Below are 55,905 nucleotides of genomic sequence, written 5' to 3' on the forward strand. Positions count from 1 at the left end.
AAACTGAAAATTTGTTTCTATGGGGGCCTTCGTAACGTATTTCTGTTAAAAAATAAAAATTAGTAAATCATGACCTTAGGACAACAGTTGTTATTTTTTTTCAGTGCAGTAGGAGCTTTCAATGGGCTTTTGCTGGGAATTTATCTGTTGTTTGTCAAAAAACTGAAATATGTACCCGATTTTTTCCTGGGGCTTGTGCTGCTGATGTTAAGTCTAAGAGTGGGGGTGTCAGTAGGCATGTATTTCTATCCGGAAATACCGAGGATTATTCCACATTTGGGGTTCTCAGCATTATTTTTTACAGGTCCGGCTTTATTTTATTACATTAAATCTTCCTTTCAGCAGGAAGACTTTGATTGGAGAAGCTGCCGACGGATGTTTGGAATATTAACCCTTATTTTAGGAGCTGTTGGGCTGCTTTATTTATTTTTTCCGGTTACCTGGGATCATTATTTTGGAACTTTTATTTATACAGTCTGGTCGGTATTCGTATTTCTTGCCGTATACCAGTATTATATATTTTCAAAGCAGAATATTAAAATTGCCAATAAATTTGTTCTTCCTGTGCTCCTCAGTAATGTAATTATCTTTTTGACATATCAGCTGATCTCTACAGGTTGGGTGGCGATCTACTGTGCAGGGGGAAGCTTGGTATTCTCATTTGTATTGTATGCTAATTTTCTGATTTTCTTCAACAAAAAATATCAGCAGGTTACCACGAAAGAGCCTAATAAATATTCTAATAAGAAAATCTCTGGAGAACGGGCGGACAGTTTTGTTTCAAAGCTGGAGCGATTGATGAAGTCAGAAGAACTGTATAAGAATCCAAATCTGAAATTAAGTGATCTGGCTTCCAGAATGAATATGTCTACCCATCAGCTTTCTCAGTTGCTGAATGATAATTTGGGTAAAAGTTTTTCCACATACATCAATGAATACAGAATTGATGAAGCCTGTGAAAAAATTGAAAACGGTTCCTGTTTAAAGATTGAAGAGATAGGATACGAGGTTGGATTCAATTCCAAGTCTACATTTTTTTCTACATTTAAGAGATTTAAAAATACAACGCCTCTTTTGTACAAACAACTGCAAACTCCCGCAGAATCTAAGTTTCAGAGTTCAAATTTATAATTTCGTACTGCGGAATTTAAACTTTAAAACCCTATTCTTACCTTAAGCCGATACTTTTGATTCATAAAATTTAAAATTTATGATGATTAAATTAGGGCTGTTCATGTTGCTTTTGTTGTTGTCAACTTTTGGGAAAGCTCAGGATGTTTTAAAAAGAAAAGTTTCAGATTCTCTTACCGATGACAAATCTGAAACAACAGCGATTTCAGAAGTGATTATTCAGTCTGCTTCACGTAGTATCAAGTTGAATGATGGAAATGTGGTGATGGCTGTTTCCGGTAATAAAGATTTTAGAACATCAACGAACCTTTTTGAAGTTCTTAGAAAAACCCCTGGAGTTGCCATAGACCAGGAGGGTGGGATTTTTATCGGGGGAAGAGTGACTCCGGCAATATTTATTGATGGAAAACCTGTGGTGATGACTAATCAAGAGCTACAGGCATATTTACGGTCTTTGCCGCCAGAAATGGTGGAGTCTCTAGAAGTGAATTCCAATCCTTCTTCAAAGTATGATGCAGAATTTAAGGGGATTATTGATATTAAACTAAAAAAGAATACCAACCTTGGTTGGAAAGGAAGCTATAATGGAAATCTCTATATAAACAAATTCAGTACCCGGGAGAATTCTCTGAATTTAACATATAATACAGGAAAGGTTGCTTATAGTGTACAGGCAGGATACAATGATGGAATTTCAACTTACCGTTATCACGCACTGCAACGGCTGGCCAATACGAATGTTATGCGAACCAAAACCTATCAGGAAGATAGGGGAACCGTTTATAGTATCCAAACCGGAGTAGATTTCAGAGTGAATGATAAAAACCGGGTGAGTATAAATCTAAGAGGTAACTTCCGGGAAAATGATCGTATCCGCTCAGGATCTCTATATACAGCTGACAAAAGTGAAACGAAACTTGTTTCCCATACCGAAAGTGAAAATCCTATTTCTTATTCACAGGATAATTATGGGATGACGGCTAATTATTCTTTCCAGAATAAAGGATTTAAAATTGACTTTTTGGGTAATTATCTCTCCGTTAAAAACAAACAACAGGACGATTTTATCAATAGAAATAAAGGCTCATCAGAATTATTATCCTACTGGAAATCTGATCTTTTCAATAACATTAGTATTTACACGGGCCAAATTGATGTTTCCCAAAAGATTGGAAGCGCAGATATGGAAGTAGGAATTAAATACAGCCAGTCAGATACCCATAATAATATCAGGTATGATACCTTATCAGCTGCAGGACAGTTTGTATTTGATCCGGCAAGAAGCAATATATTTTCCTATAAAGAGAAAATATGGGCAGGTTATCTAGCGTACAGGCAAAAGTTGGGAAAACTTCAGATCAATGCAGGAATAAGATTTGAAAATACAAACAGTATTTCCAATGCCATTACCGTAGACTCTCTGGTTTCAAGGAATTATCTGGAATGGCTACCCTCTTTCAGTGCAAGTTATACCATTAATCCATCTAACGAGCTGTCTTTCTCCTACAGCAGGAAAATAACCAGACCTGTTTTTTCACAGCTTAACCCCTTCCGGTTTTATTTTAGTCCTTTGAATTACTGGATAGGGAACCCTTATCTGCTACCTTCTTTTACCAGCCAGATCAAAGCTACTTATCGGTACAAGAACTGGATTACAAGTTTTACCCTGGGAAAAGAAAAAGATGTAATGACCCGTTATCCAATCTATAATCCTGAAACGAATGTGCTGGAGTATCTGGGAACCAATCTTCCTTACCGGAAATTTGCCGTTCTGGAAACCAGCTTCCCCTTGAAAATCAAGAAATGGTGGACTGTAACCAGCCAGTTTGCAGGATATTATAATTATGAATTCAGACCTTATCTTGACGATGTTTTTGCATTGAAAATTTATAATTACGAAATCAGGTTAAACCAGGTTTTCACTCTGCCAAAAGGATATACTATTAATCTGTTTGCGAATTATGAATCCAAAAGCGGGAACAGCCTTTACATCATCAAACCGCGTTACACGGTAGATCTTTCAGTACAGAAGTTTTGGTTGGATAATAAGCTGAATACTAAAATTGGGTATAATAATATTTTTGATTCATATGACCAACGCCTGGAATTCCGGCATAAACAGATTATGGATAATCGTTTAGGTCATTGGTGGGACAGCAGCCGGTTCTTTCTTTCATTAAGCTATAATTTCGGTAGTTCAAAATATCAGGCTAAAGAAATTCAGAAGACCGAAGAGGAGAACAGGACAAGATAAAAGAAAACCTGCTTGAAAAAGCAGGTTCTTAATTTATTTATGGACAATGACATCTGTCACATGTCCAGATATAGCATACTCCATTTTCATCCCACTCACAGCATCTTCTGCCAGTTGAGATAGGAGCTCCTCCCATAACGGATTTCTGTTGATCTCTCCCTAATTTTCGTGCATTTTTCAGCATTGGATTGTTCTTGTTCATGATTTTGTTGTTTTGATGTTAAGTAGTTAAGTTTTAGTTATAATTTCGCGAAAATTATATCACTAAAGTATGAAAATATTCTATAATAATGCTATTTTTTTTCATCCTTATGTAGATGGAATATAGTAGGTTGTAGATCATGGATGATAAGAAATTTTGATTTTATTCCGGAAAATGGGGCGAAATATTAAGAAGGAAGTGAAAATTCCAGGTGGAGTTATTGTATAAATAAATTCAAAATTGCCGGATAAAATAATGCAAAAGTTTTGCAGGTAGAGTCCTTTACTTATATTTGTAGTATTGCATAAATCTTTATGAGACTAAACATTAAAAACGAAACGGGAAGGCTGAAGTCAGTAGTTCTAGGCCAGCCTAATTCTTTGGGACCAGTTCCCACATTAGAAGAAAGTTATGACGCCAAGTCATATTACTCAATCGAACACAATATCTATCCTAAAGAGGTGGATATTATCAATGAAATGAATGCTTTTGAGGCAGTATTAAAGAAATATGATGTTGAGGTGCTTCGCCCTAGCATTATCAAAGATTATAATCAGGTTTTTTCACGAGATGTAGCCTTTGTCATTGATGATAAAATGATTATTTCCAATGTGATTGCTGACAGAGCAGATGAACAGGAAGCATATAAGAGCGTTTTTGAAAAGGTAGCCTGGAGAAAAATTATCAATCTTCCGGAAACAGCACATATTGAAGGTGGTGATGTAATTGTCTGGAATGATTTTCTTTTTATAGGAACTTGTTTCAGCGAAGATTACAGAAATTATAAAACGGCAAGAACGAACGAATATGCCATAGAAATTTTAAAAGAATATTTTCCAAAGAAAAGAATCATTGATCTCGAATTGAAGAAAAATGATAAAGTTCCATTTGAAGGAATTCTGCATTTAGACTGTACCTTTAACCCCATTGGAGAAGACAAATGTATCATCTATAAAAACGGATTTGTAGACGAAAGCGATTACCGCTTAATCATCGATATTTTTGGAGAAGAAAACTGTTTCCATATTAATGACGATGAGATGTTTGAAATGTTCCCGAATATTTTCTCTATTTCACCGGAAATTGTAGTGTCTGATAAAGCTTTTACAAGAATGAATAACCATTTGAGAAATGAATGGGGAATGACCGTAGAAGAAATACCTTACAGAGAAATCTCTAAAATGGGTGGTTTATTGAGATGTTCTACCATGCCTCTTGTGAGAGAGTAATTGAATGGGAGAGTGGGAGGTTATTCTTTAATTTTAAATCAAAAAAAATGCAGACAACAGATACCGTATTAATGATAGAGCCGATCGCATTCGGTTATAACGCAGAAACTGCGAAAAACAATTATTTCCAGGTTGAGCAGACAGGAGCTGATATTCAGTCTAAGGCTTTGGCTGAATTCAATACTTTTGTCGGAAAACTGAGAAACAAAGGAATCAATGTGATCTCCATAAAAGATACCCTGGATCCTCATACACCGGATTCTATATTCCCTAATAACTGGGTGAGCTTCCATAAGGACGGGAAAGTGGTTTTATACCCCATGTTCGCGTCCAACAGACGGGTGGAAAGAAGAGAAGATATTATTGAAAGCATCAAGGATCAAGGGTTTGATGTTGCAGAAATTGATGACTGGTCATTTTCTGAAACCCAAGGACATTTTCTGGAGGGAACAGGAAGTATGATTTTCGATCATGATAACAAAATTGCTTACGGATCTGTTTCTCTAAGATTGGATGAACAGCTATTCAGAGATTTCTGTGCAAAATATGGTTTTACACCGATTGTTTTTCATTCTTATCAAACAGTAGGTACAGAAAGACTTCCTATTTATCACACCAATGTAATGATGTGTGTGGCAGATAAGTTTGTGGTAATCTGTCTCGATTGTATTGATGATGAGCTGGAAAGAGAAAAAGTAATTGAAACGATCAAAAATTCCGGAAAAGAGATTGTAGAAATTTCTGAGGAACAAATGCAGCAGTTTGCAGGAAATATGCTTCAGGTTCAAAATAAAGATGGAGAAAAGTTCCTGGTAATGAGCCAGACAGCTTATCAGTCTTTGAGTCCTGAGCAGGTAGCCGCCATTGAAAAATATTGTGAAATTATCTATTCAGATCTTACTACCATTGAAGTAAATGGTGGTGGAAGTGCAAGATGTATGCTTGCTGAAGTATTTCTGCCAAAAAAATAATATATTTACGAAAAAAATTAATTGAAACCATTATCAAGTAAAGGTTTACATATTCTTCTGACTTTGGAAACAGAGTCAGAAGATTTGTTATTAGACAGCAAGGGTTTTCTGGAATTTACAGAAAGTATCCTGGCTACTAAAGATGTGGAAATTGTAGGAATTACCAATCACATTTTTGACAATCAGAGCTTCACAGCCGCTGTATGTCTCAAGGAGTCCCATCTTTGTATCCATACCTGGCCTGAATTTAAACAGCTTACTTTTGACGTTTTTCTTTGTAACTATACCCAGGACAATACTTCAAAGGTAGAACAGATTGCAGATGAGGTAATTCAATATTTTAAAGCTAATACCATTCAAAAACACAAAATTTACAGATAAAAATGCATTATGTCTGCCCTGCATGTGATTCAGAAAATAAATTAGACCTTACGTTTCCCGTCAAAGAATACGTTTGTCAAACTTGTTCTCACCTCATTGAGTTAACGACCAATAAATCTTCAAAACACCTGAATGTTCCCACAGAAAACGTAGTGTTGGACGTTGGGCAAAAAGGAAAAATTGAAAATGTAGAATATACGGTCGTGGCCATTATCGTCCGAAAATATGGAGCAAATATTTTTTGGCGTGAATATTACCTGAAAGACCAGAAGGGAGAAGATGCTTTCCTGAGTGAAAGTGATGGCCACTGGGTCTTCCTTACTTCCATGCATCCTAATGACTTTAAGAGTAAGAATGCTAAACTGGCCACTTATTTTGGTAAAAACTATCGCTGGTACGAAACGTCTCAATGCAGTATTCATGCAGCAACAGGTTTTTTTGAAGATAAACTTGATTTCACCTTGGCCACTTACAAGGAATATGCAAATGGAACTCATATGATTTCCCAGGAACATTCAGGAGGACAAACAAACTACTTTTACGGAACTCATATTTCAAAGCATACCATTAAAAGAGCCTTTAGGCTTTCCCATATGCCGAACTATTCAGGTATTGGAATCGTCCAGCCCTATTATGTGAATATGAGGGAAGCAATCAATATCTTTTGCGTAGCGGGACTTTTAATATGCTTGTTCCAGCTGTATGTGTATACTTCCAGAACCAATGAGACGGTTATAGAGCAGAAGGTCAATTTTTCAGATGTTCAGGATAAAGAACTCATCAGTAAAAGCTTTACACTTTCAGGTGGTTCAGCCCCCCTAAAGGTCAATGTTTTCTCGAATGTTGATAACTCGTGGGCCAATGTTCAGCTGAGCCTGGTCAATGAAAATACCAATGAAGCTGTATATACTTCAAAAGATATAGAACAGTATCATGGTTATGAAGATGGTGAAAGGTGGTCTGAAGGAAGCCAGTCTGAAGAATTCAACCTTTGTGGAGTAGGAGCAGGGAAATACCATTTTGTGATTTCAGCAGAAAATGAAGGGTCTTACCCTGTTTTAACCAATTTCCAGTCACCGGATTCAAAGGTGACAATCTCTCGTGATAGAATGGGAGCTATAGGGGTTACTGACAATTTTAAAGGACTGTCAACCACTTTTACAGACGGGAAAACACTGGATAAAGATTCATCGGAAACAGCTAAGCTAATGAGAGAATCTTTTGGAACCCAGAAACTGGATTCTTTAATTAATGCTGAAGCCATCAGGTCTTCCTCCGGCTCATCTTCAGATAATTCTTCCGTCCAGATCAAAGCCACATGGCTTCCTGTTTCATTCTGGAATTTTACGTTTATATTAATCGTCATGATTATTCTTTACGTGCTCATGCGCGTCGGAAATTATTATTTTAATTTTAATAAGTGGAAAAATAGTTCAAACTCACCTTATCAAGCATGATCACAAATATTTTTAACTATATAAGAGAAAATTGGCTCCTTTCCCTGGTAGGAGGGCTTTTCCTGAGTTGGTTTGTATACCTTACGTATCAGGGAAATCAGGTCTGTGACTGCCAGAAAACAGAAACGTACCGTGACGGAACTACCAGAACCCATTCTACGGGAAGAGGATTTTACAGATACTATCACAAATAAATTATAAACTATGGACAACTTCAACGTATTACCCATATTCAATTCGGTTCTCTATTCATTTTTAGGAATCGCTATTTTACTGGTGTGTTATTTCATTATAGAAAAATTGACCCCTGAAAAAACATGGCATGAGATCTCTCAAAATAAGAATATCGCTTTGGCGATTGTATTCGGAGCATTTATCATCGGAATTTCAATGATTATAAGCGCCGCAATTCATGGATAAAAAGAGAATCTCTCTTGAACTATTGTTACTGTTTTCTGTATTTGTCATTGCTACCTGCGGACTGATTTACGAATTGGTTGCCGGGGCTTTGGCAAGTTATCTTTTGGGAGATTCTGTTAAGCAGTTTTCTTTCATCATCGGAGTCTACCTGTTCTCAATGGGGGTAGGTTCCTATCTTGCTAAATTTATAAAAGGAAATCTCATCGATAAATTCATTGAGATTGAAATTTTGGTGGGAATCATTGGCGGAATAAGCTCTGTTGTATTGTTTGTTCTCTTCAATACATTAGCCCACTTTGAAAGTGTTTTATATCTTTTTGTCTTTTTTACCGGATGTTTAGTGGGCGTGGAAATTCCCCTGCTCATGAATATTTTAAAAGACAGGGTTAAATTCAAAGATTTAGTTTCAAACGTTTTTGCCTTCGATTATATTGGCGCTTTACTGGCATCAATCCTTTTCCCTTTAGTCTTAATTCCAAAGTTGGGAATTGTAAAAACCCCTTTGTTTTTTGGACTGATTAATATTTCTATTGCTATTTTTTTATGCTTTTATCTTAAAAAAGAATTATCAAAACCGATTTCTTTAAGGATAAAATCAATAGCAGCATTTGCTTTATTGGTGGGGCTTTTCATTTTTTCAGATGCCATTTTATCCTATTCTGAAGAGAAGTTATATGGTGAAAATGTGGTCTACACCAAAAGCTCACCTTACCAGAGAATTGTTTTAACCAGAAATAACCACGAGTTTCGGTTATACTTAAATAATAACTTACAGTTTTCTTCCACAGATGAGTACCGCTATCATGAAGCACTGGTACATCCTGCGATGTCTATGGCGAAAAATATTGATAACATCCTTGTGCTGGGAGGAGGCGATGGCTTTGCCGTCCGTGAAATACTGAAATACAAAGAAGTAAAAAAGATTAGTCTTGTAGATCTTGATGGGGAGATGACTCATTTCTTCAAAACCAATGAAACCATGCGCAGACTCAATCAAAGTTCCTTATCCAATTCTAAGGTAGAAGTGATTAATAAAGATGCTTACATATGGGTAAAAGACAGCAAAAAGAAGTTTGACGTTGTGATCATCGATTTTCCTGATCCATCTAATTATAGCCTTGGAAAACTCTATTCCTTACAGTTTTATAAAGAACTTGAAAGACTGACAAAACCGGAGACTAAAATTGTAGTGCAGACAACATCACCCTATTTTGCTCCCAAATCTTTCTGGTGTATAGAGAAAACAATGAATCAGATATTCCCTTTCACTGCTGCTTACCATACCTATGTTCCTTCATTCGGAGAATGGGGATTTTCAATGGCTTCCTATGAACCGGTACATAACATGATCTACAGAAAGCTTCCCAATTTAAAATATTATGACTATAATTTTTCACAGTTATCCTACTTTAATAAGGATATGAAGGTGAAAGAGGTAGAAGTTAACCGTCTGGATAACCAGATTTTAGTTCGTTATTTCGATGAAGAGTGGGGGAAAGTTCAGTAGGAAGGAATTTCTTACAACAGTATTGCTGGGCAGTTTAATGCTTCCTTTTCTGCAGTATTGTAGTAAGAAGGTAAAGGCGGTTTTGCTTCGTATTACCGGGACCAATCATATTTTGGGACATAAATTATGGGCAAAAGATTTTCCACAGTTTTCCGAAGTTATCCACACAAAATACCTTATTGTGGGTGGTGGAATCTCCGGACTTTCAGCCTGCAGGTTTCTCAGCCAGAATAATGAGAACGATTATCTCGTTTTAGAAATGGAAAATCACGCAGGGGGTAATTCTTCCAACGGGCAGAATAGATTCTCCAAATTCCCTTTAGGAGCCCATTATCTACCCTTGCCCAACAAAGAAAATATTGAAATCATTGATTTCCTAGAGGAATGTAAGATATATCTGGGTACAGATGAGCACGGCGAGCCTGTCCTTGATGAATACCAGATGACTTTTCCACAACAGGAGAGATTGTTTTTCAAAAACTCATGGCAGAATGATATTGTCCCGCAAAAAGGAATCTCAGTGGATACCCAGAAAGAACTTGACCGTTTTTTCAAGATGATGGATGCATTCCGTTTGAAGAAAGATGCTCTTGGAAAGTATTGGTTTGCAATTCCTGTTCATGATTCAAGCAGAGAAGATGAGGTGTTAAGGCTGGAAAAAATGTTGTTTAAAGACTGGTTGAAGGAACATCATTTTCAGTCGGAAGAACTTGTATGGTTACTGGACTATTCATGCAAAGATGACTACGGCTTAGGGATTGAATTTGTTTCTGCGTGGGCGGGAATTCATTATTTTGCAGGCAGAAAAAATAACTGGAGCAAAAGATATAAAGATCAGGTCTTCACCTGGCCGGAGGGAAATGCCAGGCTGGTACAGCATTTTTCCAAATATACCAAAGGAAAATTATTACCGAAAAATTTAGTTTTTGATATTAAAATAGGTGAAACCGTTGAAGTGCTGAGCTTTGATAATGTGGAGAAGAAAACCAAAAAGATCATTGCTGAAAAGGTTTTATGTACAGTCCCTCAATTTGTAAATGAAAGAATTTTCAATCATAAAAAAGCATCATCATTTAACTATGTTCCCTGGTTACTTACTACGATTATATTGAGAAATGAATTTGGAGGGGATGAAGAACTGGCCTGGGATAATGTGATTTATGGATCAGCTGGTCTGGGTTATATTTATGATCAGCATCAGAATGTTAATCAAATTATGGGTGAAAAAGTGATCACCTACTACAAAAGCTTCTCTACCAATGACTGCAGAAAAGCCAGAAAGAAACTGTACAGAATGAAAGAAGATGAGCTTAAAGCTTCTGTACTGGAAGATTTAAAGAAAGCCCATCCGCTGATAGAAGACTTTATTCTGGAAATGCAGTTTCATAAAATAGGACATGCTATGATTGCTCCTGTTCCCGATCAGATTTTTGGTGAGGCTGCCCAAACAGCGAAAGAGCCTATAGATAGTAAAGTTTTCTTTGCCCATTCCGATCTTTCGGGAATATCTATTTTTGAAGAAGCTTTTTATCAGGGAAGAAGAACTGCAGAGCAAATGATTTGAAATTACTTTTGACTGATAGAATTTCAGGACAAATGACAATACTGAGATGGTAAATGACTATTAAAAACAAATTAATATCCACATGAAACAGCCCTGGATACACAATGCAAAGACAGACTGGTGGCTTATTTTATCCCCACCATTCCTTATTCTGTTGATTATCTTTCTTTTTCAAAAGCAGATTCAGGAACTGGAAAGTAGCTATTCTTTCTATACCTGGCTCTTCCTTATTGTTTTTGTGGATGTTGCCCATGTTTATTCCACCTTATTCAAAACATATCTGGTAAAAGGCCAGGTTCAAAAAAGGAAACTGCTGTATTGGGGGATTCCGATACTAAGCTGGTTGTTGGGGATTGCTTTATTTCAGTTTGGCAATCTGACATTTTGGTCGGTGTTAGCATTAGTAGCTGTTTTTCACTTTATTCGCCAGCAGTATGGTTTTATGAGAATTTATGCCCGCTTTGAACCGGATAATTGGAGTAAAAGAATAGATGAGGTTGCGGTGTATGCCGCCACCATATATCCAATGCTGTTTTGGTTTAAAACACCACGTGCTTTCACCTGGTTTGTCAGTAATGAATTCTCTTGGTTTAAAAAACTTCCGGATTATACAGGCTTTATAACTGTTTTATATGTTGCTATACTGATCATATGGATTTCAAAGACTGTTTTTGATGTGGTGAAAACCAGAAAGCTGAACATCCCTAAAATATCTCTTATTACCGGAACCTATCTTTCATGGTATTTTGGGATCGTCTATTTTAATGATGATCTTATTTTTACTTTTCTAAATGTTATCTCCCATGGAATCCCATACATTGCATTGATCTATATCCGTGAAATCAAACAGAAAGATAACGAGCAGTTGAATAGATTGCTGATCTTTAAATCTGTAACAGGAATCTTTTTATTTGTAGGAGTAATTTTGGCTTTCGCTTTCTTTGAAGAGTTTTTGTGGGAAACGTTAGTATGGAAAGAACACTTTTCCCTGAACTTTATAATATCAGAAACTATTCTTCCATTTTTGATCCCGTTGCTGGCAGTACCACAGCTCACCCATTATCTGCTGGATGGCTTTATCTGGAGAACACCGAAAAATAAATAACAGCTGAAAAATTAAATCATCTGGATTTCCCGTAAGCTATATTCCTAGTTAACACGCTTTAAAAATTTCTCAATTTTCTCCATGAGAAAAACACTGTTAGGTTCCTTGTCCCAATCCAGGTGCCCGCCATTGAACTCATAAGATTCATTCATCACATTATTTTTATTCAAAACAGAATCTAAAATCCTTTTCTGGCTCAAAGGAATGACACGGTCTGTTTTTCCATAGTAAGAAAGGGTAGGAGGGATATTGGGAGTAATCCATTGTACAGGGCTGGAAAAAATATTGGCAGCTATCCCTGCAGGAAGGATTTTAGGATCTATAAGATGTTTTTCCACAAATGAATACTCTTCGTAGGTTTTAAAACCTTCATCAGAAAGATCAGCAGGCCCTACGATGTTGATAACAGATTTTACATTTTTTAAAGGATCAAAATGATAGGCGTACATCATGGATAAATGTCCGCCAGCACTGTTTCCCAAAAGGATAAGTTGAGGAGCATAGTGTAATTTCTTTTTTAGGAATCCGGCTGCATTTTTAATATCCTCCATTTGATTAGGAATAGCATATTGGGTGGTAGAAGCTGGTCTGTAATTGATATTGGCAAAAATATGATCAGGAAATTTCTGCATCATGGAAAGGGTAAAGAATGTCAGTTGAGATTTGTCTCCGCTCCGCCAGCCTCCACCATGTATAATGATAAAAGCAGCTTTTTTCTTTGAAGGGTTTTCATGCGGAAGATAGAGGTCCATAATCTGTTCAGGATCATTTCCATAATGGATATCTTCCTCTTTGTCAAAATGGATACCACCGCCAAGACTTACCTTTTTTTCTTTGCAGTTCAGGAGCAGAAATAATATATGGAGACTTGCCACAATGAAAATTACCTTTTTTCTCATATGCTAAAGATAAAAAACCCGCTGATCAATCAACGGGTTATGATACAAAATAATTGAGTTGAATATGAAGAAAGATAATTTTTTATCTTGTCCTGCTTTTTATAGAGTCGGAAGCACCTTCAATGTCTCTTACCTTTTTCACTTTTTGATTTCCGAAGTTATAGGTAAGACTTACAGTTAGGCTTCTAGGGTATTGATTTTGATGAATGTAGTTGTAATTTCCGTTAGCCTGAAAGTCTTCAATCTTAACAATATTAGTTCTTAAAACATCATTTACGTTAACTGCAAACGTCCATTCATTCCATGTTTTCTTGATGCTGAGATCCAGGCTCATTAAACTTTTTAACATACCAAGTTCAATCTGCTGCTTATCTACGTAGAAGAAATTCACACCTAAAAACCAGGTTTTCTTTTTATCCAGACGGATGGTATTGTTGGTTTGAATCAAAAGACTTGTAGAGCTCGTTTTATTGGTATATACGATATAGTCTCCTTCCTTATTTTTGAATCGGTCCCCGGTTGTAGGGTCAGTATCGAGACTTCCGTTGTTAATATTATGCTGAACCCCAATATTGAAGTTGGTCGTCAAATATTGTTTGAAAAATGACTTCTGAATTCCTACCATGGCAGACATTTCCTGTTTATCCCCAAAATTGGTTCTGATATATCTTAATACAGGGTTTTCTCCAAGATTTCCATTAGGTGATTCAGGATATCCCTGTAATGGAACCTGGGTGATCGCATCTTTAAAAAATGAATGACTAAGAATCAGGAAGTAGGAATTTTTATACATATAGGTCAGTTCCTGATTATATGTTGAAGATGCCTTTACAAAAGGGTTGTTTTGCGTGTAATTATCATCTGTCAGGATATTTCTTACCGGATTTATTTCCCAGAAACTCGGTCTTCTCATTCTGCTTGAAAAGGAATAGGAGAGGTTGTTTTTGTCATTAATAGCATAATTAAAACTTAGATAGGGAAGTATATTGTTATAATTTCTTTTTATCCTTTTAAGATCTTCTGTAGGTGCATTATCTGAAGTTCCCAGGCTATTGGTGATTTCATATCGGGTTCCTATTTTTCCTGAGAACTTATCCGAGAATTTTTTTTCTGCAGTAATATAAACACCATATATGTTTTCATCATAAATAAAGTGGTTAGGCGCTGATTTTGAACCTACGGGATCAAAAAAGTAAGTATCGCTTTTAGAATCGTTGTCTGTTTTGGTTTTATTATAATTTCCCCCTACTGAAATAGTAAGATCGTTTTTAAACTTCTGGATATAATCTACCATTCCGGAGAAATTATTAATGATCTGAGGGAGATCCTGAAATACCTGTGTAGTTTTATCTCCTATCTCTCCGTTGATACTAGAGGCATACGTTCTGTTGTCCGTAAACTGAAATCTTTTATAATTCAGGTAAGCAGCATTTACATTTAATTTACTGCCCAGAGAATCGGTTTTTAACTCGTAATTTAAATTTAAAGAGTTGTTGTATGATCTCGCATCTTCTTTGTTTTTTGACCAGGTATATTTTGTTTTTCCTCCATTGGTTATGGTGTTGAACAAGCTTACTGTGGAGTTATAGCTTTTATTGGCCCAGGTATTCCAGGAAAGAGCAAGATTACTGTTGTCCGTTAGCTGGTAATCAATATTGAGATAACCACCTATGTTTTTGTTTGGATCATCGATATTTCCGGTAGATTCATTGGAAGTGTCAACAGTTCCGTTTCTTAAGGTATAAGTCTGAGCCTGGATATTTTCCCCGCCGTTGAGGTTGGCGCTGATGCCCAGTTTATTCTTTCTGTAATTGGCAGAAAAGCTGGTCTGGCTTGCATTATATTTACTTTGGGTATTTGAAAATCTCATATTCCCGCTGAGACCATCGCTCATCTTTTTCTTTAAAACAATATTAATGATCCCATCCGAAGATTCTACCTGATACTCACTTCCCGGAACCGTAATAACTTCTATTTTCTGAATATTCTCGGCAGGAGTGTTTTTAAGAAACTGGACCAATGATTCAGAATCCATATTGGTTTTTCTACCATTGATGTAGATGAGCGCATTGTTTTTACCGGCTATCTTCAGTGTCTTATCATCTGTAGAAGACAAAAGCGGAGTCTGCTTCAACAGATCAAAAGTAGTATTTCCCTTAGCAACAGGAGAAGCTGCAACATCATATACAAAACGGTCACTTTGCTTTTTAAAAACCTGTTTTGTTATGGTAACTCCTTCAATGCTTTTTGTCTTTGTCGTGTCGGTTTTCTTTTCCTGAGCAAAGGCGAAAGTTCCGAATATAAGTGCGATGGATAAGAGAGTGCGTTTCATGTTTGTTTTCTTTAAGAGTGATTGATGTATGGTCGTGTTAAAAGCTTATGTTCTTGATTTTACAGCATCGTTCGCTGATTTCATTTCCCTTGCTTTTTTCAGTTTCTGATTCCCGAAATTGTAGGTAACCCCGATACTCAGTAGTCTTGGATAGTTGAAGTTGGTTATATTATTATATGTTCCGTTAGGTTGTATTCCGTTAACTCTATAAAAACTTTGGTTAAAAAGGTCATTGACTTCCGCTATGACAGTCCAGTCACCAATAATTTTCTTCAGACTGATATCGAAACTTTGTCTTGCCCCAATCACACCACCTTCCATTGCCACTTTACTTGCGAAAAAGTAATTGACACCTAAGAACCAGTCTTTTTTGGAAGAAAGGCGAACCGTATTATTAAGGGTAGCAGACATATTGTAGTTTTTAACATCAATAATGTAAGGTTCAAGGACTTCTGTTTCTTCAGGAGTCGGTGCCGATGTAGGATCTTCCAGTACTGCACCTTTATAAGTAACATAGCCTAAGTTGACAGAATAATTGGTCGTCCATATGTCTTTGAACCATGATTTGTTCATACCAAGGGTTAAGCTAAGCTCCCTGTTGCTTCCATAATTGGTTCTTATATATCTCAGGAATTTTGTGGTTTCCATGATCTTATTACCATTATTGTCATATATGATGTTACCATTTTCATCTTTTTTAGGAGCGGTGACCGTTCCCTGCAACGGAAGCAGATCAGAAGCAGAAGCATCTTCTACCATATTAAAACTCAAATTAGCATAGTAGGCATTCTTATACATATAATTCAGTTCCTGGTTATAGAACTTTGAAGCCAATATAAATGGATTGTTCTGGGTATAATTCGTAGGAGTGAAATATGTTCTGGAAGGGTTCAGTTCCCAGAATCTCGGTCTTCGGATTCTGCTGGAAAAAGTATAGCTTAGATTATGGTCCGAATTGATAGCATAATTTAAATTCAGATAAGGCAACAGGTTATTATAATTTCTTTCAAATCCTGTTTTGTTAAGGATATCTCCTGTACTTCTGGTCATTTCGTAACGGGCTCCCACTTTTCCGGATAACTTTTCGGTCAGCTTTCTTTCATAGTTTAAATAAATTCCTAAAATATTCTCTTTATAAATGAAATGGTTGGTCTGTTTGGGATCTACTACAAAATCATCATTTTTTAGTCTTTCCTGTCTGGTATCATTATCCGTATTTGTGTGATTGTAGCTGATCCCCATCAACCAGGTTGCGCCTTTAGATGTTTTTTTCAGATAATCTATATTGGCTGCATAGTTGTTGATGATTTGCGGTACAGACTGATATAGGGCTGAATATTTATTATCAGGATCACTGTCTAATGGGAAGCTTTCATTAAAGCTGGCTTTGTCTCTGTTGAACCAAAGATAAGATACATTAGAAGTAAGCTTACTGCCCAGAGAGTCTGTCTTTATTTCATAATTTAAATTAAACGTATGATTTCTGGTCTGTGCATCTTCATTATTTACAGTTCTGTCGGTTAAAGCCCCGTCCTGCCAGTTGGTTATATCCAGAATAGAATGAAAACTTTTATTATATCTCATATTGTAAGAGAACCCGATACTTTGTTTCTTATTGATCTCATAATCAACATTGAATCCTCCGCCGAAGTTTTTGTTGGGATCATCATTGTATCCGAAAGACTCATTTCTAAAATTAGGATCACCGTTAGACAAGGTATACTTCTGTCTCTCTGTCCAGCTTCCCATTCTGAAATTTGAGTTTCCGGACCACTTACCCTGTCTGAAATTAAAAGAGGCACCGGCTGATGGATTATTGTAGTACCCCTGTTCGTTATTCATCTTCATGGTTCCATTGTAGCCATTATTTTTATTCTTTTTCATGACAATATTGATCACTCCTTCCTTAGATTCTACCTGGAATTCACTTCCCGGAACAGTAATCACCTCAATTTTCTGAATATCTTCTGATGGAGTAGACTTCAGCATTTCAATCAATGCCTCGGAATCCATATTTGATTTTTTGTTGTTGATATAAATAATCGCATCAGACTTTCCTAAGATCTTCAGTGTTTTTCCGTCTATACTGGAAATCATTGGAGTTTGCTTCAAAAGATTGAATGTATTGGTTCCTTTAGCGATAGGGGAAGATGCTACATCGTAAACAAGACGGTCTCCCTGTTTTTTGAAAACCTGCTTCTTGATATTGACCGCTTCAATATTCTTTACTTTCAGGCTATCCTTAGATTGCTGGGCACTAACGAATCCGCTGAAAAATAGGGCTGCAATTAGAATTTGAGTTTTCATGATCATTATTTTTTAATTGGTAATAGCTTGTATGGGTTATTATTTAACATTGCAAAGATATATAATAAAAACAGTATCATGCAATACAAAGTACTTAAAAATAATATTAAATAATTGTAAACAATTGATTGTCAGTTGATAAAATTTAAATTATTTTTTTTGTTGCTTCGCCTTTCTACATGATAAGACAACCATAACAATGATTTTGTTACAGGAAAATGTAAAATTTTATGAAAAATAAATTTATTCTCTGTCGAAACGGGCCAGCTTTTTGTCTATCCAAATCGTGGCAAAAGGAAAAAATGCGGCAATTAATGCGAAGACGCTGTCTTCATCATCCCATTCATATATTTTTCTTATGGCAGGTAAAAATATCAGGTACAGTGTAAAGAAAAATCCGTGAATACTGCCAATAGTACTGATGTACACAATTGGAAATACACCTTCGGGATCAATACGTATCCAAGTCATTGCTGTGAATAGAAAAAACCATGAAATAGCTTCAGCCAGACAGATCTGCTTAAACCATCTGATTACTTTTTCCTGAGGATATTTTGAGAAAATTTTTTCGAGAAATTCCATGTCTTAAGATATGAGTGATGAATAATAAGTAATGAATGAAAGCCTGAGCTCTAATTCCTAAATCTATTTCCTGAATTGCAAAATTACTTATAAAAACTGCTTCCGTCCAAATATTCAAAAACTTCAGGGGGCAGCATAGGCCTCACATTTTTTCCGTCTTTGAGCATATTTCGGATTTCTGTCGCCGAAAGTTCTATTACCGGAGCTTTGATCAGTGAAATATTTTCATGTTGCAGATACTCAGAATCTTTCTTTTCACCTTCAAAAACTCTTGGATAAACAATAATATGATGGTTTTTAATAAGGATATCAGAGTTTTTCCACTTGTGAAGGTTATCCAGATTATCCTCTCCCATAATAAGGCTGAAAGAATACTCCGGATACTTTTCATGAAGATAGGTAAGGGTATCAATGGTATAGCTTGGTTTGGGAAGAGAAAACTCAACATTAGAGGCTCTCATATTGGGGTAGTTTTTTACCGCAAGCTGTACCATATCCAGTCTGTTATGATCGTTCAGCAGAGATTTTTTGTCTTTAAAAGGGTTTTGGGGGCTTACCACAAACCATAATTCATCCATATCAGAATTTTCCAAAATGTAATTGGCCAGAATAAGATGTCCGATATGTATGGGATTAAAAGATCCGAAAAATAAACCGATTTTTTTCATTTTTTAAAGTAACAGGTCGCAGATAATAGGTTATAGTAATAGAATTATCAATATAGTATTTAGACTCTTTTAGGTTTTGCAGGAAATTATTATATTTTGGTTTTCTGTTCCCTGATCATCTAATCCCTGCAACTTATTAGTCTCTAAACTTTACATCTTTTATATTCAGGTAATGGGTTACATTGCCTTTCCAGTGGTTTTCTTCCAACGTGAAGGCAAGGTCAAAATTTTTATGTTTAAAATCTTCCGCAAAAGGTCCCAACTTGAAGCCTACACATTCAATATTTCGGCCTGTGGTCTCTTGCTTGATATAGAACTTAAGATGATTGTTATCTTTTCCCATAGTCTTTACATATCCGGCAAGTTTCTGATTGGTCAGGGTGAAAATAGGTTTCATATTATGAGGTCCAAAAGGAGCCAGTTTCCGGTGGAAATTGATAAACTCTCTGTTGATTTCATTAATGTTAATCTCACAATCAATACTAATGGAAGGCTCTTTTTGATGCTCCTGTATCTTTTCAGAAACAATTCTTTCAAATTTTTCCTTGAAAGCATCAAATTTATCTTTTTCCATAGAAAGTCCGGCTGCCGCATGATGGCCACCAAATTTCAGAAAATATTCAGAACACATATCAAGAGCTTCGTGGACATCAAAATCCGAAACAGATCTTGCTGAAGCTACCATTTCTCCATTGTTTCCGTTTGTAAATACCAAAGTCGGTTTATAGTAGGTTTCAATAAGCCTTGAAGCTACAATACCAATGACTCCCTTATTCCATTCAGGATGGTAAACAATGGTTGTATGTTTAGTTTCTTGCTGGGATTCAATAATTTGATTCAAAGCAGAAAGAGTAGAGTTCATATCCAGTTCACGCCTTTCATCGTTCAGATCCATAATATCACTGACAATTTGATTGGCGTGCTTCAGATTGTCAGAAACCATAAGCTCTACTGCAGCTTTACCATGGGATATTCTCCCTGCAGCATTAATTTTAGGAGCAATTTCAAAAACAATATTTGAAATCTCAAAATGAGAAAGTTTATCTTCAGGAATGAGTAATCTTAGCCCTAAATTTCTGGTTTTTCTGAGAATTTTTAGTCCCATTTTAGCCAGTACTCTGTTTTCTCCCGTCATAGATACTATGTCGGCAGCAATGGAAATAGCAAGAAGGTCAGTAAGTTCAAATAATTCTGCTTCCGGAAGTTTATAAATGGTGTTAAGCCCCTGGCAAAGCTTAAATCCTACACCACATCCTGAAAGTTCTTTGAACGGATACCTGCAGTCATTTCTCTTAGGATCCAGAACAGCTACAGCATTAGGAATTTCTTCACCGGGAAGGTGATGGTCACAAATGATAAAATCAATACCAAGATCTTTGGCATATTGTATCATATCAATAGCCTTGATCCCGCAGTCTAATGCAATAATCAATGAAAATCCATTCTCTTTGGCAAAGTCTATTCCCTCCGTAGAAATTCCATATCCTTCAGAATTTCTGTCCGGAATATAATAATCCAGGTATTTTTTCTCTACAATTTTGCTGAGGTAAAGATACATCAGAGCTACTGCTGTAGTTCCATCTACATCGTAGTCTCCATATACTAATATCTTTTCTCCATTCTCAATAGCGGTTGCAATACGCTCTACAGCTTTTTGCATATCTGCCATTAAAAAAGGATTGTGTATATCGTTAAGGTTCGGTTTGAAAAATTCTCTGGCCTTTTGATAATTGTCAATTCCTCTTAGAACAAGAAGCTTAGATTCAAAAGTACCAAAACCAAGTGACGAACTTAGTCCGTCCACAACTTCCTCATCGGGTTCGGGTTTATAAATCCATTTTTGACTCATTTCACAAAAATAAGGAAAAAAAATAGCATTCTGAAATGATGGGAAGTGAAGTTTTTACATTAATGTTGTTAAAAATTGGCTACATTTGCTGTCCAAATTTTGAATAGTTATGAAAAAAATTACTTTATGTTTAATGTTTTTAGGAACAGCGTATTCTGTCAATGCCCAGAAAATTAACTTGGGAAAAGCAGCCGGAATAGTTTCTAATGGTGCAAAAGCTCTATCGTTTACCAACGAAGACGCAATCAAATTATCCAAAGAATCTGTAGATTGGATGGATAAAAATAATCAAGTAGCAGGACCGAAAGATCCATATACTGTAAGATTGAATAAATTATTTGGAAAGCACAAATCTCAGGACGGTCTGAATCTGAATTATAAGGTGTATAAAGTGAAAGATATCAATGCTTTTGCTTGTGCAGACGGAAGTGTACGTGTGTTTTCTTCATTAATGGATATCATGTCAGATAATGAATTATTAGCTGTAATCGGTCATGAAATCGGTCACGTGAAAAATCAGGATACAAAAGATGCTATGAAATCTGCCTATCTGAAAGCAGCTGCATTGGATGCCGCGTCTTCAGCATCTTCACAAGTTGCTACTCTTAATGATAGCCAGGTTGGAAAAATGGCTAATGCATTTTTAGATGCTTCTCACAGTAAGAAACAAGAATCTGAAGCCGATACCTATTCATATGACTTCATGAAGACCAATAAATATGATGTTGTAGGAGCATATACAGCTTTTAAGAAGCTAGCATTGCTTTCACAGGGAAGTACACAAACCGGTTTTGAAAAAATGTTCAACTCTCATCCTGATAGCGAAAAAAGAGCACAGGCCATTAAGAAAAAAGCAGAAAAAGACGGATTATGGAAAGATCCGGGAACGGTTTCCATTCCAACGACAAAACTGACGAAATAATTATTTTATTTATTGTTAAAAAAAATACCTCAAAGAATTACTTTGAGGTATTTTTATATCAACACGAGTGTTGTTTCAGATTAAGAATACATTTGTTCTCTTAATTCTTTTACTTTTTTATCACCAAGATACTCGTCATAAGTCATTTCTCTGTCGATAATTCCTTTAGGAGTCAACTCAATGATTCTGTTACAGACTGTTGAAAGCATCTCGTGGTCATGAGAAGACAACATGATATTTCCCTTAAAGTTGGATAAGGAGTTGTTTAATGTCGTAATACTTTCAAGGTCTAAGTGGTTTGTAGGTTCATCCAATAAAAGAATATTTGCTTTCTGAAGCATCATTCTGCTGAACATACATCTCATTTTTTCCCCTCCTGAAAGTACTTTACAAGATTTCAACGCTTCATCACCTGAGAAAAGCATTCTTCCTAAGAATCCTCTTACGAACTCTTCATGACGCTCTTCATCATTCTTTGTGAATTGTCTTAACCAGTCAACTAAACTAAGATCTTCCTGGAAGAAATTGGTATTGTCTAAAGGCATGTGAGACTGAGTGGTAGTAACTCCCCAAGCCACAGCTCCTTTGTCAGCTTCAGTATTACCAGCTAAAATTTCAAAAAATTCCGTTATTGCTAAAGAGTTTTTTGAAAGTACCGCTACTTTATCACCTTTCTTAAGGTTTAAGTCAATATTGGAGAATAATAATTCGCCGTCTTTTGTTTTTTCAAGACCTTTTACATCTAAAATCTGATCTCCGGCTTCTCTTTCCATTTCGAAAATGATAGCAGGATATCTTCTTGAAGATGGTTTAATATCATCAATATTTAATTTATCGATCATTTTCTTTCTTGCTGTAGCTTGTTTAGCTTTAGCAACGTTTGAACTGAATCGGGCAATGAAATCCTGAAGTTCCTTTTTCTTCTCTTCCGCTTTCTTATTAGCCTGAGCTCTTTGTCTTGTAGCTAGCTGAGATGCCTGATACCAGAAAGAGTAGTTACCTGTATAAAGGTTAAGTTTAGCATAATCTAAATCTCCAATGTGCGTACAAACCGTATCCAGGAAGTGACGGTCGTGAGAAACCACAATTACTGTATTTTCGTAATCCGCAAGGAAATCTTCTAACCATGAAATGGTATCAATATCAAGGTCATTCGTAGGTTCATCCAGAATCAATACATCCGGGTTGCCAAAAAGAGCCTGAGCCAAAAGAACCTTTACTTTGTCTTTGTTCTCAAGTTCACTCATCATTTGCCAGTGCATATCATCTTTAACACCTACATTGGAAAGCATGGTCTGTGCATCAGATTCAGCAGTCCATCCACCCATTTCGTCATAAATTACGCCCAGTTCCCCGGCCTTAATTCCGTCTTCATCGGAGAAATCTTCTTTTGCGTATAACGCATCCATTTCCTCCTTTATCTCAAATAATTTTTTGTTTCCTCTCAAAACAGCTTCCAGAACAGTATACTGATCATAAGCAAAGTGATCCTGCTCTAAAACTGACATTCTTTTTCCCGGCTCCAGAGATACATGTCCTGTTGTTGGATCTTGCTTTCCTGTTAATATTTTAAGGAATGTAGACTTTCCTGCACCGTTTGCTCCGATGATCCCGTAGCAGTTTCCTTTGGTAAACATAATATTTACCTCGTCAAAAAGAACTCTTTTCCCGAATTGTAAAGATAAGTTAGATACTGTTAACATATAGTTTTGTAAATTTGGCGCAAAATTACGAAAAGAATTTGGGTATTTTGTAATAATATAATAGTCAAGTTTTTAAATGTATCGTATTTTTTCTATATTTCATTAACGAAATTTTAAAATGATGAAGATTGAAAAAACAGTTAGCATATTAAATAGAAGAGCCCGATTTGAATATGAAATTCTCGAAGAATATGAAGCGGGAATGGTTTTGACGGGTACAGAAATAAAATCTTTACGTTCTTCAAAAGCATCCATTACAGAATCCTTCTGTCAGTTTATTGATGGGGAGTTATACATCATTAATATGATGATTGATGAGTATAAATTGGGAACTTTTTACAACCACAAAACAAAAAGGGAACGGAAATTGCTCTTGCACAAAAAAGAATTGCAAAAACTTGAAAAAAAGTTAAAAGATGCAGGGAATACAATTATTCCATTAAAATTATATATCACTGACAGGGGGAAAGCAAAGGTGCTTATTGCGTTGGGTAGAGGGAAAAAACTCTTTGATAAAAGAGAGTCCATAAAAGATAGAGAAAATAAACGGAACCTGGACAGAATATTAAAGAAAAGTTAAAAATCATTTGAAAAACTTTGTATATAAAGAAAAATTATATTTATTTTGCATTATCAATTATTTAATCATTTAATTCTATGAAAAATCTAAAATTAGGAATTTCAGCATTGGCGCTTACTGTAGCCTCTACTGTTTTCGCGCAGACGACCAACAATCCGTGGTTAATCGGAGTTGGTGCTCATGCAGAAAACCATGTAGCAGCAAGAAGTAGCTTCGGTAATACGTTCTCTGCTAAAAATTTGACAAAGAGTATGTTCAATATGAACAACTTCTCTATTACACCTCCATTATCTAAGTTAACAGTTGCTAGAAACGTTGGAAAAGGTTTAGTGATTGACTGGCAAACTTCTGTTGGAAATGTTGAAAACAAAAGATTCAACATGGGGAAAGAATTTTTCTTGATGACAGGTCTTGGTTTCCAGGCTCACGCTGCAGGTCTTTTATGGAACGAAGAATCTTGGTTTGATCCATATTTAAGAGTTGGTGCTAACTACCTTAGACATGATTATACTGCACTTTCTTTCCCAAGAGTAAGCGTAGATGATAACGGTAACCCAATCGAAACTGTTTCAAACGGAAAAGATGGAAACGAGAATGGTAAAGCTAACCACTTTACTGTAGCTACAGGTGCTGGTGCTAACTTCTGGGTAACTAAGAACTTCGGTCTTGGTATCCAAGGTGATTATGTGTCAACTCCAGGTGATAAATCTACTGTTGCTAACTTCTGGCAAGCTTCTGCATCTATCTTATTTAGATTCGGAAACAGAGATAGAGATAAGGATGGTATCTTAGATAAAGACGATCTTTGTCCAGATACTCCAGGTTTACCAGAATTCCAGGGATGTCCTGATACTGACGGTGACGGAGTTCCAGATAAAGACGATCAATGTCCAGATGTTGCTGGTCCAGTTGAAAACAATGGTTGTCCTTGGCCAGATACAGACGGTGACGGTGTAATCGACAAAGATGACGCTTGTCCTACTGTAGCAGGTCCTGCTGAAAACAACGGTTGTCCTTGGCCAGATACAGACGGTGACGGTATCTTAGATAAAGATGATGCTTGTCCTACTGTTCCAGGTCTTCCAGAATACAACGGATGTCCTAAGCCAGAAAAAGTAATCAGTGAAGAAGCTACTGGTGCTCTTAAAGGAATCTTGTTCAACTTTAACAAGGCTACTATCAGACCAGAATCTAATGGTAAATTAGATGACGCTGCTAAGATCATTAAGCAATCTTCTAACGGTACTTTCTTAGTAACTGGTCACACAGATGCTAAAGGTGCTGCTGCTTACAACTTGAAACTTTCAAGAGAAAGAGCTGCTTCTGTAGTGGGTGCTCTTGAGTCTAGAGGAGTTAACGCTAGTCAGTTGAAATCTACTGGTGTTGGTTCTAGAGATGCTAAAGTTTCTGCTAAAGCTTCAGATGCTGACAGAATGGTTGACAGAAAAGTAGTTGTTGAGGCAGTAAATGGTGCTGCTTGGGACGCTCTTAAGAAGTCTGACCTAGAAGTTGTAGAGAAGAAAGCTGTAGTGAAAAAAGCTAAAAAAGCTCCAGCTAAGAAAAAAGCTCCAGCTAAAAAGAAAAAATAATTAATTTTTCTAAATAATGAATACCTCCAATTTGATTGGAGGTATTTTTTTTTTGTTGACTTTTAGTTAATTTTGTTGAAAATTTAAAATTAAAATGGGAAGAGCATTTGAATATAGAAAAGCTTCTAAAATGGCCAGATGGGATAAGATGGCCAAAACATTCTCCAAAATAGGTAAAGATATTGCACTGGCTGTAAAAGCAGGTGGAACAGACCCTGAGGCTAATCCGGCCTTAAGAAGATGCATCCAGAATGCTAAAGGGGCTAATATGCCTAAAGATAATGTAGAGAGAGCTATTAAAAAAGCAAGTGGGGCTGATGCTGAAAACTACGAGGAGATCACTTACGAAGGTTACGGACAAGGAGGAGTTGCTTTCTTTGTAGAATGTACTACAAATAATACAACCAGAACGGTAGCGAATGTAAGAGCTATTTTCAATAAGTTTGACGGAAACCTTGGGAAGAATGGTGAATTAGCTTTTATTTTCGACAGAAAAGGAATCTTTACCCTTGATCTGGCTCAAGTGAAAATGGACTGGGATGATTTCGAAATGGAAATGATCGATGGGGGAGCTGAAGATGTAGAAAAAGATGAAGATGAAGTAATGATTACAACAGCGTTTGAAGATTTCGGTTCTTTATCTCACAAGTTAGATGAACTTGGAATTGAAGCTAAAAGTGCAGAACTTCAGAGAATTCCAAACAATACAAAAGAAGTAAACGAAGAGCAGTTCAAAGCTAATATGAAGATGCTTGACCGTTTCGAAGAGGATGATGATGTGCAGAACATTTATCATAATATGAAAATGACCGAAGAGCTGATGAACTCTTTATAAAAAATAATATAGCATTCATATACAGTTAACTTTCAATTAGTTTCTTTGTATAAAACTATGAAAAGAAACGTTGAATTAGTAGTTATATCGGATGTTCATTTGGGAACTTATGGATGTAAGGCTAAGGAATTGTTGAGATATCTCAATTCTATCCAACCCGAAACGCTAGTTTTGAATGGTGATATCATTGATATCTGGCAATTCAAAAAGTCTTACTTCCCTAAACCTCATTTGAAAGTGATCAGAAAAATCCTTTCATTTGCTACTAAAGACACAGATGTCTATTATATTACAGGCAATCATGATGAAATGTTCCGCAAGTTTACTGATTTTGAATTAGGAAAACTTAAGGTCTGCAATAAAATCTGCCTGGAAATTGACCAAAAAAAAACCTGGATCTTTCATGGTGATGTTTTCGATGCATCAGTTCAACATTCCAAATGGATTGCCAAGCTTGGAGGAAAAGGATACGATCTTTTAATTATCATCAATAACGTTGTCAATTGGTTTTTAGAAAAAATGGGTAAAGAAAAATATTCATTTTCAAAAAAAATCAAAAATAACGTGAAAAAAGCGATAAAGTATATCGGAGATTTTGAGCTTACCGCTTCTGAACTGGCTATAGATAATCATTACGACTACGTGGTCTGTGGTCATATTCATCAGCCTCAGATTCGTGAAGTTGTTACTAAAAAAGGATCCTGTACCTATCTGAATTCCGGTGATTGGATAGAAAATTTATCTGCATTGGAATATAATCAGAAAAAATGGAGTATCTTTTACTACGACGAGCATAAACATCTGCTGAAAGATGATGAAGCTGAAGAAATTCAGGAGATGGATAACTCTGACCTTTTAAAAATCGTAACCAATTTCACGTAAATGAAAGTTTTGTATGCATTTCAAGGAACCGGAAATGGTCATGTGGCCAGGGCGCAGGAAATAATTCCTATTCTTAAAAAATATGCTTCGGTAGACACACTTATCAGTGGTCATCAATCGCAATTAAAGGCTGATTTTGACATCAACTTCCAACATAAAGGTATTTCTCTGCTTTATAACAAAACGGGTGGTTTATCCTATCGCAAAACGTTTACTGAGAATAAATTTCTGGAGGCAGTCAAAACAATAAAAGAACTGGAGCTTTCTAAATATGATTTAATCATCAATGACTATGAACCTCTAACGGGATGGGCTTCCAAATTAAAGAAGTTGCCCATGATAGAGCTGAGTCATCAGGCATCAATGAGTTTTGCGGAAACCCCAAAGCCTGAAAAGAAAGATTTTCTGGGAGAAATGATCCTGAAGTATTATGTTCCCAGTGAAAGAAAGATAGGTTTTCATTTTGAAAACTATCACCCTCAAATCAAGAAACCGGTTATCAGAAAGAAAATCAGAAACCTGAATCCTTACAAACAGGGATATTATTTGGTTTATCTTCCCAGTTTTGCGGATGAAAATATTATTAAAGTTCTCAGAAAAATTCCTGTAGAGTGGAAGGTGTTCTCAAAATACAGCAAGGTACAGGTTAAAGTAAAAAACGTTGAAGTATTTCCAATAGACGAAAGCCAGTATCTGAAATATTTTGAAGGCTGCGAGGGAATTCTATGCAATGCAGGTTTTGAAACTCCGGCTGAAGCCCTTTTTATGGATAAAAAACTATTCGTAATCCCTATTCACAATCAATATGAGCAGGAATGTAATGCCTGTGCTTTAGATAAAATGGGAATTCCTAATTCTAAAGTTTTAAACCTACAGGAAATTATGGAATGGGTAGCTTCTGATCATCATTTAGAAGTACACTACCCAAACGATATTGAGGATATTCTGCTAAATGATGTTTTAATTCTTTAATAGAATATCATCTACATCATTCATTCTCATCATTACTGATCTTGCATACGAACAGTGGGGGTATACTTGCCAGCTATTTTCTCTGGCAAACTTGATGGCTTCTTCTACCAGATATTTCCCCATTCCTCTTCCTTCAAATTCAGGGTGAACCAATACGAAAGAAATAATCAGTTTATGATCTTCAGGGAAAATGGTATACGTAAGTCTTCCTACTTCCTTTATTTCATTGTTTAAAGTAAGCACTCCGCCGTTTCCGGATTTATTGTTTTCAAAATTCATGATGTAAGGCTTTATGAATAAAGATACAAAAATTGCACCACTGGGGAGTATGAGTAATGGATGATAAGTAATGGATAATCGTAAAATAATCTCTGTCCTGAATTTTTACAGGATATTTCCAAATTGACCATTCCCTTAAGATGCAAATTAATGATTGCCGTATTGTTAAGTATCTTTCCCGGTGTAGTAGTTGTAATCTTTAATAATTACATTAATAAATTGTCTTTCCGTCATTTGGGTAGCATCTATTTCCAGTTTTAAAATACTTTTGATTTTATTGGAAAGCTTAGTGATGATCTGACGGTCATCTATTTTCAATGCCTTGGTATAATTGTCTTTAATAATTCTCATATCGTTATCACTTAATGCAATAACCTGAGGAAAAGAAGGAATGTAATCCTCGTGAATATTTTCGAGAATAGTATGAGAGATATTAATATTGTTTTTTAAAGAAATCACTGCTGTTCCGGAAGCGATATCTCCCAGGCGCTGATTGTTTTTAGTGATAATCATGGAAACCAAACCTACTACTCCTGCAAAAGACACATCAACGAGCCTGAAAACCCACCGGATCATATAATCTCCAAAGCTGGCCTGATAACCATCAATCTTTACCACTCTTATTTTCATCAGTTTTTTACCTGGAGTCTGACCTTCCGTTAAACTCTCAAACACAACAGGATAAATGTAAGTTGGAAATGTAAGCACAATATAAACGGCCATCACAGACCATTGATCGAGGCCACTCAATAGGTATCCCAAATCCAAAATATTAAAAAAAGTATAAAATACGATAACAACAAAAGCAACCCTTATCAAAAGGTCAATAATAAATGCAAGCATTCTTTCTCCTACACTGGCCGTATTGAAGTTAATATTTACATTTTGTGAAGTATTTATCGCAATTTGAGACATAATTTTTATTATTTTAGCCTTTACAATTATGAGAGAAGTTTATTTCATTAAACAAAATAAAGAAAAATGGTTGGGAATAGAACAGGTTATTCAAGGAAAAATTAAAAAAAATCCTGATGACCTGTCTTCATTGTATATTAATTTGATCAATGACCTGTCTTTTGCACAGACGTACTATCCCAAAAGCAATACAACCGTTTATTTAAACCACTTGTCTTCTCAGATTTTTCAGAAAATTTATAAAACAAAAAGAGTAGAAGAGAACCGGTTGATTTACTTTTTCCGGACAGAAGTTCCATTATTGGTTTATCAGTATAGAAGATACCTGATGTATGCTTTTCTTTTTTTTATTCTGTTTACTTCGATAGGTGTGCTTTCTGCTATCTATGATAAAGATTTCGCAAATATTATTCTTGGAGAAAGCTACGTAAATGAAACTATTGAAAATATAAAAAACAATAATGCTGTAGGAATCTATCAAAGCGGGTCTACATGGGGAAGTACTATAGGAATTATCTTTAATAACATCCAGGTAGGTGCCAAATTATACATGTATGGTATTGCAGGAGGAGTGGGAACCTTGTTTGCCCTTCTTTCCAACAGTGTCATGCTGGGTTCTTTTCAGTATTTTTTCTACGAGTATGGAGCACTGAAAGAGAGTGCACGGGGAATATGGCTCCATGGAGTCTTTGAAATTTTTGCTATGGTGGTAGAAGCCATGTGTGGATTGATTTTGGGCGCTTCTATTTTGTTTCCCGGAACTTTTTCAAGGTTTAATTCTTTTAAGAGGGGATTTAAAGATTCATTTAAAATATTTTTGAGTACCATTCCATTCACTATTTGTGCAGGAATTATTGAAGGATATGTGACAAGACATGCTTTGAAAATGCCTTTGGCTTTAAACATAGTCATTATTTTCAGTTCACTTGCAATTATTGGGTTTTACTATTTTGTATATCCATCAATTGTCAATAAAAAAAATAATAACCAAATCAATGATACAGTTTTATAAAAAAAGAGATTTTGGAACTTTTATAAGTGACAGTTTCAATTTTTTCAAGTTATATGGGAAAAACTATTTCAAAAGTTATCTTTTGATTAATGGTTTATTGTTAATTCTCATGGTAACTGTGGTGGTTTTCGGATATAAAGAGCTTTTTTCCCAGCTTTTCGGATCCAATCTTGGCGGTGATACCTACTATTTTGAGCAATATTTTTCAGAAAATGGAGGAATGCTGATTGCTGTGGGATTACTCACATTTTTACTTTTTATGATTCTGGCCATCGTCAATTATCTGTTTCCTGTTTTCTATATGAAGAGAATTGCACAGGGGGCGGAACATATAAAAACAGATGAAATTCTGAGTGACTTTAAAAATAATGCTGGAAAAATAGCGAAGCTCTGCCTTGGAATTATTTTTATTGTAGCACCGCTGGCTATGTTTGTGATTGGGTTTTCCTATCTCCTGATATTCGTTGTAATTGGTTTTTTTCTTATATTTCTTGTGTATCCCACGATATTTAATGTCACTACATTTCTGATGTATGATTATTTTAATTCGTCCAGAGGTTTTTTTGAAAGTTTGAGCTACTCGATGAGGGCACAGTTTTCCTATCCGAACGGAAGTGAAAAATCTCCATACTGGAAGTATTGGGGAGCGGCGTTTGTGATGGTTATTATTATTTCTATTGTCGCTTCATTTTTTACCTATATCCCGATGATATTTTTTTACGGATCAATCCTTACGACTGCTCCGGATGCAAACTTTGAACAAAATCCTTTTACCGGGGCGTTAGGTATCGCTTTTTTTGTATTTTATGGTATTTCAATGCTTCTCTCATTCTTTCTTTCCAATCTGATGTATATCAATGGAGGATTGATGTATTATGATAGCAGAACAGATCTTCATCAAAAAGTAGAACTTGAAGAAATAGACACGATAGGTAGTCATGAATAAATTTTTGTTTTTCATACTGTTTTTTCTGTCCCTGGAATTGGTTAATGCTCAGGAGAATAATCCCGTGGATGATTATTTGGGTGATTCTTTGAGCACAAGTCATTACCACAGTATGCTGCGTGCAGATTCTGTATTGATGAAAAATCCGGTATCTGAAAATAGGGTGTATTCAAAGGAATTCAAAGAGAATATCCCTGCAAGATATAAAGGTAAAGAATATGACTATTCTGTAACGAAACCAAGAGAATCTTTCTGGCAGAAGCTAATGAGAAAAGTTGGACAGCTTTTACAGAGTGTTTTTGGAGAAACAGCTCTTTCCAAATCTGCGGAACTGACAACGGTTCTCATCCGTTTATTTGCCATTATCCTGGTAGGATTTCTTCTCTACTTTATCATCAGATATATGCTCGGAAAAGACGGAAGCTTTATTTTTGGCAGAAAGAATGAAAAAATAAATATTAATGTTGAAGAGCTTCATGAAAATATCCATGAGATTAATTTTCCTGAAAGCATTGCAAAGTTTGAACATGCAGGAGATTACCGTTCTGCGGTGCGTTATCAGTTCTTATTTATTCTTAAAAAATTAAGTGATAAAAAACTGATCAATTGGAATCCTGAAAAAACGAATAAAGATTATACAATGGAGTTAAAAGCTCCGCATCTGAAAAATGAATTTTCAAATCTTGCCCATATCTTTGATTATGTATGGTATGGAGAATTCAATATTGAAGAACAGAGCTATAGAAAATTTAAAAACCAGTATCAGGAGTTTAAACCATAATTAAAGATGAACCATGAATAAAACTTTCAAAATATATGCTGTAATTTTCATCGTTGTGATGGTTATTCTGGCGTTGCTTGAAGTTAACAAAAAAGAAACTACAAACTGGCGCAAAAACTTCGATATTAATGAGAAATCTCCTTTTGGGCTGTTTGTTTTTAATAATGAAGCAAAGGACCTCTTTAAAAATAAACTCAAAAAAATTGAGCAGACACCTTACGAGTATTATAATCAGCATAAAAAAGGAATTCATAACATTGTTGTCATCGAAAATAAGATCGACAAAGAGTCATGGAAGAAAATCCTGGATCAGGTATCCAATGGTTCTGATGCGATGTTGATTATGGAACGCAGTATGCCCAAAGAAATATCAGACAGTATTGGTTATTATGACTCAGATATTTCTTTTGAAGAAGAGAATGTACTGAAGCTCACCGATAAAAAATATCAGAATGATTTTATTAAACTGGATAAATTTCCGTCTGGAAGAGGTTTTTCATTTATTAAGCCCCAGATCGAAATACTCGGTAAGACTGTAGAAAGAAAAAATACAGATCAGGCCAATTTTATTAAAGTGAAATTTGGAAAAGGAAATATCTATGCTCACTGTGAGCCACTTTTTCTCACCAATTACTATCTTCTGAAACCCGGAAATGTAAAATATACACAGGATGTTTTTTCTTATCTTCAGGATAGAGAAACGGTTTGGTTTGTACCCAGCAATACGAAAGCATCACGATTCTTTATGAGATTTGTATTATCAAATCCTGCTTTGAAATATGCCTGGTGGGTTCTTCTGGGTGGACTTACCCTGTTTATTTTCTTTAATGCTAAAAGAAAGCAGAGGGTGGTAGCCGTTATAGAGCCATTGAGAAATACCTCCTTAGATTTTGTAAAAAGCATAGGAAATCTTTATCTTCAGGAAGGTGATTTTCACGATATGATGGCCAAAAAAGCCCAGTACTTTTTAAATAAAGTGAGAATGGATCTGCTGATTGATACCCAGCAATTAGATTCGGAGTTTGCTAAAAAACTGCAATTGAAAACCGGAAAAACAATAGAGATGATAGATGAGGCAATAGTACTTATAAAAAAAGCACAGGATCCTTATGCAAGTGTCATGAAAGAAGACCTGGCAAGGATCAATAAACTCCTTGATGAGATCCTGAAATAAAGTAAAATCCTTGCGGACAATTTAAGATAGAACGAAGCCTGTCAAAAAACCAAAGATAAAAATTATGGAAAACCTTGATAACGAAAACATAGAAAATCAAAGCGCTATAAACCTTAATAAAAGCGAAGACCAGTTTCAGTCCAGAATAGATATGATTGAGCTTCGCGCAAGTCTTGATAAAGTAAAATCTGAAATTGGAAAAGTAATTGTAGGGCAGGAGAATATGATAGAGCATCTTTTGGCTGCTCTGCTCTCAAACGGTCATGTTTTAATTGAAGGTGTTCCCGGAGTTGCCAAAACAATTACGGCAAAGCTACTGGCGAAAACGATTGATGTAGGTTTCAGCAGAATTCAGTTTACACCAGATCTTATGCCTTCCGATATTTTAGGAACTTCGGTTTTCAGTGTGAAAAATTCCGAATTTGAATTTAAAAAAGGACCTATTTTCTCCAATTTCATATTAATTGATGAGATCAACAGATCGCCGGCAAAAACGCAGGCAGCTCTTTTTGAGGTGATGGAAGAAAGACAGATTACAATGGATGGTACCCGCTATATAATGGATGAACCATTCCTTGTGGTAGCTACCCAAAACCCAATAGAACATGAGGGAACATACAGACTTCCTGAAGCTCAGCTGGACCGTTTTCTATTCAAAATCAATGTAGGATATCCTAATCTTGAGCAGGAAATTGCCATCATCAGGAATCAGCATGAAAGTAAAAAAGAAGATAAAACCGAAGGCGTAAATCATGTCATTACAGCAGAACAGCTGAAAAGCTATCAGCATTTGGTAAAAGAAATCATTGTGGAAGCACAGTTGATGGAATACATTGCTAAAATTATCATCAATACCAGAGAAAACCAGTTTTTATATCTGGGGGCTTCTCCAAGAGCTTCACTGGCACTTCTTACAGCTTCAAAAGCATTTGCGGCATTGAGAGGAAGAGATTTTGTAACTCCTGAAGATATTAAAGAAGCAAGTTATGCTGTTTTACGACACAGAGTAATCGTTTCTCCTGAAAGAGAAATGGAAGGTCTTACAGCAGATGAAATTATCCGTCAAATTTTAGAGGGAATAGAAATTCCGAGATAGGTAGTAGCTTTTTGGTAGCAGGTAATAGGATCTATTAACTCAAGGAACAGAATATTTATATATGGCAAATTTTAAAGACCTTTTAGTTTGGCAGAAGGCTATTGATTTTGTTACTGAAATTTACAAAAATACAGAGTCTTTTCCTAAAGATGAAATATATGGGTTAATTTCACAACTTAGAAGAGCTGCTGTTTCTATACCATCCAATATTGCTGAAGGAAATTCAAGAAGAAGTAAGCTCGATTATCTGCAATTTTTAAAGATATCAAGAGGAAGTTGTGCTGAAGTAGAAACGCAATTGATTATTTCAAAAAAACTCAATTTTTTAACTGAAGAAAATTATTTAAAATTAAATCAAGATATTATAGAAATTTCAAAAATGCTGAATGGCCTAATTAATTCTCTACAGTGACAACAATGGGGATAAAGTTCATAAACGTTTACTAAAACCTATAATCTGAAACCTGAAACCTATAAATGAAAAACTTATACATCAATACACGTTTCTTCTTTACGCTCATTGGAGTGGGTGTTCTGTATGTTTTGGCATTTTTCTTCCCGGCATTGATGTGGGCTGCCCACATGGTATTGCTGCTTTGTTTTCTTGCAGTAATGGTTGATTATCTACTTCTCTTTAATCAGAAAAATGCATTACAGGCTCAAAGAATATTACCGGAGAAATTGTCCAATGGCGACGAAAACTTTGTAAAAATTGATATCAAAAACAATTACAGCTTTAAGATTACTACCAAAATTATTGATGAAATACCTTTCCAGTTTCAGAAAAGAGATTTTTTAATTGAAAAACATATTCATTCCGGGACAAATACTTTTTTCCAATATGCACTGGAACCTAAAGAAAGAGGAGAATATCATTTTGGAAGTCTGAATGTATATGCCTCTTCACCATTGGGATTGGTTTCCAAAAGATTTAGTTTTCAGAAGGGTGCGATCTTACCTTCCTATCCATCCTTTATCCATCTCAGAAAATATGAATTGATGGCCTTGCAGAGCGAATTTATGCTGGGAGGAATTAAGAAAGTCCGAAAGTTGGGACATACTATGGAGTTTGAACAAATCAAGGATTATGTTCCTGGAGATGATATCAGAACCATCAACTGGAAAGCAACGTCCAAAGCCAATCGTTTAATGGTTAACCAATTTCAGGATGAAAAATCGCAACGTATTTTTATACTGATTGATAAAGGCAGAACAATGAAAATGCCCTTCAATGGATTAAGTCTGCTGGACTATTCTATTAATGCTGCCATGGCATTGTCTCATATTATTCTGAGAAAAGGGGACCGGGCGGGAATGATGACCTTTTCAAAAAAAGCAGAAAATAAAATTGCTGCTGATAATAAGTCCGGACAATTGAAAAAAATATCAGAAGCCCTGTACAATATTAAAACAGACTTTTTTGAAAGTGATTTCAACCGGTTGTATCAGGATGTAAAATACTCACTCAACCAAAGAAGCTTAATTTTACTTTTTACCAATTTTGAGACGCTGGACGGATTAAACCGTCAGCTGAAATATCTTCGTGGGATTGCTAAAAATCACTTGCTGGTAGTTGTATTTTTTAAAAATGCAGAGCTACAGACTTTGAGTAATAAAAATCCTGAAAATATGCAGGAAATATATGATGAGATTGTCGCTGAAAAATTTGAATTTGAAAAGAAACTAATTATTCAGGAGCTTCGTAAATATGGAATTTATACCGTATATACCCTTCCTGAAAACTTGAACATTGATGTTATCAATAAATATTTGGAGATAAAAGCGAGAGGAATTTTATAAAAATAATTTAAAGACAAATTAAAAAGATAAAATGGAACTAAAAGAAAAAGCAGGTGCACTGTTGAAAATAGCAGCACTAAATGAAGGCGCAAAAGAATATATTCTTAACAATCCTGAGCTCTTTAAACTCCTACTGAAAGCAGCTAAAAGATATATCGGAGGTGAAAAGATGGAAGAAGCTTTAGCTACTGCTAAAAGAATTAATGATAAAGGGCTTCCCACTTCCCTAGAGTTTATGGGGGAGAGTACCCGTTCAGTGGAAGAATCAGAATTGGTAACTCAACATTTCTTTGATTTAATTAATAAGGTGAAAGAAGAGAAGATTAATTCTATCGTTTCTTTGGATTTATCACATATTGGGCTTGCAATAGATAAGGATCTCGCTTATAATAATTTAGTGTTATTAGCGGAATCTGCTCATAAAAAAGATATTGAAATAGTGATTAGCGCTGAAGGAGTTGATAGAACTGATGATATTATTAATACCTATTGTAAAATATCTCCTGATTTTTCAAATGTGGGAATTACCCTTCAGGCTTATTTAAACCGTACTCCAAAAGATCTTGAACGAGTATTAAATGAAACACAAGGGAAAATAAGAATTGTAAAAGGTGCTTTTGCTGTTCCTCCAGGACATGCTGTAGAGAGAGGAAAACATTTAGACGACCTATACATTAATTATATTGAAACTCTTTTCCTTAAAAACAGAAGATGTTCTATTGCTACGCACCATAATAAAATTCAAAATAGAGTTAAAGAGCTTATTGAGCAATATGACGTTCCAAAATCTAAGTATGAATTTGAAATGTTACTGGGAATACAGGAAGATCTACTGAATGAAACCTATAAAGAAGGCTACTCATGCAGACAGTATATTGTATATGGTGATGAATGGTATTTGTACATGTGTAACCGGATTGCAGAAAATCCGGATAATCTTTTTCAGGCTATTGTTGATATCATGTCTTAGCCTAAGGTTTAATCCTTAAAGTTTTTTATATTTGAATAAGAATATTAAAAAACCTGAAATATAAATCCGTACAATGAAAATAACACTCAACAGAATAAACGACGACTTCTTATTTGAATGTACAAACTCCCAAGGAAACTCTATCCTTCTGGACAATACTTCCCAGCCGGGAGCTAAGGGGGTATCACCAATGGAAAGTGTACTGATGGCTGTAGCTGGCTGCAGTGGAATAGATGTGGTTTCTATATTGAAGAAGCAGCGTCAGGATATTAAAAGTTTTCAGGCAGAAGTGGAAGGGGAGAGAGTGCAGGTAGATGATGCAAAACCTTTTAAATCTATTAAAGTAAAATTCCTTTTGGAAGGAGAAATTGATCCTAAGAAAGCATTAAAAGCGGCAGAATTATCTTTTGAAAAATACTGTTCCGTATCAAAAACTTTAGAGCCGAATGTAGAAATCGGATACGAAGTTTTTGTTAATGGAGATAAAATTTAATTCTATTTTCTTTAAAAATAAGAAAAACCGGATGTTTCATCCGGTTTTTTTATGCAGTATAGCGTTTTCTTTAAAATGTAAGTCTGGGTTTAATAAGTTTGGCTACAGTAGCTGTCCATCCTGTCTGATGAGAAGCTCCTACACCACGGCCATTGTCTCCATGGAAATATTCAAAGAAGGTGATATAATCTCTAAAGTGTTCATCATAATTAAACTTAGGATTTCCACCGTTGAAAGCGCGTTGGCCATGTTCATCCTTTAAGAAGATGGAGCAAAGTCTCTTGCTGATATTTTGAGCCACTTCATCAAGATTCTTCTTATCTCCGCTTCCTGTTGGAAACTCTACTTTAAGACTGTTTCCATAATAGTAATGGAAACGCTGTAAGCTTTCTACAATCAGAAAATTGATAGGAAACCAGATAGGGCCACGCCAGTTGCTGTTTCCTCCAAACATTCTGCTGTCACTTTCTGCAGGAGTATAATAAACCATATTTTCCCTTCCGTGAACAGAGAATACAAATGGATTCTCTTCATATACTTTAGACATGGCACGGATCCCATAAGAACTCAAAAATTCTTTTTCATCTAGCATTCTCGTTAAAACTTTTGTCAGTCTGTTTTTACGGAGGATGCTCATTAAGTGCTTTCTTCCATGGCCTTCCTCATCCCAATGAGAGACAAGTTTAGTGAGTTCAGGTTTGTTTTTTAGTATCCATTCCATTCTGCTTCTGAAATTCGGCATCTTTTCCAGCAATCTATGGTCTACAATTTCTACAGCAAAAAGAGGTATTAATCCTACAATACTTCTTAACCTTAAAGATACGCTGTCTCCGTTTCCAAGCTGAAGAACATCATAGAAAAAACCGTCTTCCTCATTCCACAGGCCTTTGGTGCCTTCACCAAGGTTTTCCATCGCTTCTGCGATATAAAGATAATGTTCAAAAAACTTGATAGCCATATCCTCATATACCTGGTAATATTGGGCCAGCTCCATGGCAATACGCATCATGTTTAGGGCGTACATAGCCATCCAGCTCGTTCCGTCGGCTTGTTCAAGATGTTGCCCGTCTTTTAAATCCATATTCCGGTCAAAAGCACCAATATTATCAAGCCCGAGGAAACCGCCTCCGAAGATATTCTTTCCGTTTTTATCCTTTCTGTTCACCCACCAGGTAAAGTTCAGGAGAAGCTTCTGGAATACCTTTTCCAGGAATAAAAGATCCGGTTTTCCGTTATTTTTTTCATCAATTTTAAAAACCCTGAAGCAGGACCATGCATGTACAGGTGGATTTACATCACTCATATTCCATTCATAGGCAGGAAGCTGTCCGTTAGGATGCATATACCATTCCTTGGTCAATAGCAAAAGCTGGCCCTTGGCAAATTCTGCATCTATCATAGACAAGGGTACGCAGTGAAATGCCAGATCCCAGGTAGCATACCACGGATACTCCCACTTATCGGGCATGGAAATAATGTCCTTATTGTGAAGATGATTCCATTCTGTATTTCTTACATATTCATTAAAGTTTCTGGGGGCTTCAAAATTGGGGTCACCTTTCAGCCATTTTCCAATATTGTAATGATAAAACTGTTTATTCCAGAGAAGTCCGGCAAAGGCCTGTCTTTGGACATTTCTTTCATCTTCATCCGTGGTGTCATTTTGAATTTCGTGGTAAAATTCTTCAGCTTCAGTTTTTCGGATATTGAAGATCTCATCGAAACTTTGAAAAGGCTCATCAGTTTCATCAGGACATAATCTGAATTCAAAAATCTTACATTGTCCGGATTCAATAAATTCGTCAATCAGAAAAGAAGCTTTTGTTCCCCTCCTCTCAGGATTTACAGTGTCTCCCTGGTGAATAATGAAATCATTAATACCATCTTTGAAATAAGTATTTTCAGTTTTGGGAGCTCCATAAAGCTTAGAAGTATTGGTTTCATTATCACAAAATACACTTTGTGCATTTCCGTTTCTGGAGTATAGCTTTTTAATTGAAATACTGTCATGCCCAATACTAATACTTCCATCATGAGAAGTATGCATTTCACCTCTATAAGTATTGTATCCCCATTTCCAATTGTTTCTGAACCAGGCTGTTGGTGCTACTACAATAGGGGCAGCGTGCTGACTTCGGTTACATACCGTAACCCTTGCCAAGATATCATTATGGTCAGCCTTACAGTATTCAATGAAAATATCAAAATATTCATCGTTGTTGAAGATTCCGGTATCAAAAATTTCATATTCCGGTTCCTTTTTGCTGCGTCTGCCGTTTTCTGTGACAAGATCATCATAAGGAAATGCATTGATCGGATATTTATAAACCATTTTCATATAGCTATGAGTAGGAGTATTATCCAGATAATAAAATATTTCTTTGATGTCTTCACCATGGTTTCCCTGAGGATTACTCAGTCCAAAGAATCGCTCTTTTACAATTTTATCTTTCTTGTTCCAAAATGAAAATGCAAAACAGAACAGCTGCTTGACATCGGAAATACCGGCAATACCTTCTTCTCCCCAACGGTAAGCATAGCTCTCCGCATTGTTATGATTGGTAAAGTTCCAGGCATTTCCATTTGAGCTGTAATCTTCACGTACATTTCCCCATTGCCGGTTGCTTACGTAAGGTCCCCAGTTTTTCCATTTGGAATCTTGTAATCTTTCTTTTTCGGAGGTCATATATCATCATTTTCCATACGAAGTTAGTTTTTTTGAAAAGTAATTCCAATTCCTATCATCTGAATAATTCTTAATATAGGCTTGAAACACTTGTGTTTATGGGGATATTAAAATATTAAATTAATTTTTTTTTGAAATTAAAAGAAAAAAACTACCTTTGCACCATTCGTTCATTCAAATATTGAAAATGTTATCAAGAAAGGTTGAGGGATTAGACCCTATGAAACCTTAGCAACCCTTTGTGCAAGCAAAGAAGGTGCTACGTTCTACCAAAATTATTTTGGACAGATAACTTACTGAAGTTCTTTTCAGCCATTTCCTGTGGCATTTTCAATTGTATTAAAAATAATAGAATTGAAAACAGAACTAAACTATATTAATCTTTCGTATCAAACCCATTCCAAAAAGGAATACCATATCCCGTTGAGCTATGAGCTTTTCGGGAAAGACTTGTTCACTGCACCTATTATTTTAATCAATCATGCGTTGACCGGAAACTCAAATGTATCCGGAGAAAAAGGCTGGTGGAAACAATTAATTGGCGACGGTCAGATAGTTGATACGAAAAAGTACACAGTTCTGTGTTTTAATATTCCCGGAAACGGCTACGATAATTTTTTAATTGAAGACTATGAAGATTTCACTCCTTCAGATATTGCCAATATCTTTTTGAAAGGACTGGAAATTTTACATATCGAAACCTTATATGCCATTATTGGAGGCTCCTTAGGAGGAGGGATTGCTTGGGAAATGCTTTCCAAGAAGCCTGATCTTGCAGAAGTATTTATCCCTATCGCCTGTGATTTTAAAACTCATGACTGGCTTCATGCACAATGCCTTGTTCAGAAATTTTTACTGAATGATAAAGATGAACCTCTGCAAAAAGCCAGAATCCATGCCATGTTGTGCTATCGGACTCCACAATCACTCAATGACAGATTTCAAAATAAATACAATAAGGATAAACAACGCTTAGAATCGGAAGACTGGCTGGTTTATCACGGAAATGCTTTAAACGATAGATTTAGTTTAAAAGCGTACAGGCTGATGAATCATCTATTAATGAATATCAATACAGAAGAAGCTATGCTGGAGAAAATCCAGGCCCGAATGCACATGATCTCCGTTGATACAGATTTATTCTTTCCTGCTTCTGAAATCCGAATGTGTTTTGAAAGACTGACAGAGAAAAATAAGAATGTTTCTTATCACGAGATCCAATCAATACATGGGCATGATGCCTTCCTAATGGAATACCAACAATTAAATACTATCATAAAAAATATTTTATAGACTCATGAAAAATGCTAACGAAATAAAATTTTTGAAGAACAGATCAATCATTAAATTTGAAGGAGAAGATTTCCTTGGAGAAATCGGAATTGACGGACGAATTTTTAAAGCGCTTACTTTAGCGCGTATCAGTGTGGGAGTGATTTCCCAACAAGCTATAGAAAACGGAATCTCTATTTTGGTTCAGGAAAATGATGCAGAAAAAGCAGTAGCTTGCCTTATCGATGAATTTGAAGCAGAAAGAAAATCAGGGAAAGTTTCCCAAATCTACAGTATCAATAATGTTTCTGTACTTGGATTTGTAGCAGAAGATTTTAATAAAGTTCTTGCTGAGCTGGCCAGAAATAATGTCTTCCCATTGCTTTTAAACCAAGTATCAGGAGAAAACAGGGTAAACATCGTGGTAACCTCTTCACAGGACGAAAAAACCAGAAATATTTTAGAATCTGAAATATTCAAAAAACCAAAGACTGTTCATCTGGCTATTATCGGTCACGGGAATGTGGGGAAAACACTCATTGAACAGGTTCTTCAATCTTCAGAAGAAATTAAAAGACGTAAGAAAATAGATCTTAAAGTAGTTGCAGTAGCCAATTCAAAGAAGATTGCTTTCAATAAAAAAGGTTTTGATGCGAATTGGAATGATGAGGTTTTGACTGCAGAGCACTCCTCAAATGTACAGGAACTCATCAGATTCTCTAACGAAAATCAGTTGGAAAATCTGATTGTTGTGGATAATACGGCAAGTAAAGATTTTGTGAAAAACTACCATGCCCTGGCAGAAAACGGATTTGACCTGGTTTCTTCCAATAAGATCTTCAACACACTTCCTATTGAAGAATATCGTAAACTAAGATATACGTTGAGTAAAAACAACAGACGATATTTGTATGAAACAAATGTAGGAGCGGGTCTTCCGTTAATTGACACGATCAAATTACTACACCTTTCAGGAGAAAATATCACCAGAATCAAAGGTGTATTCTCAGGTTCGCTGAGCTATATCTTCAATAACTTCTCTGTAAGAAATGATAAGTTTTCTACAATTATAGGAGAGGCAATGGAAAAAGGATACACAGAACCGGATCCGCGTGAAGACCTTTCAGGAAATGATGTAGCAAGAAAATTACTGATTTTGGCAAGAGAGCTGGATCTGATCAACGAATTCCAGGATATTAATATTCAAAATCTAATTCCTGAAAATCTTCTTTCCGTAGAGAAAAATGAATTTATCTCAAGACTGGAAGAACTGGATGAAGAATATCAGAATATCAAAGAAAACCAAGAGCCCGGTCATGTCTTGCGTTACGTAGGAGATCTGCATGGGAATCTTCAGGAAGAAAAAGGACAGCTTGATGTGAAATTGGTGTCCGTACCGGGAAGTTCAGCATTAGGACAGTTAAAAGGTTCTGATTCAATCTTTGAGATTTATACAGAAAGCTACGGTGAAAATCCAATTGTTATTATGGGAGCCGGAGCCGGAGCGCAGGTTACTGCCAGAGGTGTTTTCGGAGATATTTTAAGAGTAAGTGAAATAAAATAAAATTAATGTAACAATCTGACAATTTAACAGTTTACCAATACTTGTAAATTACCATTCTGAGCATTGCGAAGAATCTCATTATTAAATTGTTAGACTGCTATATTGATAAATTAATTAAAACTATATGGAGAATTTTGAAACATCAGCAATAAGAACCCAAACTGAAAGAACTCAGTTTGACGAGCATTCCACACCATTATACCTTACATCCAGCTTTATTTTTCAGGATGCCGAAGATATGAGGGCGAGTTTTGCCGAAGAAAAGCCTAAAAATCTATACAGCCGTTTCTCTAATCCGAATGTAACGGAATTCACAGATAAAATTGCAAAAATGGAAGGTGCAGAAGCAGGATATGCATTTGCTACAGGAATGGCTGCAATTTATTCCACATTTGCGGCATTATTGAATGCCGGAGATCATATTGTAAGCTGCCAGTCGGTTTTTGGATCTACCCACACCTTGTTCACCAAGTATTTCCCGAAATGGAATATTGAAACTACTTATTTCAAGGCCGGTGATGCTGAAAATGTTGAAAAATATATTCAACCGAATACAAAGATTCTATACCTGGAAACTCCTACTAATCCTGCTATTGAAATTTTGGATTTGGAGTTTTTTGGAAAAATTGCAAAAAAACACAATCTTATTTTTATTGTAGATAATTGTTTTGCAACACCTTATCTTCAGCAGCCAATTAAATATGGTGCAGATGTTGTTGTACATTCAGCCACGAAATTGATTGACGGACAGGGAAGAGTCTTAGGAGGAATTGCAGTAGGAAAAGAAGACCTGATCAGAGAAATTTATCTTTTCGCAAGAAATACAGGTCCTGCATTATCTCCTTTTAATGCATGGGTATTATCAAAAAGTCTGGAGACATTGGCAATCCGTGTTGAAAAACATTGTGAAAATGCATTGAAAGTAGCCGAGTTTTTAGAAAGCCATCCTAATGTGGAATTGGTTAAATATCCATTCCTGAAATCCCATCTGAGCTATGAAGTTGCCAAAAAACAAATGAAACTGGGAGGAAATATCGTTGCTTTTGAAATAAAAGGAGGAATAGAGGGTGGAAGAAATTTCTTAGACAAGATACAAATGTGTTCACTTTCTGCCAACTTAGGTGATACAAGAACGATCGTTACTCACCCGGCTTCTACAACTCATTCCAAACTGTCTGACGAAGAAAGAAATGAAGTAGGAATTACAGCAGGTCTGGTACGTTGTTCTGTAGGCTTGGAAAATGTAGAAGATATCATTGCAGATTTAAAACAAGCTTTAGATTAGTTGAGGGTTTAGGGTTGACAGTTTATAGATAAAAAATGAGTAAAGATTATACAGAATTAGAGGTTTGGATTGAAGGAAGAAAATTGGTTAACCTAACTTATATTTTGACCACAAATTTTCCTAAAGAAGAAGTATCTGCTTTAACCAGTCAAATAAGAAGAGCCGCTATTTCAGTCCGATCAAATATAGCAGAAGGATGTGGAAGAAGAATATCTAAAGATACATTACACTTTTTGCATATTGCCAGAGGATCTCTTTACGAACTGGAAACCCAATTTTATCTGGCTTTAGACCAAGTATATATTTCTAAAGATGATTTTGAAATTGTAAATAGAAAAATCCTTTTATGTAAAAAACTTATCAGCGGATTTATAAATTATTACAAAAAAATAGAAAATGAAAAATAGCATACAAGACTTTCAACTCTCAGTTCTCAACTCTCAACTCCAAAAGCGCATCCTCATCCTTGACGGAGCTATGGGAACCATGCTTCAGCGTTATAAGTTTGAAGAAGAAGATTATCGTGGAGAACGCTTCAAAGACTGGGAACATCCGGTTAAGGGAAACAATGATTTGCTTTCTTTGACTCAGCCCCATGCTATTGAAGAAGTTCACAAAAAATACCTGGAAGCAGGGGCTGATATTATTGAAACGAATACATTTTCAGGAACTACTATCGCTATGGCAGATTATCATATGGAAGAACTGGTGTATGAGCTGAACTATGAGTCTGCAAGAATTGCCAGAAAAGCCTGTGATGAATACACAGCAAAAAATCCTGATAAACCGAGATTTGTGGCGGGATCTATAGGTCCTACAAACAGAACGGCAAGTTTAAGCCCTGATGTTAACGATCCGGGATACAGAGCAATTACTTTCGAAGAATTGAGAGTAGCTTACAGACAGCAGTGTGAAGCATTATTAGACGGAGGATCAGATATTCTATTGGTAGAAACCATCTTTGATACGTTGAATGCCAAAGCAGCTTTGTTTGCTATCGATGAGCTGCAGGATGAAAGGGGAATTAAAATTCCAATCATGGTTTCAGGAACCATTACAGATGCTTCAGGAAGAACATTGAGCGGGCAGACAGCAGAAGCTTTTCTGATTTCAGTTTCTCATTTGAACCTGTTAAGTGTTGGATTCAACTGTGCTTTAGGAGCAGATCAGCTGACGCCTTACCTGGAGACGTTGGCCCATAATTCAGAATTCTATGTTTCAGCCTATCCGAACGCAGGTTTACCGAATGCCTTTGGAAAATATGATGAGACACCGGAAGATATGGCCAGACAAATCAAGGAATATGTAGAAAAAGGATTGATCAATATTATCGGAGGGTGCTGCGGTACTACTCCGGAACATATCAAAGCGATTGCTGATCTTGTCGAAAAATATCCGCCAAGAAAATTGAAAGAATTTGTATGATTTGATAGATTTTTTTAATTAAAATCAATAATGTAGGCTGGATTATAAATATTAACTTTAAATAAACCATAAAGTTTAATATAATGGAAAAGCCGAGTTATTTCAAAGATTCTGACGATGCGAAACTGTTTAATGAACTAAGGAAGAAAGTGAACCAACGGGTAGAAGAAATTCCCGGGAACAGAGATATTTATATCCAGTTGAAGGCGGTTATTCTGCCGTTGATCTATATAAGTTTATACTTTGTTGCTGTTCTCAACGCAGAGGTCCCCTGGTTGTATGTACTAAGTTTTGTTGTCATGGGAGTTTTTCTGGTCTTGATTTATTTAAATCTTATCCATGAAGCAGCTCATAACAACATTTATAAAAGTAAAAGACTAAACTTTCTGGTGTTACACATTTTTGATTTTGTGGGAGCTAATTCCTACATCTGGAAAAAAAGACATATAGCAAGTCATCATGCCTATCCTAATGTGGATGGCTGGGATACGGATATTGAGCAGAGTGGTTTGCTGCTAATCGTTCCCTGGATCAAAGCAAAAGGGGTACAGAAATACCAGGATAAGTTTTTCTTTTTAGTATATCCGTTGTATTTATTCAACTGGATGTTTATAAGAGATTTTAGAGATTTCTTTGATAAGGAAAGAGTGATATTAAAAACCCAGGGAAGAATACCCGTAATAGAGAAAGTGAAAATGATAGGATATAAACTGTTCTACTTTTTTTATCAGATTGTAGTTCCAGTGGTGTTCTTTAAAGTATCAGTAGGATTAGCGTTGGGAGCATGGTTTTTACAGGTGATTTCAGCAAGCATTTTTGCTTTGTTTGTTTTATTGCCTTTACATCCGCTGCCTGATAATGCTTTTCCAAGATTGGACAGGAACAATGGGCTTCCATTTAGCTGGCTTCGTCACCAGTTTGAAGTGACGAATGATTTAAAAGAAAATAATTGGCTGGTGAGAAATGTGTTGGGGAATTTTAATTTCCATGTTGCCCATCATTTATTTCCAAGCTACAGCTATATGTATTATAACGAAATCACAGAGGAGATAGAAAAATTTGCTAAAGAGCATGGTTTAGCATACAAGAGATTTCCACTGATCACTGCTTTAGCTAAGCATAGAGATTTATTAAGGCAGAATGCAAATAATGCCTATTATATTTTAGAAGAATAAAATTAGATGAAGTATTTAAGATTATCAGGCCTTGAGCCTCTTATCATAACACCGGAAAGTAATTTCATCAATGTTGGTGAAAGAACAAATGTTGCCGGCTCCAAAAAATTTTTAAGACTAATTAAAGAGGAGAAATTCTCTGAAGCATTAGATATTGCCCGTCATCAGGTGGAAGGCGGAGCACAAATTCTCGATGTCAATTTTGATGATGGATTGATTGACGGAAAAGCGTCCATGATCAAGTTCCTGAACTTAATTGCCTCCGAACCGGATATCGCAAGAATCCCCATCATGGTTGATTCTTCCAAATGGGAAATCTTAGAAGCCGGTCTTCAGGTAGCACAGGGAAAATGTGTGGTAAACTCCATTAGTTTAAAAGAAGGAGAAGAAGAATTTATCAAACATGCAAAAGCGATCAAAAGATATGGTGCTGCAGTAATTGTAATGGCATTTGATGAGGTAGGGCAGGCAGATAATCTTGAACGACGAATTGAAATCTCAAAACGGTCTTATGATATTTTGGTGAACCAGATTGGTTTTCCTGCCGAAGATATCATTTTCGACTTGAATATTTTCCCGGTGGCTACAGGAATGGATGAGCACAGGAAAAATGCCATCGACTTTATAGAAGCTACCCGATGGGTGAGACAAAACCTTCCTTATGCTTCTGTAAGTGGGGGAGTGAGTAATGTTTCTTTCTCATTCCGTGGAAATGATACCGTAAGGGAAGCTATGCATTCAGTATTTCTTTATCATGCCATTCAGGCAGGAATGAACATTGGAATTGTAAACCCTGCAATGCTGGAAGTGTATGATGAAATCAATAAAGAACTTCTGGAGCTTGTAGAAGATGTTATTCTTGATAAGAGAGAAGATGCTACAGAAAGACTTCTTGATTATTCCGAAAAACATAAGTCGGTAAAAAAAGAAAAAACAGAAGATTTAGAATGGAGAAACAATCCTTTGCAGGAAAGAATTACGTATGCATTGGTAAAAGGGATTGACCGTTTTATTGAAGAAGATGTAGAAGAAGCAAGACAGGCCGCCGAAAAACCCCTTCATGTCATAGAAATTAATCTGATGACAGGAATGGGAGTGGTAGGAGATTTATTTGGAAGTGGAAAAATGTTCCTTCCGCAAGTAGTAAAGTCAGCAAGGGTAATGAAAAAAGCAGTTGCTTATTTACAACCTTATATTGAAGCCGAAAAAGATGGTTCAAGACCTGCCAATGGAAAGATTCTAATGGCAACAGTAAAAGGAGACGTTCATGATATCGGTAAAAATATTGTAAGCGTGGTGTTAGGCTGTAACAATTATGAAATCGTTGATCTTGGAGTGATGGTACCTGCCGAAAAGATTATTCAGACAGCCATTGCAGAAAAAGTAGATGTCATCGGACTAAGTGGGTTAATCACCCCAAGTTTGGATGAAATGGTGTATATCGCTTCTGAATTAGAAAGGCAAAACTTGGATTTTCCTTTATTGATTGGGGGAGCTACTACATCAAAAGCACATACTGCAGTGAAAATCGATTTAAAATATAAAAATGCAGTTGTTCACGTGAATGATGCCTCAAGAGCTGTGAATGTAGTAAGTTCATTGTTGGGTGACCGGAATAAAGAATATGTTTCAGATTTAAAGAATGATTATTCAGATTTCAGGGAAAAGTTTTTGAACAGACAGGTTGATAAAGACTATGTATCAATTGAAGAAGCAAGACAAAGTCATTTTACCATTGATTGGGAGAATGAAGAAATTTTCACACCGAATAACTTAGGTATAAGAGTTTTTGAAAACCAGGATTTGAATGAGCTTCTTCCTTTTATAGACTGGTCGCCGTTTTTCAGAAGCTGGGACCTACATGGGAAATATCCGAATATTTTAGAAGATGAGGTAGTAGGGGTTCAGGCTAAAGAATTATTTAAAGATGCTCAGGTTATTTTAAAAAGAATTTTAGATGAAAAACTATTAACGGCAAAAGCGATCTTTGGAATTTTTAAAGCCAACTCCAATGAGTCCGACGATATCTTAATCTTTGATGAGAATAATAATGAGCAGGCTAAATTTTTAACTTTAAGACAGCAGGCCCAAAGATCAAAAGGAAAAGAATATCTGGCTTTAAGTGATTTTATTGCTCCTCAAAGTTCGGGAAAGACAGACTATGTGGGAGCCTTTTGTGTGACTACAGGCTTTGGAACAGATGAATTGTCTGCTGAATATGAAAAAGCCAATGATGATTATAATTCCATCATGGTGAAAGCATTGGCTGACCGTTTTGCAGAAGCCTATGCCGAATTTTTACATAAAAAAGTAAGAACAGAATATTGGGGCTATGCCAACCAGGAAAGCTTAAGCAATGAAGATCTGATTGCCGAAAAATACAAAGGAGTTCGTCCGGCACCCGGATATCCGGCTTGCCCTGACCATTTGGAAAAGAAAACAATCTGGGATCTTTTAAAAGTAGAAGAAAATATTGGCGTTTACCTTACTGAAAGTTTAGCCATGTTTCCTACAGCTGCTGTCTCCGGATACTATTTCGGAAGCCCGCATGCAAAATATTTCGGTTTAGGAAAAATTACAGAAGACCAGCTTAAAGACTATGCTGCAAGAAGAGGTTGTAGCATTCAGGAAGCAAGAAAGTGGTTGTCACCCAACTTAGCAGATTAAAAAAAGTTTATAGTTCATGGGTGAGAGTTGATAGTTTGTTTACAAATCAAAACTCTTAGCTATCAACTATCAACCAACAACTAAAATATAACATGAAGATAACAGAACACATTAAAAACGCAAATGGAAAAACTTTATTCTCCTTAGAAGTTGTTCCACCACAGAAAGGAATCGGTATTGAAGATCTGTATACAAACATAGATCCGCTGATGGAATTCAAACCTCCGTTCATTGATGTTACCACTTCAAGAGAGGAATATATCTATCTCGATAAAGGAAATGGCCTGATGGAACGTCGTATTACAAGAATGCGACCTGGAACATTGGGAATCTGTGCAGCTATTCAGCATAAATATAATGTAGATACCGTGCCACATTTATTGTGTGGAGGATTTACAAAAGAAGAAACAGAATATCTTTTGGTAGACTGTATGTACCTTGGAATAGATAATGTTATGGCATTGAGGGGAGATGCAATGAAAGGACATCAGTATTTTGAACCTACCCAGGGAGGGCATGCCAGTGCTATGGATCTCGTGAACCAGATTAATAACCTGGGAAGAGGGAAGTACCTTCATGATGAAGATCAGATTTGTGATGAACTTAATAAATTCTGCATAGGAGTGGCTGGTTATCCCGAAAAACATATGGAGGCACCTTCCATGAATTATGATCTGAAGTGGCTCAAGCAGAAAGTAGATGCCGGAGCAGATTATATTGTAACTCAAATGTTCTTTGACAATAAAAAGTATATTGAATTCGTTCAGAGAGCAAGAGAAATGGGAATTACCGTTCCTATTATTCCGGGAATTAAACCTATTGCAACAAAGAAGCATCTGAAAATTCTCCCGCAGGTATTTAAAATAGACCTTCCGGAAGAACTGATCACAGCTGTGGAAAATGCCAAGAATAATGAAGCTGTAAAGCAGATAGGAGTAGAATGGGCAATTGCCCAATGCAGAGAACTGCTGGATTTTGGAGTTCCTGTTTTACACTTTTACTCAATGGGAAAAAGTGATAATATTAAAAAAGTAGCAGGTGAGCTATTCTAATAAAAGTACCAAAATGAAAGGAACCCTGTCTGTAAGGCAGGGTTTTTATTTTTAATATGAAGCAAAACTGAACCTTTGGTCTTCAGTAACTTTCATTTTTCATACCTAGACTTCCTCATTTTAAAGGATAGGATGCCTTTCAAATTCTTTATTTCTATCAAATAAATACCGGTAAGTTGCCAGTTTTCTGGTCACTGTTGTATCAAGAGCTTCTGCAATTTTGATCATCTTTGGATTAAAATCACCAATCCACTGCAGTTCAGTAGTTGTAAAATCTGTATGCTCTCTCAAATGTTGTGTTCCCTTCCAGATCATATATCCATCAATCCCTTTTTTCTGCCATTCAGGGACTATGCCGAAAACAAGACCAACCATTTTTTCATTCTTTTTAAATTCCTTTAACCATAAAAATTTAAGCTTTTCAAAAACTCCGAATTTTCCATTGAGATATTTAAACCATTGGTTAAGGTCCGGAAGATTGATCCACATGGCAATCGGTTTTTCATTTTCATAGACAAACCATGAGATATGTTCATTGATAATAGGTTTCATGGTATTAAACATTTTCAAAACCTTAGCTTCCTCTATATGTTTTCCTTCACCATGGGAAGCCCAGGCTTTATTGTACACCTCCGTAAAATCTTTGGCAAATTTTTTCAGGTTATTCTTTTTCATAGGCTGGGCGGAAATAGCAGGATTTCTCCTGTTTCTCTCATACGCAATAGTGAAAACCCGTGAAACCTCTGCGAAAATGGGTCTTGTAAAACAAAATTGTTCAAAATAAATCTGAAAACCATAATTTTCAAAAAGCTCCTTATAATATGGGGGATTATAGTTCATTCCAAACAAAGGCTCCGTAAAACCTTCAATCAAAAGACCCCAAAATTTATCTCTTTCGCCAAAATTGATAGGGCCATCCATTGCTTCCATTCCTTTTTCCTGAAGCCAATTTTTACAATGGTCAAAAATAAAATTAGCCGTTTGCTGATCATGAATACAGTCGAAAAAACCAAAACCTCCCGTTGGTTGCTTTTGTTCATAGCAGGTGTTGATAAAAACAGCGACTTTGCCTACAGTTTTATGATTCTTTTTAAATAAAAATCTTTTACACGTTCCATATTTGAAAAACTTGCTCTTTTGAGGATCAAAAATTTCTTCGATATGTTTATTTAAAGGGCGTATATAATGTTTGTCGTGGAGATAAAGTTGTGCAGGGAATTCTAGAAATTCCTTTTTATGTTTTTCATTTTGTACTTCTTCGACAATAATCATAGGTTATTTTAATAAGACTAGTTATAAAAGATAATATTTTTCGGTCCAATTTGAAATAGATGAATTAATATTATCCGTATTTTTGCTGCAAATTAAATAAAAATGGTTGATTTTACTGATAACGACGATGATATTTTCACAGGAAAAGAACATACGCCTATAAGGGAAAATGCTTTTGATAAATCGCCACAGGAAAAAATAGAAAAAATTACTGAGCTGTTTGGAGAAATTATGGAAACCCTGGGATTAGACATGACAGACGACTCTTTAAAAGATTCCCCAAAGCGTGTTGCCAAAATGTATGTGAATGAGATTTTCGGAGGTCTTCTTCCGGAAAACAAACCTGGGATTTCTACCTTTTCCAATAAATATAAATACCGTCAGATGTTGGTGGAAAAAGATATTACCGTATACTCTTTCTGTGAACATCACTTCTTACCGATTATTGGAAGAGCACACGTAGCCTATATCTCAAATGGAGAAGTAATCGGTCTTTCAAAAATTAACAGAATTGTTGATTATTATGCAAAAAGACCACAGGTCCAGGAAAGACTGACCATGCAGATTGTGGACGCCCTGAAAGAAGCTTTAGGAACAAAAGATGTAGCCTGCATCATTGATGCCAAACATCTTTGTGTAAACTGCCGAGGAATTAAAGATACGGCAAGCTCTACCATCACGGCAGAATTAAGCGGTATTTTCAGAACAAACCCTATTACAAGACAGGAATTCTTACATTATGTAGGAAGCCATGCAAAACTAGATTACTAGGAATGAATTATCAGGTTCTTAAAAATATTATTGATGCCGAACTGCAGAGATTTCAGACAATTTCTGAAGAAGAATGGATCTATAAGGCTACATCAGAAAAATGGTCTAAAAAAGAAATTATAGGCCATCTTTGTGATAGTGCTTTTACAAATATCCGTAGATTTGTAGTCACTCAATATAAGGAGAACGAGAATATTGTATACGATCAAAATGAATGGGTGAAGATCCAGAACTATCAGAATATTCCTACTGATGAGGTCATCGACCTTTGGAAGGCTTTGAATTATCAGATAGTTCGTATTGTTGAAAATATTCCTGATGAGGCACTACAGAGAACCTGTGATACCACCAAAACGGAACCTCGGGTTTTTACCTTGGAATTTATTATCAATGATTATGTAGACCATCTGCAGCATCATTTAAAAGCGATTTAATTATGATAAAATTTAAAAAAGTTTCAGATAAAATTTATATCACAACAATTATTTGTTGTGACAGAATATTATTTTAACTAATTTTTGAATCTTAAACTATTGAATCTTTTAATAAAAAATAAATGCAACTAAAAATATATAACTCGCTTACAGCAGAAAAAGAAATATTCAAACCTATTTTAGAAGGTAACATCGGAATGTATGTCTGTGGACCTACCGTTTACAGTAATGTACACCTGGGAAATGTAAGAACTTTCCTTTCTTTCGATTTTATCTACCGTACCCTGATGCATTTAGGGTATAAAGTGAGATATGTAAGAAACATTACCGACGCTGGACACCTTACCGACGATGGAAACGTAGATAATGACAGATTTGTAAAACAGACCAGGCTTGAAAAGCTGGAGCCTATGGAAATCGTACAGAAATATACAGTGGATTTTCATAAAGTTTTACAGATGTTTAATTTGCTTCCTCCCAATATTGAACCTACAGCCACAGGTCATATTGTAGAACAGATCGAACTGACTCAAAAGCTGATTGAAAGAGGTTTTGCCTACGAAAGCAACGGTTCAGTATACTTCGATGTATTGGAATACAATAAAAGAGGACTGAATTATGGTGAGCTTTCAAAACGTAATATAGAAGAGCTCTTTGCCAATACCCGTGATCTTGACGGACAAGGTGAGAAAAAGAACCCACAGGATTTTGCCCTTTGGAAAAAAGCTTCTCCCGCTCACATTATGAGATGGAACTCTCCCTGGGGAGAAGGATTCCCGGGATGGCACCTTGAATGTACAGCGATGAGTACAAAATATCTTGGGGAAACTTTTGATATTCATGGAGGAGGAATGGATTTGAAATTCCCACACCACGAATGTGAAATTGCACAGGGAAAAGCTTGCAATGACGCTGCTCCGGTAAATTACTGGATGCATGCCAATATGTTGACAATGAATTCCCAGCGTATGAGTAAATCTACAGGGAACTATATTCTTCCTATGCAGTTGGTGACAGGAGATAACGACTTCTTTGAGAAGCCTTTCCATCCTTCAATTGTTCGTTTCTGCTTCCTGCAGGCACATTATAGAAGTGTTCTAGATATTTCCAATGATGCGATGATAGCCAGCGAAAAAGGATTTATCAGATTGATGGAGGCTGTGAAAGTATTAAACTCAATCACTCCTGACGATAATAAGCAATCCGGGTTCAGTCTTAAAGAATGGAAAAACAAATGTTATGAAGCATTAACCGATGATTTCAACTCTCCAATTCTGATTGCTCATTTATTTGAAGCGGTAAAATATATCTTTGCTTTAAATGATGCCAAAGAAACAATCTCTACAGAAGACCTTGAAGATTTAAAGTCAACCTTGAATGCCTTTATCTTTGATGTACTGGGATTACAGGCTGTGGAAGAAAATAACAATGAAAAACTTGATCAGACATTGAAAGTTTTAATTGAACTTAGAAATCAGGCAAGAAAATCCAAGAACTTTGACCTTTCAGATCAGATCAGAGACAAACTACTGGCTGAAGGCATCGAATTAAAAGACGGAAGAGACGGAACATCCTATGTTCTGAATTAAAATATATAACTTCAATTTATACTCATTCCGTGGGAATCTTTAACAGCTAAGATTTCCACGGAATGTTTTTTTTTCACCCCTCAACTCCCAAACTCTAGAACCCACCAACACTCAGACTCTCTAACACCAGTAGCTTTTTCCCGCTATCCACTCATACTCCTCGCGCCAAGGCTTTCCATGGCTGTAATCCTTGCGCGTTCCGGCCTATGCTGTGGGGTATCCGTTTCTATCGGGGCTAGGAGAGGAGTAGTTAATGAGTAATGAGTAATAAGTAATTGGGGTGGATTTCAAGAATACAAAAGAGAAAGCCATTGTAATTGAGAATACAATCAATAGGAGTGGGCTTTAGCCCGCTCAAATAAAAACAGCCTCTCCCTTGGCTTTAGCCCAAACATAATTGAGATACTCTATCCTATAAAAAAATATCCTACTATATATATGTATAACTTCCATCACTTATCACTTATCACTTATCACTCATTGCTCCTCATCTCAGCTCCCTCCCACATTCCAATGCGTTGCTTCAAACATTTGTTTAAAATTTTCTCCCTTGCCTGCCAGTAGGTTAGGATAAAATATGAACATAATATGAATTTAAAGTTAAATAAACTTGTTTGGTATAGGTAAGTTGGCTTACCTTTGCCCCACTGAAAAACGAAAGAGACTCAGTAAGCGCAGAAGAGCTTTTAGCTAAGCAGAAACGACATACTCAAAAAGATAATAATTCTAAAAAACACGATCAAAACTTTTTAAAAATAAAAGTTGCGAAAGTGAAAAAGATTTGTATCTTTGCAGTCCCAATATGGGAGCGCAGGAGTAGATGGATTGAGGGTTTAGAGAAGGAGTTAAGGTTACAAAATAAACTTTAAATTTTCTTCAAAAAACATTTGGTCAATTAGAAATAAA

The 55,905-nt window shown here is 36.0% G+C and carries 49 protein-coding genes and 1 riboswitch; of the genes, 37 read left to right on the forward strand and 12 right to left on the reverse strand.

What is annotated here, in order from left to right; genetic code table 11:
• Positions 1 to 69: 69 nt before the first annotated feature.
• Together B8967_RS14770 and B8967_RS14775 are read left to right on the forward strand one after the other, a co-directional pair.
• The gene (locus B8967_RS14770) at positions 70 to 1,131 is read left to right on the forward strand and encodes a helix-turn-helix domain-containing protein (protein WP_084086584.1); all 1,062 of its coding nucleotides are present in this window, start codon (positions 70 to 72) and stop codon (positions 1,129 to 1,131) included.
• A 79-nt stretch (positions 1,132 to 1,210) separates the two neighbouring features.
• Positions 1,211 to 3,385 carry an outer membrane beta-barrel family protein gene (locus B8967_RS14775; RefSeq protein ID WP_084086585.1) on the forward strand — a complete coding sequence of 725 codons (2,175 nt, stop codon included), beginning with the start codon at positions 1,211 to 1,213 and terminating at the stop codon, positions 3,383 to 3,385.
• Between the two features lie 37 nt (positions 3,386 to 3,422).
• Here B8967_RS14775 and B8967_RS22520 read toward each other — a convergent pair whose 3' ends face one another.
• A complete protein-coding gene (locus B8967_RS22520) occupies positions 3,423 to 3,587 on the reverse strand; it encodes a hypothetical protein (protein ID WP_179140062.1) in 165 nt (54 codons plus the stop codon).
• 314 nt (positions 3,588 to 3,901) lie between these two features.
• Between B8967_RS22520 and B8967_RS14780 the strand changes: the two genes are divergently transcribed.
• From B8967_RS14780 to B8967_RS14820, 9 genes are all read left to right on the forward strand, one after another.
• Positions 3,902 to 4,816 (forward strand): dimethylarginine dimethylaminohydrolase family protein, encoded by a 915-nt coding sequence (locus B8967_RS14780; RefSeq protein WP_047491500.1) that lies wholly within the window; start codon positions 3,902 to 3,904, stop codon positions 4,814 to 4,816.
• 47 nt (positions 4,817 to 4,863) lie between these two features.
• A complete protein-coding gene (gene ctlX, locus B8967_RS14785; protein ID WP_047491507.1) occupies positions 4,864 to 5,787 on the forward strand; it encodes a citrulline utilization hydrolase CtlX in 924 nt (307 codons plus the stop codon).
• A gap of 21 nt (positions 5,788 to 5,808) precedes the next feature.
• Complete coding sequence (locus tag B8967_RS14790) at positions 5,809 to 6,168, forward strand: S-adenosylmethionine decarboxylase family protein (RefSeq protein WP_084086586.1); 360 nt, start codon at positions 5,809 to 5,811, stop codon at positions 6,166 to 6,168.
• A gap of 2 nt (positions 6,169 to 6,170) precedes the next feature.
• Positions 6,171 to 7,625, forward strand: coding sequence for a DUF4178 domain-containing protein (locus tag B8967_RS14795; RefSeq protein ID WP_084086587.1), 1,455 nt, complete (start codon positions 6,171 to 6,173; stop codon positions 7,623 to 7,625).
• Positions 7,622 to 7,819: a hypothetical protein gene (locus B8967_RS14800; protein ID WP_047491515.1), complete on the forward strand. Its 198-nt coding sequence runs from the start codon at positions 7,622 to 7,624 to the stop codon at positions 7,817 to 7,819. Before B8967_RS14795 ends, B8967_RS14800 begins: the two co-directional genes overlap by 4 nt.
• A gap of 10 nt (positions 7,820 to 7,829) precedes the next feature.
• The gene (locus B8967_RS14805) at positions 7,830 to 8,045 is read left to right on the forward strand and encodes a DUF350 domain-containing protein (RefSeq protein WP_047491518.1); all 216 of its coding nucleotides are present in this window, start codon (positions 7,830 to 7,832) and stop codon (positions 8,043 to 8,045) included.
• Positions 8,038 to 9,552 (forward strand): polyamine aminopropyltransferase, encoded by a 1,515-nt coding sequence (locus B8967_RS14810; RefSeq protein ID WP_084086588.1) that lies wholly within the window; start codon positions 8,038 to 8,040, stop codon positions 9,550 to 9,552. The genes B8967_RS14805 and B8967_RS14810 overlap by 8 nt, the downstream gene beginning before the upstream one ends.
• On the forward strand, positions 9,527 to 11,116 hold the full coding sequence (locus tag B8967_RS14815; RefSeq protein ID WP_084086589.1) for an NAD(P)/FAD-dependent oxidoreductase: 1,590 nt from the start codon (positions 9,527 to 9,529) through the stop codon (positions 11,114 to 11,116). Before B8967_RS14810 ends, B8967_RS14815 begins: the two co-directional genes overlap by 26 nt.
• Before the next feature lie 82 nt (positions 11,117 to 11,198).
• Positions 11,199 to 12,221 (forward strand): hypothetical protein, encoded by a 1,023-nt coding sequence (locus B8967_RS14820; RefSeq protein WP_084086590.1) that lies wholly within the window; start codon positions 11,199 to 11,201, stop codon positions 12,219 to 12,221.
• Between the two features lie 44 nt (positions 12,222 to 12,265).
• Here the strand turns inward: B8967_RS14820 and B8967_RS14825 are convergent, their stop codons facing one another.
• The 6 genes from B8967_RS14825 to recJ all read right to left on the reverse strand — a co-directional run bounded on the left by B8967_RS14825 (position 12,266) and on the right by recJ (position 20,858).
• Positions 12,266 to 13,120: an alpha/beta hydrolase gene (locus B8967_RS14825; protein WP_084086591.1), complete on the reverse strand. Its 855-nt coding sequence runs from the start codon at positions 13,118 to 13,120 to the stop codon at positions 12,266 to 12,268.
• Between the two features lie 82 nt (positions 13,121 to 13,202).
• Positions 13,203 to 15,452: an outer membrane beta-barrel family protein gene (locus tag B8967_RS14830; protein WP_084086592.1), complete on the reverse strand. Its 2,250-nt coding sequence runs from the start codon at positions 15,450 to 15,452 to the stop codon at positions 13,203 to 13,205.
• Between the two features lie 45 nt (positions 15,453 to 15,497).
• The gene (locus B8967_RS14835; protein WP_084086628.1) at positions 15,498 to 17,759 is read right to left on the reverse strand and encodes an outer membrane beta-barrel family protein; all 2,262 of its coding nucleotides are present in this window, start codon (positions 17,757 to 17,759) and stop codon (positions 15,498 to 15,500) included.
• 243 nt (positions 17,760 to 18,002) lie between these two features.
• Positions 18,003 to 18,341, reverse strand: a complete 339-nt coding sequence (locus B8967_RS14840) for a DUF3817 domain-containing protein (protein WP_047491535.1) — start codon at positions 18,339 to 18,341, stop codon at positions 18,003 to 18,005.
• A gap of 83 nt (positions 18,342 to 18,424) precedes the next feature.
• Complete coding sequence (gene nadD, locus B8967_RS14845; protein WP_047491538.1) at positions 18,425 to 19,009, reverse strand: nicotinate (nicotinamide) nucleotide adenylyltransferase; 585 nt, start codon at positions 19,007 to 19,009, stop codon at positions 18,425 to 18,427.
• Positions 19,010 to 19,145: 136 nt separating this feature from the next.
• Positions 19,146 to 20,858, reverse strand: coding sequence for a single-stranded-DNA-specific exonuclease RecJ (gene recJ, locus B8967_RS14850; protein WP_047491540.1), 1,713 nt, complete (start codon positions 20,856 to 20,858; stop codon positions 19,146 to 19,148).
• Between the two features lie 109 nt (positions 20,859 to 20,967).
• On the opposite strand from recJ, the gene B8967_RS14855 reads away from it, so the two are divergent.
• The gene (locus tag B8967_RS14855) at positions 20,968 to 21,780 is read left to right on the forward strand and encodes a M48 family metalloprotease (protein ID WP_047491542.1); all 813 of its coding nucleotides are present in this window, start codon (positions 20,968 to 20,970) and stop codon (positions 21,778 to 21,780) included.
• A gap of 80 nt (positions 21,781 to 21,860) precedes the next feature.
• Here B8967_RS14855 and B8967_RS14860 read toward each other — a convergent pair whose 3' ends face one another.
• Positions 21,861 to 23,483 (reverse strand): ABC-F family ATP-binding cassette domain-containing protein, encoded by a 1,623-nt coding sequence (locus tag B8967_RS14860; RefSeq protein ID WP_047491545.1) that lies wholly within the window; start codon positions 23,481 to 23,483, stop codon positions 21,861 to 21,863.
• Between the two features lie 121 nt (positions 23,484 to 23,604).
• Between B8967_RS14860 and smpB the strand changes: the two genes are divergently transcribed.
• The 5 genes from smpB (at position 23,605) to B8967_RS14885 (ending at position 28,341) form a co-directional block, all read left to right on the forward strand.
• Entirely contained in the window at positions 23,605 to 24,063 is a 459-nt protein-coding gene (gene smpB / locus B8967_RS14865; RefSeq protein WP_047491663.1) for an SsrA-binding protein SmpB, read from the forward strand.
• A gap of 77 nt (positions 24,064 to 24,140) precedes the next feature.
• Positions 24,141 to 25,652 (forward strand): OmpA family protein, encoded by a 1,512-nt coding sequence (locus B8967_RS14870; RefSeq protein ID WP_084086593.1) that lies wholly within the window; start codon positions 24,141 to 24,143, stop codon positions 25,650 to 25,652.
• Between the two features lie 94 nt (positions 25,653 to 25,746).
• Positions 25,747 to 26,487, forward strand: coding sequence for a YebC/PmpR family DNA-binding transcriptional regulator (locus tag B8967_RS14875; RefSeq protein ID WP_084086594.1), 741 nt, complete (start codon positions 25,747 to 25,749; stop codon positions 26,485 to 26,487).
• Between the two features lie 57 nt (positions 26,488 to 26,544).
• On the forward strand, positions 26,545 to 27,369 hold the full coding sequence (locus B8967_RS14880) for a UDP-2,3-diacylglucosamine diphosphatase (RefSeq protein WP_047491555.1): 825 nt from the start codon (positions 26,545 to 26,547) through the stop codon (positions 27,367 to 27,369).
• Positions 27,370 to 28,341, forward strand: coding sequence for a glycosyltransferase family protein (locus tag B8967_RS14885; RefSeq protein ID WP_084086595.1), 972 nt, complete (start codon positions 27,370 to 27,372; stop codon positions 28,339 to 28,341). It abuts the gene before it with no gap.
• Here the strand turns inward: B8967_RS14885 and B8967_RS14890 are convergent.
• Together B8967_RS14890 and B8967_RS14895 are read right to left on the reverse strand one after the other, a co-directional pair.
• On the reverse strand, positions 28,330 to 28,620 hold the full coding sequence (locus tag B8967_RS14890) for a GNAT family N-acetyltransferase (RefSeq protein ID WP_084086596.1): 291 nt from the start codon (positions 28,618 to 28,620) through the stop codon (positions 28,330 to 28,332). The genes B8967_RS14885 and B8967_RS14890 overlap by 12 nt on opposite strands.
• 165 nt (positions 28,621 to 28,785) lie before the next feature.
• Positions 28,786 to 29,535, reverse strand: coding sequence for an RDD family protein (locus B8967_RS14895; RefSeq protein ID WP_047491563.1), 750 nt, complete (start codon positions 29,533 to 29,535; stop codon positions 28,786 to 28,788).
• A gap of 28 nt (positions 29,536 to 29,563) precedes the next feature.
• Between B8967_RS14895 and B8967_RS14900 the strand changes: the two genes are divergently transcribed.
• The 9 genes from B8967_RS14900 to B8967_RS14940 all read left to right on the forward strand — a co-directional run bounded on the left by B8967_RS14900 (position 29,564) and on the right by B8967_RS14940 (position 37,807).
• The gene (locus B8967_RS14900; protein ID WP_084086597.1) at positions 29,564 to 30,547 is read left to right on the forward strand and encodes a stage II sporulation protein M; all 984 of its coding nucleotides are present in this window, start codon (positions 29,564 to 29,566) and stop codon (positions 30,545 to 30,547) included.
• Positions 30,531 to 31,493 carry a DUF4013 domain-containing protein gene (locus tag B8967_RS14905; protein WP_084086598.1) on the forward strand — a complete coding sequence of 321 codons (963 nt, stop codon included), beginning with the start codon at positions 30,531 to 30,533 and terminating at the stop codon, positions 31,491 to 31,493. Before B8967_RS14900 ends, B8967_RS14905 begins: the two co-directional genes overlap by 17 nt.
• On the forward strand, positions 31,486 to 32,274 hold the full coding sequence (locus B8967_RS14910) for a DUF4129 domain-containing protein (RefSeq protein WP_084086599.1): 789 nt from the start codon (positions 31,486 to 31,488) through the stop codon (positions 32,272 to 32,274). Before B8967_RS14905 ends, B8967_RS14910 begins: the two co-directional genes overlap by 8 nt.
• 13 nt (positions 32,275 to 32,287) lie before the next feature.
• Positions 32,288 to 33,448, forward strand: coding sequence for a hypothetical protein (locus tag B8967_RS14915; RefSeq protein ID WP_084086600.1), 1,161 nt, complete (start codon positions 32,288 to 32,290; stop codon positions 33,446 to 33,448).
• 64 nt (positions 33,449 to 33,512) lie between these two features.
• A complete protein-coding gene (locus B8967_RS14920) occupies positions 33,513 to 34,544 on the forward strand; it encodes an AAA family ATPase (protein WP_084086601.1) in 1,032 nt (343 codons plus the stop codon).
• A 61-nt stretch (positions 34,545 to 34,605) separates the two neighbouring features.
• Positions 34,606 to 34,956 (forward strand): four helix bundle protein, encoded by a 351-nt coding sequence (locus B8967_RS14925; protein ID WP_084086602.1) that lies wholly within the window; start codon positions 34,606 to 34,608, stop codon positions 34,954 to 34,956.
• Between the two features lie 65 nt (positions 34,957 to 35,021).
• The gene (locus B8967_RS14930; protein WP_084086603.1) at positions 35,022 to 36,344 is read left to right on the forward strand and encodes a DUF58 domain-containing protein; all 1,323 of its coding nucleotides are present in this window, start codon (positions 35,022 to 35,024) and stop codon (positions 36,342 to 36,344) included.
• Between the two features lie 31 nt (positions 36,345 to 36,375).
• On the forward strand, positions 36,376 to 37,314 hold the full coding sequence (locus B8967_RS14935; protein ID WP_084086604.1) for a proline dehydrogenase family protein: 939 nt from the start codon (positions 36,376 to 36,378) through the stop codon (positions 37,312 to 37,314).
• A gap of 73 nt (positions 37,315 to 37,387) precedes the next feature.
• Entirely contained in the window at positions 37,388 to 37,807 is a 420-nt protein-coding gene (locus B8967_RS14940; protein WP_084086605.1) for an OsmC family protein, read from the forward strand.
• A gap of 70 nt (positions 37,808 to 37,877) precedes the next feature.
• Here the strand turns inward: B8967_RS14940 and B8967_RS14945 are convergent, their stop codons facing one another.
• A complete protein-coding gene (locus B8967_RS14945) occupies positions 37,878 to 40,493 on the reverse strand; it encodes an MGH1-like glycoside hydrolase domain-containing protein (RefSeq protein WP_084086606.1) in 2,616 nt (871 codons plus the stop codon).
• A gap of 187 nt (positions 40,494 to 40,680) precedes the next feature.
• A riboswitch (SAM riboswitch) is annotated at positions 40,681 to 40,788 on the forward strand.
• A gap of 59 nt (positions 40,789 to 40,847) precedes the next feature.
• Here B8967_RS14945 and B8967_RS14950 point away from each other — a divergent pair.
• From B8967_RS14950 to metF, 8 genes are all read left to right on the forward strand, one after another.
• Positions 40,848 to 41,786 carry an alpha/beta fold hydrolase gene (locus tag B8967_RS14950; RefSeq protein WP_084086607.1) on the forward strand — a complete coding sequence of 313 codons (939 nt, stop codon included), beginning with the start codon at positions 40,848 to 40,850 and terminating at the stop codon, positions 41,784 to 41,786.
• Between the two features lie 4 nt (positions 41,787 to 41,790).
• Positions 41,791 to 43,329 (forward strand): ACT domain-containing protein, encoded by a 1,539-nt coding sequence (locus B8967_RS14955; RefSeq protein WP_084086608.1) that lies wholly within the window; start codon positions 41,791 to 41,793, stop codon positions 43,327 to 43,329.
• A gap of 124 nt (positions 43,330 to 43,453) precedes the next feature.
• Positions 43,454 to 44,614 (forward strand): O-succinylhomoserine sulfhydrylase, encoded by a 1,161-nt coding sequence (locus tag B8967_RS14960; RefSeq protein ID WP_084086609.1) that lies wholly within the window; start codon positions 43,454 to 43,456, stop codon positions 44,612 to 44,614.
• 35 nt (positions 44,615 to 44,649) lie between these two features.
• Entirely contained in the window at positions 44,650 to 45,021 is a 372-nt protein-coding gene (locus B8967_RS14965) for a four helix bundle protein (protein WP_084086610.1), read from the forward strand.
• A complete protein-coding gene (locus B8967_RS14970; protein ID WP_084086611.1) occupies positions 45,011 to 46,039 on the forward strand; it encodes a homocysteine S-methyltransferase family protein in 1,029 nt (342 codons plus the stop codon). The genes B8967_RS14965 and B8967_RS14970 overlap by 11 nt, the downstream gene beginning before the upstream one ends.
• An 83-nt stretch (positions 46,040 to 46,122) precedes the next feature.
• Positions 46,123 to 47,214, forward strand: coding sequence for a fatty acid desaturase family protein (locus B8967_RS14975; protein ID WP_084086612.1), 1,092 nt, complete (start codon positions 46,123 to 46,125; stop codon positions 47,212 to 47,214).
• Positions 47,215 to 47,220: 6 nt separating this feature from the next.
• Positions 47,221 to 49,881, forward strand: coding sequence for a methionine synthase (metH, locus tag B8967_RS14980; protein WP_084086613.1), 2,661 nt, complete (start codon positions 47,221 to 47,223; stop codon positions 49,879 to 49,881).
• Between the two features lie 92 nt (positions 49,882 to 49,973).
• A complete protein-coding gene (gene metF, locus B8967_RS14985) occupies positions 49,974 to 50,933 on the forward strand; it encodes a methylenetetrahydrofolate reductase [NAD(P)H] (RefSeq protein WP_084086614.1) in 960 nt (319 codons plus the stop codon).
• Positions 50,934 to 51,053: 120 nt separating this feature from the next.
• Here metF and B8967_RS14990 read toward each other — a convergent pair whose 3' ends face one another.
• Complete coding sequence (locus tag B8967_RS14990; protein ID WP_084086615.1) at positions 51,054 to 52,205, reverse strand: hypothetical protein; 1,152 nt, start codon at positions 52,203 to 52,205, stop codon at positions 51,054 to 51,056.
• A gap of 102 nt (positions 52,206 to 52,307) precedes the next feature.
• Here B8967_RS14990 and folE point away from each other — a divergent pair, with 102 nt between their 5' ends.
• The 3 genes from folE to cysS all read left to right on the forward strand — a co-directional run bounded on the left by folE (position 52,308) and on the right by cysS (position 54,999).
• Positions 52,308 to 52,976 (forward strand): GTP cyclohydrolase I FolE, encoded by a 669-nt coding sequence (gene folE / locus B8967_RS14995; RefSeq protein WP_047491620.1) that lies wholly within the window; start codon positions 52,308 to 52,310, stop codon positions 52,974 to 52,976.
• A 2-nt stretch (positions 52,977 to 52,978) separates the two neighbouring features.
• Positions 52,979 to 53,410, forward strand: a complete 432-nt coding sequence (locus B8967_RS15000) for a DinB family protein (RefSeq protein WP_084086616.1) — start codon at positions 52,979 to 52,981, stop codon at positions 53,408 to 53,410.
• 122 nt (positions 53,411 to 53,532) lie between these two features.
• Positions 53,533 to 54,999: a cysteine--tRNA ligase gene (cysS, locus tag B8967_RS15005; protein WP_047491624.1), complete on the forward strand. Its 1,467-nt coding sequence runs from the start codon at positions 53,533 to 53,535 to the stop codon at positions 54,997 to 54,999.
• Positions 55,000 to 55,905 lie beyond the last annotated feature (906 nt).

This window comes from Chryseobacterium sp. YR221, assembly GCF_900176315.1.
In the GTDB taxonomy this organism is placed as follows: Bacteria; Bacteroidota; Bacteroidia; order Flavobacteriales; family Weeksellaceae; genus Chryseobacterium; species Chryseobacterium rhizosphaerae.

Excerpts from the sequence above, each read along its gene's own strand:
- B8967_RS14975 (WP_084086612.1), top strand. The coding sequence starts at position 46,123 with ATGGAAAAGCCGAGTTATTTCAAAGATTCTGACGATGCGAAACTGTTT.
- B8967_RS14810 (WP_084086588.1), top strand. The coding sequence starts at position 8,038 with ATGGATAAAAAGAGAATCTCTCTTGAACTATTGTTACTGTTTTCTGTA.
- B8967_RS14885 (WP_084086595.1), top strand. The coding sequence starts at position 27,370 with ATGAAAGTTTTGTATGCATTTCAAGGAACCGGAAATGGTCATGTGGCC.
- B8967_RS14840 (WP_047491535.1), bottom strand. The coding sequence starts at position 18,341 with ATGGAATTTCTCGAAAAAATTTTCTCAAAATATCCTCAGGAAAAAGTA.
- B8967_RS14855 (WP_047491542.1), top strand. The coding sequence starts at position 20,968 with ATGAAAAAAATTACTTTATGTTTAATGTTTTTAGGAACAGCGTATTCT.
- B8967_RS14870 (WP_084086593.1), top strand. The coding sequence starts at position 24,141 with ATGAAAAATCTAAAATTAGGAATTTCAGCATTGGCGCTTACTGTAGCC.
- B8967_RS15000 (WP_084086616.1), top strand. The coding sequence starts at position 52,979 with ATGAATTATCAGGTTCTTAAAAATATTATTGATGCCGAACTGCAGAGA.
- B8967_RS14930 (WP_084086603.1), top strand. The coding sequence starts at position 35,022 with ATGAAAAACTTATACATCAATACACGTTTCTTCTTTACGCTCATTGGA.
- B8967_RS14780 (WP_047491500.1), top strand. The coding sequence starts at position 3,902 with ATGAGACTAAACATTAAAAACGAAACGGGAAGGCTGAAGTCAGTAGTT.
- B8967_RS22520 (WP_179140062.1), bottom strand. The coding sequence starts at position 3,587 with ATGAACAAGAACAATCCAATGCTGAAAAATGCACGAAAATTAGGGAGA.
- B8967_RS14965 (WP_084086610.1), top strand. The coding sequence starts at position 44,650 with ATGAGTAAAGATTATACAGAATTAGAGGTTTGGATTGAAGGAAGAAAA.
- folE (WP_047491620.1), top strand. The coding sequence starts at position 52,308 with ATGGTTGATTTTACTGATAACGACGATGATATTTTCACAGGAAAAGAA.
- B8967_RS14935 (WP_084086604.1), top strand. The coding sequence starts at position 36,376 with ATGGAACTAAAAGAAAAAGCAGGTGCACTGTTGAAAATAGCAGCACTA.
- smpB (WP_047491663.1), top strand. The coding sequence starts at position 23,605 with ATGAAGATTGAAAAAACAGTTAGCATATTAAATAGAAGAGCCCGATTT.
- B8967_RS14990 (WP_084086615.1), bottom strand. The coding sequence starts at position 52,205 with ATGATTATTGTCGAAGAAGTACAAAATGAAAAACATAAAAAGGAATTT.
- cysS (WP_047491624.1), top strand. The coding sequence starts at position 53,533 with ATGCAACTAAAAATATATAACTCGCTTACAGCAGAAAAAGAAATATTC.
- recJ (WP_047491540.1), bottom strand. The coding sequence starts at position 20,858 with ATGAGTCAAAAATGGATTTATAAACCCGAACCCGATGAGGAAGTTGTG.
- B8967_RS14770 (WP_084086584.1), top strand. The coding sequence starts at position 70 with ATGACCTTAGGACAACAGTTGTTATTTTTTTTCAGTGCAGTAGGAGCT.
- B8967_RS14960 (WP_084086609.1), top strand. The coding sequence starts at position 43,454 with ATGGAGAATTTTGAAACATCAGCAATAAGAACCCAAACTGAAAGAACT.
- B8967_RS14825 (WP_084086591.1), bottom strand. The coding sequence starts at position 13,120 with ATGAGAAAAAAGGTAATTTTCATTGTGGCAAGTCTCCATATATTATTT.
- B8967_RS14925 (WP_084086602.1), top strand. The coding sequence starts at position 34,606 with ATGGCAAATTTTAAAGACCTTTTAGTTTGGCAGAAGGCTATTGATTTT.
- B8967_RS14830 (WP_084086592.1), bottom strand. The coding sequence starts at position 15,452 with ATGAAACGCACTCTCTTATCCATCGCACTTATATTCGGAACTTTCGCC.
- B8967_RS14815 (WP_084086589.1), top strand. The coding sequence starts at position 9,527 with ATGAAGAGTGGGGGAAAGTTCAGTAGGAAGGAATTTCTTACAACAGTA.
- metH (WP_084086613.1), top strand. The coding sequence starts at position 47,221 with ATGAAGTATTTAAGATTATCAGGCCTTGAGCCTCTTATCATAACACCG.
- ctlX (WP_047491507.1), top strand. The coding sequence starts at position 4,864 with ATGCAGACAACAGATACCGTATTAATGATAGAGCCGATCGCATTCGGT.
- nadD (WP_047491538.1), bottom strand. The coding sequence starts at position 19,009 with ATGAAAAAAATCGGTTTATTTTTCGGATCTTTTAATCCCATACATATC.
- metF (WP_084086614.1), top strand. The coding sequence starts at position 49,974 with ATGAAGATAACAGAACACATTAAAAACGCAAATGGAAAAACTTTATTC.
- B8967_RS14900 (WP_084086597.1), top strand. The coding sequence starts at position 29,564 with ATGAGAGAAGTTTATTTCATTAAACAAAATAAAGAAAAATGGTTGGGA.
- B8967_RS14905 (WP_084086598.1), top strand. The coding sequence starts at position 30,531 with ATGATACAGTTTTATAAAAAAAGAGATTTTGGAACTTTTATAAGTGAC.
- B8967_RS14820 (WP_084086590.1), top strand. The coding sequence starts at position 11,199 with ATGAAACAGCCCTGGATACACAATGCAAAGACAGACTGGTGGCTTATT.
- B8967_RS14940 (WP_084086605.1), top strand. The coding sequence starts at position 37,388 with ATGAAAATAACACTCAACAGAATAAACGACGACTTCTTATTTGAATGT.
- B8967_RS14875 (WP_084086594.1), top strand. The coding sequence starts at position 25,747 with ATGGGAAGAGCATTTGAATATAGAAAAGCTTCTAAAATGGCCAGATGG.
- B8967_RS14970 (WP_084086611.1), top strand. The coding sequence starts at position 45,011 with ATGAAAAATAGCATACAAGACTTTCAACTCTCAGTTCTCAACTCTCAA.
- B8967_RS14955 (WP_084086608.1), top strand. The coding sequence starts at position 41,791 with ATGAAAAATGCTAACGAAATAAAATTTTTGAAGAACAGATCAATCATT.
- B8967_RS14860 (WP_047491545.1), bottom strand. The coding sequence starts at position 23,483 with ATGTTAACAGTATCTAACTTATCTTTACAATTCGGGAAAAGAGTTCTT.
- B8967_RS14795 (WP_084086587.1), top strand. The coding sequence starts at position 6,171 with ATGCATTATGTCTGCCCTGCATGTGATTCAGAAAATAAATTAGACCTT.
- B8967_RS14910 (WP_084086599.1), top strand. The coding sequence starts at position 31,486 with ATGAATAAATTTTTGTTTTTCATACTGTTTTTTCTGTCCCTGGAATTG.
- B8967_RS14835 (WP_084086628.1), bottom strand. The coding sequence starts at position 17,759 with ATGAAAACTCAAATTCTAATTGCAGCCCTATTTTTCAGCGGATTCGTT.
- B8967_RS14880 (WP_047491555.1), top strand. The coding sequence starts at position 26,545 with ATGAAAAGAAACGTTGAATTAGTAGTTATATCGGATGTTCATTTGGGA.
- B8967_RS14915 (WP_084086600.1), top strand. The coding sequence starts at position 32,288 with ATGAATAAAACTTTCAAAATATATGCTGTAATTTTCATCGTTGTGATG.
- B8967_RS14920 (WP_084086601.1), top strand. The coding sequence starts at position 33,513 with ATGGAAAACCTTGATAACGAAAACATAGAAAATCAAAGCGCTATAAAC.
- B8967_RS14775 (WP_084086585.1), top strand. The coding sequence starts at position 1,211 with ATGATGATTAAATTAGGGCTGTTCATGTTGCTTTTGTTGTTGTCAACT.
- B8967_RS14800 (WP_047491515.1), top strand. The coding sequence starts at position 7,622 with ATGATCACAAATATTTTTAACTATATAAGAGAAAATTGGCTCCTTTCC.
- B8967_RS14890 (WP_084086596.1), bottom strand. The coding sequence starts at position 28,620 with ATGAATTTTGAAAACAATAAATCCGGAAACGGCGGAGTGCTTACTTTA.
- B8967_RS14805 (WP_047491518.1), top strand. The coding sequence starts at position 7,830 with ATGGACAACTTCAACGTATTACCCATATTCAATTCGGTTCTCTATTCA.
- B8967_RS14945 (WP_084086606.1), bottom strand. The coding sequence starts at position 40,493 with ATGACCTCCGAAAAAGAAAGATTACAAGATTCCAAATGGAAAAACTGG.
- B8967_RS14895 (WP_047491563.1), bottom strand. The coding sequence starts at position 29,535 with ATGTCTCAAATTGCGATAAATACTTCACAAAATGTAAATATTAACTTC.